48 protein-coding genes (2 of these 48 cut by a window edge) are annotated in these 56,181 nt (G+C 68.4%); 27 read left to right on the top strand and 21 right to left on the bottom strand.

Features of this window, described 5'->3' with window-relative positions; translation table 11 throughout:
* From ACI1V7_RS24195 to ACI1V7_RS24185, 3 genes are all read left to right on the top strand, one after another.
* Positions 1–189 carry the end of a YfiR family protein gene (locus ACI1V7_RS24195; RefSeq protein WP_404534521.1) on the top strand. 312 nt of this gene lie to the left of the window's left edge, so the window shows 189 of its 501 coding nt (coding positions 313–501); the start codon falls outside the window, past its left edge; the stop codon is at positions 187–189.
* Positions 186–2,105 (top strand): putative bifunctional diguanylate cyclase/phosphodiesterase, encoded by a 1,920-nt coding sequence (locus ACI1V7_RS24190; protein WP_404534520.1) that lies wholly within the window; start codon positions 186–188, stop codon positions 2,103–2,105. Before ACI1V7_RS24195 ends, ACI1V7_RS24190 begins: the two co-directional genes overlap by 4 nt.
* Positions 2,106–2,283: 178 nt before the next feature.
* A complete protein-coding gene (locus tag ACI1V7_RS24185; protein WP_404534519.1) occupies positions 2,284–3,999 on the top strand; it encodes a methyl-accepting chemotaxis protein in 1,716 nt (571 codons plus the stop codon).
* Positions 4,000–4,042: 43 nt separating this feature from the next.
* On the opposite strand, the gene ACI1V7_RS24180 is transcribed toward ACI1V7_RS24185, so the two are convergent.
* From ACI1V7_RS24180 to ACI1V7_RS24170, 3 genes are all read right to left on the bottom strand, one after another.
* Positions 4,043–5,203, bottom strand: a complete 1,161-nt coding sequence (locus ACI1V7_RS24180; protein WP_404534518.1) for a sensor histidine kinase — start codon at positions 5,201–5,203, stop codon at positions 4,043–4,045.
* Positions 5,204–5,413: 210 nt separating this feature from the next.
* Positions 5,414–7,525, bottom strand: coding sequence for a PAS domain-containing hybrid sensor histidine kinase/response regulator (locus ACI1V7_RS24175; RefSeq protein WP_404534517.1), 2,112 nt, complete (start codon positions 7,523–7,525; stop codon positions 5,414–5,416).
* A 170-nt stretch (positions 7,526–7,695) separates the two neighbouring features.
* On the bottom strand, positions 7,696–8,331 hold the full coding sequence (locus tag ACI1V7_RS24170; protein ID WP_404534516.1) for a TetR/AcrR family transcriptional regulator: 636 nt from the start codon (positions 8,329–8,331) through the stop codon (positions 7,696–7,698).
* Positions 8,332–8,478: 147 nt separating this feature from the next.
* Here ACI1V7_RS24170 and ACI1V7_RS24165 point away from each other — a divergent pair, with 147 nt between their 5' ends.
* Together ACI1V7_RS24165 and ACI1V7_RS24160 are read left to right on the top strand one after the other, a co-directional pair.
* Positions 8,479–10,917 carry a membrane-bound PQQ-dependent dehydrogenase, glucose/quinate/shikimate family gene (locus ACI1V7_RS24165; RefSeq protein ID WP_404534514.1) on the top strand — a complete coding sequence of 813 codons (2,439 nt, stop codon included), beginning with the start codon at positions 8,479–8,481 and terminating at the stop codon, positions 10,915–10,917.
* Between the two features lie 162 nt (positions 10,918–11,079).
* The gene (locus ACI1V7_RS24160; protein WP_404534513.1) at positions 11,080–12,399 is read left to right on the top strand and encodes a carbohydrate porin; all 1,320 of its coding nucleotides are present in this window, start codon (positions 11,080–11,082) and stop codon (positions 12,397–12,399) included.
* A gap of 21 nt (positions 12,400–12,420) precedes the next feature.
* Here ACI1V7_RS24160 and ACI1V7_RS24155 read toward each other — a convergent pair whose 3' ends face one another.
* Positions 12,421–13,209, bottom strand: coding sequence for an IclR family transcriptional regulator domain-containing protein (locus ACI1V7_RS24155; protein WP_404534511.1), 789 nt, complete (start codon positions 13,207–13,209; stop codon positions 12,421–12,423).
* A gap of 124 nt (positions 13,210–13,333) precedes the next feature.
* Here ACI1V7_RS24155 and pcaD point away from each other — a divergent pair, with 124 nt between their 5' ends.
* Genes pcaD through ACI1V7_RS24140 form a run of 3 tightly spaced genes read left to right on the top strand, consistent with a single transcriptional unit; the run spans position 13,334 to position 15,939 of the window.
* Positions 13,334–14,179 (top strand): 3-oxoadipate enol-lactonase, encoded by an 846-nt coding sequence (pcaD, locus tag ACI1V7_RS24150; RefSeq protein WP_404534509.1) that lies wholly within the window; start codon positions 13,334–13,336, stop codon positions 14,177–14,179.
* Complete coding sequence (locus ACI1V7_RS24145; RefSeq protein ID WP_404534507.1) at positions 14,166–14,555, top strand: DUF6841 family protein; 390 nt, start codon at positions 14,166–14,168, stop codon at positions 14,553–14,555. Before pcaD ends, ACI1V7_RS24145 begins: the two co-directional genes overlap by 14 nt.
* Before the next feature lie 58 nt (positions 14,556–14,613).
* Complete coding sequence (locus ACI1V7_RS24140; protein WP_404534505.1) at positions 14,614–15,939, top strand: MFS transporter; 1,326 nt, start codon at positions 14,614–14,616, stop codon at positions 15,937–15,939.
* Positions 15,940–15,947: 8 nt separating this feature from the next.
* Here ACI1V7_RS24140 and ACI1V7_RS24135 read toward each other — a convergent pair whose 3' ends face one another.
* From ACI1V7_RS24135 to ACI1V7_RS24120, 4 genes are all read right to left on the bottom strand, one after another.
* On the bottom strand, positions 15,948–17,021 hold the full coding sequence (locus ACI1V7_RS24135; RefSeq protein WP_404534504.1) for a porin: 1,074 nt from the start codon (positions 17,019–17,021) through the stop codon (positions 15,948–15,950).
* Between the two features lie 173 nt (positions 17,022–17,194).
* Positions 17,195–17,509 (bottom strand): AtuA-related protein, encoded by a 315-nt coding sequence (locus tag ACI1V7_RS24130; RefSeq protein WP_404534502.1) that lies wholly within the window; start codon positions 17,507–17,509, stop codon positions 17,195–17,197.
* Between the two features lies 1 nt (position 17,510).
* Positions 17,511–18,848 (bottom strand): acyclic terpene utilization AtuA family protein, encoded by a 1,338-nt coding sequence (locus ACI1V7_RS24125; RefSeq protein ID WP_404534501.1) that lies wholly within the window; start codon positions 18,846–18,848, stop codon positions 17,511–17,513.
* Between the two features lie 10 nt (positions 18,849–18,858).
* Entirely contained in the window at positions 18,859–20,157 is a 1,299-nt protein-coding gene (locus tag ACI1V7_RS24120) for a CitMHS family transporter (RefSeq protein WP_404534499.1), read from the bottom strand.
* Between the two features lie 132 nt (positions 20,158–20,289).
* On the opposite strand from ACI1V7_RS24120, the gene ACI1V7_RS24115 reads away from it, so the two are divergent.
* Positions 20,290–21,213: a LysR family transcriptional regulator gene (locus ACI1V7_RS24115; protein WP_404534498.1), complete on the top strand. Its 924-nt coding sequence runs from the start codon at positions 20,290–20,292 to the stop codon at positions 21,211–21,213.
* A 53-nt stretch (positions 21,214–21,266) separates the two neighbouring features.
* On the opposite strand, the gene ACI1V7_RS24110 is transcribed toward ACI1V7_RS24115, so the two are convergent.
* Both ACI1V7_RS24110 and ACI1V7_RS24105 read right to left on the bottom strand, forming a co-directional pair.
* Positions 21,267–22,181, bottom strand: a complete 915-nt coding sequence (locus ACI1V7_RS24110) for a LysR family transcriptional regulator (RefSeq protein ID WP_404534496.1) — start codon at positions 22,179–22,181, stop codon at positions 21,267–21,269.
* Positions 22,182–22,255: 74 nt separating this feature from the next.
* Positions 22,256–23,119: an N-acyl homoserine lactonase family protein gene (locus tag ACI1V7_RS24105; protein WP_404534494.1), complete on the bottom strand. Its 864-nt coding sequence runs from the start codon at positions 23,117–23,119 to the stop codon at positions 22,256–22,258.
* A gap of 233 nt (positions 23,120–23,352) precedes the next feature.
* Between ACI1V7_RS24105 and ACI1V7_RS24100 the strand changes: the two genes are divergently transcribed.
* From ACI1V7_RS24100 to ACI1V7_RS24085, 4 genes are all read left to right on the top strand, one after another.
* Positions 23,353–24,774, top strand: coding sequence for a hypothetical protein (locus tag ACI1V7_RS24100; RefSeq protein WP_404534493.1), 1,422 nt, complete (start codon positions 23,353–23,355; stop codon positions 24,772–24,774).
* 347 nt (positions 24,775–25,121) lie between these two features.
* Positions 25,122–27,884, top strand: coding sequence for a TonB-dependent receptor (locus tag ACI1V7_RS24095; RefSeq protein WP_404534492.1), 2,763 nt, complete (start codon positions 25,122–25,124; stop codon positions 27,882–27,884).
* A 20-nt stretch (positions 27,885–27,904) separates the two neighbouring features.
* Complete coding sequence (locus tag ACI1V7_RS24090; RefSeq protein ID WP_404534491.1) at positions 27,905–28,894, top strand: glycerophosphodiester phosphodiesterase family protein; 990 nt, start codon at positions 27,905–27,907, stop codon at positions 28,892–28,894.
* Positions 28,895–28,968: 74 nt separating this feature from the next.
* Positions 28,969–29,730 (top strand): DUF6445 family protein, encoded by a 762-nt coding sequence (locus ACI1V7_RS24085; RefSeq protein WP_404534490.1) that lies wholly within the window; start codon positions 28,969–28,971, stop codon positions 29,728–29,730.
* A 10-nt stretch (positions 29,731–29,740) separates the two neighbouring features.
* Here the strand turns inward: ACI1V7_RS24085 and ACI1V7_RS24080 are convergent, their stop codons facing one another.
* Positions 29,741–32,803 carry a sensor histidine kinase gene (locus tag ACI1V7_RS24080; RefSeq protein WP_404534489.1) on the bottom strand — a complete coding sequence of 1,021 codons (3,063 nt, stop codon included), beginning with the start codon at positions 32,801–32,803 and terminating at the stop codon, positions 29,741–29,743.
* A gap of 51 nt (positions 32,804–32,854) precedes the next feature.
* Here ACI1V7_RS24080 and ACI1V7_RS24075 point away from each other — a divergent pair, with 51 nt between their 5' ends.
* Both ACI1V7_RS24075 and ACI1V7_RS24070 read left to right on the top strand, forming a co-directional pair.
* A complete protein-coding gene (locus ACI1V7_RS24075) occupies positions 32,855–33,538 on the top strand; it encodes a DUF2231 domain-containing protein (RefSeq protein ID WP_404534488.1) in 684 nt (227 codons plus the stop codon).
* The gene (locus ACI1V7_RS24070; protein WP_404534487.1) at positions 33,525–34,856 is read left to right on the top strand and encodes a PQQ-dependent sugar dehydrogenase; all 1,332 of its coding nucleotides are present in this window, start codon (positions 33,525–33,527) and stop codon (positions 34,854–34,856) included. Before ACI1V7_RS24075 ends, ACI1V7_RS24070 begins: the two co-directional genes overlap by 14 nt.
* Positions 34,857–34,895: 39 nt before the next feature.
* On the opposite strand, the gene ACI1V7_RS24065 is transcribed toward ACI1V7_RS24070, so the two are convergent.
* Positions 34,896–35,933: an alpha/beta fold hydrolase gene (locus ACI1V7_RS24065; RefSeq protein ID WP_404534486.1), complete on the bottom strand. Its 1,038-nt coding sequence runs from the start codon at positions 35,931–35,933 to the stop codon at positions 34,896–34,898.
* A 302-nt stretch (positions 35,934–36,235) separates the two neighbouring features.
* On the opposite strand from ACI1V7_RS24065, the gene ACI1V7_RS24060 reads away from it, so the two are divergent.
* Positions 36,236–36,649 (top strand): cupin domain-containing protein, encoded by a 414-nt coding sequence (locus ACI1V7_RS24060; RefSeq protein ID WP_404534484.1) that lies wholly within the window; start codon positions 36,236–36,238, stop codon positions 36,647–36,649.
* A 49-nt stretch (positions 36,650–36,698) separates the two neighbouring features.
* Entirely contained in the window at positions 36,699–37,766 is a 1,068-nt protein-coding gene (locus ACI1V7_RS24055) for a thioredoxin family protein (protein ID WP_404534482.1), read from the top strand.
* 53 nt (positions 37,767–37,819) lie between these two features.
* On the opposite strand, the gene ACI1V7_RS24050 is transcribed toward ACI1V7_RS24055, so the two are convergent.
* The 3 genes from ACI1V7_RS24050 to ACI1V7_RS24040 are packed head-to-tail and all read right to left on the bottom strand — an operon-like array spanning position 37,820 to position 40,285.
* The gene (locus ACI1V7_RS24050) at positions 37,820–38,209 is read right to left on the bottom strand and encodes a DUF2147 domain-containing protein (RefSeq protein WP_404534481.1); all 390 of its coding nucleotides are present in this window, start codon (positions 38,207–38,209) and stop codon (positions 37,820–37,822) included.
* 13 nt (positions 38,210–38,222) lie between these two features.
* Positions 38,223–39,548, bottom strand: coding sequence for an ATP-binding protein (locus ACI1V7_RS24045; RefSeq protein ID WP_404534480.1), 1,326 nt, complete (start codon positions 39,546–39,548; stop codon positions 38,223–38,225).
* Entirely contained in the window at positions 39,545–40,285 is a 741-nt protein-coding gene (locus ACI1V7_RS24040) for a response regulator (protein ID WP_404534479.1), read from the bottom strand. The genes ACI1V7_RS24045 and ACI1V7_RS24040 overlap by 4 nt, the downstream gene beginning before the upstream one ends.
* Before the next feature lie 122 nt (positions 40,286–40,407).
* Between ACI1V7_RS24040 and ACI1V7_RS24035 the strand changes: the two genes are divergently transcribed.
* Positions 40,408–40,890, top strand: coding sequence for a MarR family winged helix-turn-helix transcriptional regulator (locus ACI1V7_RS24035; RefSeq protein WP_404534477.1), 483 nt, complete (start codon positions 40,408–40,410; stop codon positions 40,888–40,890).
* A gap of 14 nt (positions 40,891–40,904) precedes the next feature.
* On the opposite strand, the gene ACI1V7_RS24030 is transcribed toward ACI1V7_RS24035, so the two are convergent.
* The 3 genes from ACI1V7_RS24030 to msrA all read right to left on the bottom strand — a co-directional run bounded on the left by ACI1V7_RS24030 (position 40,905) and on the right by msrA (position 43,495).
* Positions 40,905–41,738 (bottom strand): oxidoreductase, encoded by an 834-nt coding sequence (locus tag ACI1V7_RS24030; RefSeq protein WP_404534476.1) that lies wholly within the window; start codon positions 41,736–41,738, stop codon positions 40,905–40,907.
* Positions 41,739–41,821: 83 nt separating this feature from the next.
* A complete protein-coding gene (locus tag ACI1V7_RS24025; protein ID WP_404534474.1) occupies positions 41,822–42,709 on the bottom strand; it encodes a class I SAM-dependent methyltransferase in 888 nt (295 codons plus the stop codon).
* 273 nt (positions 42,710–42,982) lie between these two features.
* Positions 42,983–43,495, bottom strand: coding sequence for a peptide-methionine (S)-S-oxide reductase MsrA (gene msrA, locus ACI1V7_RS24020; protein ID WP_404534473.1), 513 nt, complete (start codon positions 43,493–43,495; stop codon positions 42,983–42,985).
* Between the two features lie 285 nt (positions 43,496–43,780).
* On the opposite strand from msrA, the gene ACI1V7_RS24015 reads away from it, so the two are divergent.
* Positions 43,781–45,385 carry a methyl-accepting chemotaxis protein gene (locus ACI1V7_RS24015; protein WP_404534472.1) on the top strand — a complete coding sequence of 535 codons (1,605 nt, stop codon included), beginning with the start codon at positions 43,781–43,783 and terminating at the stop codon, positions 45,383–45,385.
* 20 nt (positions 45,386–45,405) lie between these two features.
* Here ACI1V7_RS24015 and ACI1V7_RS24010 read toward each other — a convergent pair whose 3' ends face one another.
* On the bottom strand, positions 45,406–45,762 hold the full coding sequence (locus ACI1V7_RS24010; protein ID WP_404534470.1) for a cupin domain-containing protein: 357 nt from the start codon (positions 45,760–45,762) through the stop codon (positions 45,406–45,408).
* Between the two features lie 66 nt (positions 45,763–45,828).
* Here ACI1V7_RS24010 and ACI1V7_RS24005 point away from each other — a divergent pair, with 66 nt between their 5' ends.
* Positions 45,829–46,695 carry an AraC family transcriptional regulator gene (locus ACI1V7_RS24005; RefSeq protein ID WP_404534469.1) on the top strand — a complete coding sequence of 289 codons (867 nt, stop codon included), beginning with the start codon at positions 45,829–45,831 and terminating at the stop codon, positions 46,693–46,695.
* A 38-nt stretch (positions 46,696–46,733) separates the two neighbouring features.
* Complete coding sequence (locus tag ACI1V7_RS24000; RefSeq protein ID WP_404534468.1) at positions 46,734–47,660, top strand: EamA family transporter; 927 nt, start codon at positions 46,734–46,736, stop codon at positions 47,658–47,660.
* Between the two features lie 16 nt (positions 47,661–47,676).
* Here the strand turns inward: ACI1V7_RS24000 and ACI1V7_RS23995 are convergent, their stop codons facing one another.
* Together ACI1V7_RS23995 and ACI1V7_RS23990 are read right to left on the bottom strand one after the other, a co-directional pair.
* Positions 47,677–48,897: an aminotransferase class V-fold PLP-dependent enzyme gene (locus tag ACI1V7_RS23995; RefSeq protein ID WP_404534466.1), complete on the bottom strand. Its 1,221-nt coding sequence runs from the start codon at positions 48,895–48,897 to the stop codon at positions 47,677–47,679.
* A 122-nt stretch (positions 48,898–49,019) separates the two neighbouring features.
* Complete coding sequence (locus ACI1V7_RS23990; protein ID WP_404534465.1) at positions 49,020–50,051, bottom strand: NADP-dependent oxidoreductase; 1,032 nt, start codon at positions 50,049–50,051, stop codon at positions 49,020–49,022.
* Positions 50,052–50,194: 143 nt separating this feature from the next.
* Between ACI1V7_RS23990 and ACI1V7_RS23985 the strand changes: the two genes are divergently transcribed.
* From ACI1V7_RS23985 to ACI1V7_RS23960, 6 genes are all read left to right on the top strand, one after another.
* Positions 50,195–50,509: a putative quinol monooxygenase gene (locus tag ACI1V7_RS23985; protein ID WP_404534463.1), complete on the top strand. Its 315-nt coding sequence runs from the start codon at positions 50,195–50,197 to the stop codon at positions 50,507–50,509.
* Between the two features lie 321 nt (positions 50,510–50,830).
* The gene (locus ACI1V7_RS23980; RefSeq protein WP_404534462.1) at positions 50,831–51,667 is read left to right on the top strand and encodes an IclR family transcriptional regulator; all 837 of its coding nucleotides are present in this window, start codon (positions 50,831–50,833) and stop codon (positions 51,665–51,667) included.
* Between the two features lie 22 nt (positions 51,668–51,689).
* Positions 51,690–53,072 carry a sodium:solute symporter family protein gene (locus ACI1V7_RS23975; RefSeq protein ID WP_404534461.1) on the top strand — a complete coding sequence of 461 codons (1,383 nt, stop codon included), beginning with the start codon at positions 51,690–51,692 and terminating at the stop codon, positions 53,070–53,072.
* 121 nt (positions 53,073–53,193) lie between these two features.
* Complete coding sequence (locus ACI1V7_RS23970) at positions 53,194–54,366, top strand: porin (RefSeq protein ID WP_404534460.1); 1,173 nt, start codon at positions 53,194–53,196, stop codon at positions 54,364–54,366.
* A gap of 57 nt (positions 54,367–54,423) precedes the next feature.
* Positions 54,424–54,939: a sugar dehydrogenase complex small subunit gene (locus tag ACI1V7_RS23965; RefSeq protein WP_404534458.1), complete on the top strand. Its 516-nt coding sequence runs from the start codon at positions 54,424–54,426 to the stop codon at positions 54,937–54,939.
* A gap of 28 nt (positions 54,940–54,967) precedes the next feature.
* Positions 54,968–56,181, top strand: partial view of a GMC family oxidoreductase gene (locus tag ACI1V7_RS23960; protein WP_404534457.1) — the 5' portion only. 433 nt of this gene lie beyond the right edge of the window; only the first 1,214 of its 1,647 coding nucleotides appear in the window; it begins with the start codon at positions 54,968–54,970; its stop codon lies beyond the right edge, outside the window.

Raw genomic sequence — 56,181 nt, 5'->3', positions numbered from 1 at the left:
AATCCGCCGGCGGACCCCGGCGCCACCCTGTTCGTGGTGGACGGCGCCGTTCCCGGCGGCTATGCGGGCGCGGTCGCCCTCGTCGAGGAATCCCAGCACGTCCGCTTCGACGTCGACACCCACGAGGCGGCGCGTGCCGGCATCCGCTTCAGCTCGCGCCTGCTGCGGCTCGCGCGCAACGTCCGATGAGCGCCGCATCCATACCCTCGCGCAACCCGGGACGGCGGCGCGGCGACCGCTCGACGATCCGGGCCACGGCCAGCACCGGCCAGGTGGTGGCCGTCGTCGTCGCCATGCTCGTCGCGGGCATCGTCGTCCTCGTCTACCAGTACGTGCTGCTGCGCCAGGCCCAGCTCGACGAGGCGCGCGTGCAGGCCGGCATCATCGCCGACAACGTGACGGCGCCGCTGATGTTCGGCGACCGCGACGCCGCGGCCGAGATGCTGCGGCCGCTGCGCTACGCAAGCGACCTGGTCTCGGCCACGGTCGACGACGCGGAAGGCCGCCGCTTCGTCGGCTTCGCGCCGCAGCGCAGCCGGGAGCCCGGCGCGCTGGCGGCCCTGCTGCCCGGCACGGCCGATGCCGTGCGCGTGAGCGCGCCCGTCGAGTACCGCGGGCGGCGCATCGGCAAGGTGGACCTCGTGGTCAGTACCGCCGGCGTGCGCGCCGCCATGCTGCACTACATGGCCTTCCTGGCGCTGACCGTCGCCGGCGCCGTCGCGCTCGTCATCCCGATCCTGCGCCGCACCCGCACGCGCGTGGCCCAGGCCGAGCGCGAACTGGACGCGCTGGCCCATACGGACACGGTCACCGGCCTGGCGAACCGCCGTGCCACCTACCTGCGCCTGGAGCAGGAAATGGCGCTGCCGCACGGCGTGTTCGCGCTGCTGCTGATCGACCTCGACAACTTCAAGACGGTGAACGACACGGCCGGCCACGCCGCCGGCGACGAGCTGCTGCGCAGCGTGGCGAAGTCCATCGGCGACGTGGTCGGCGACGCCGGCCTGGTGGGCCGCATCGGCGGCGACGAGTTCGCCGTCATCGTGACGCCGGTCGCCCAGCGCCAGGCCGCGCTCGACGTGGCGCACGGCATCGTGCGCGCGCTGTCCGTGCCCATCGTGCTCGAGCACGGCGAGGTGCTCGCCACCGCCAGCATCGGCATGTGCATGTATCCGGACGACGCGGCGAGCGCGACGGAGCTGGTCAGCAGCGCGGACACGGCGCTCTACCGCGCCAAGCACGGCGGACGCAACCAGGTCGTCGACTTCCGCCCGGAGATGACGCTGGCGGCCCAGCGGCGCGCCTGCATCGAGCGCGAACTGCGCAAGGCGATCGCCTCCGGCGCGCTGGACGTGCACTACCAGCCGCAGTTCGAGAGCGGCGGCCGGCGCATCGTCGGCGTCGAGGCGCTGGTGCGCTGGCACCACCCCGAGCTCGGCGCCGTCCCGCCGGCGGAGTTCATCCCCGTCGCCGAGGAGACCGGCATGATCGTCGCACTGGGCAACTGGGTGTTGCGGCGCGCCTGCCGCGACGCGGCCGGATGGCGCCGCGCCGGCCTGCCCGCGCCGAGCGTGGCCGTCAACGTGTCGGCCCGGCAGATGCGCGAGCCGGCGTTCGTCGCCGACGTGCTGCAGGCGCTGGCCGACAGCGGCCTGCCGGCGGCGCAGCTCGAACTGGAACTGACCGAAAGCATGCTGATGGAGCGGGTGGAAACGGCCATCGCCTTCATGCAGCAGATGCGGGCCGCCGGCATCCGCCTCTCGATCGACGATTTCGGCACCGGCTACTCGTCGCTGGCCTACCTGCAGGCGTTCCCGATCAACCAGCTCAAGATCGACCGCAGCTTCGTGCGCCTGCTGCCGCACGGCGGCGAGGCGACCGCCCGCGCCATCATCGCGCTGGCGCGGGGCTTCGGCCTGACGGTGCTGGCCGAGGGCGTCGAGGACCGCGCCCAGCTCGACTGGCTGCACGGCGCCGGCTGCGAGTACGTGCAGGGCTTCCTGCTCGGGCGCCCGATGCCGGCCGGCGCGTTGGCCAGCCTGCTGGCCGCGCAGATGGACGGCCCGCAAGCGGCGCCGGCCTGCGCCGGAGCCGAAGACCGCTGACCACCGGGCACTCCCGGGCGGCGTGGCGGCGGACACCGTGCCGCCGCCGGCTGTCGCGCAAATGTCACGGCGGCGGTCAAGATGTGTCACATTTCTCCTGGATCATGTATATTTTCCGCCTGGTAATTCTTGGGCTGAGAACGTCAGCGCTACTTGATCAACTATCACTTCGCATACCATGAGACTGTCCGACCTTCGCATCCGCGTCCGCCTGTACCTGGCCTTCGGTGCCGTCGTCGCCTTGCTCGTCCTGCTGGTCAGCCTGGCATACGCCAATTTCTCCAGGCTCGGCCGCGCCAGCGACATGAATGTCCATACCTACCAGGTGCTCGCCGCCGTCGACGATGCGCTGATGAGCCTGGTGAACATCGAAACGGGCGAGCGCGGTTTCGCGCTGACCGGCAAGGAGGCCTCGCTCGAACCGTACAACAGCGGCAAGACGGCGTTCGCCGCCCACCTCGAGGCGGCGCGGCGCCTGACCGCGGACAATCCGCGCCAGCAGCAACGCCTGCAGCAACTGGCCGACGCCCAGCGCGCCTGGCTCGACAGCGCCATCGACCCGACCATCGCCCTGCGCCGCGCGACCGCGGATGCGGAGATGGCGCCGGTGGTGGCCGCCGAGCAGGCGGGCAAGGGCAAGTCGGGCATGGATGCGATGCGCAAGCTGGTCGCCGACATCAAGGCCGAGGAATCGGCGCTGATGGACGAACGTACCGCGGCCGTGGCCTCGCTGGGCAGGACCATGACGTGGACGCTCGTCGGCGGCGGCATCGTCGCCGCGCTGCTGGCGTCCATGCTGGCGCTCTGGCTCGCCCGTAACATCACGGGACCGCTGGCGTATGCCGTGCGCGTCGCCCAGCGCGTGGCGCGGGGCGACCTGACCATGCAGGTCGAGCTGCGCTCGAAGGACGAGACGGGCCAATTGCTGGGCGCATTGAAGGACATGAATGCCGCGCTGCTGGACATCGTGACCCGTGTGCGTGCGGGCACCGAGACGATCGCGACCGCATCGGGCGAGATCAATTCGGGCAACCAGGACCTCTCGTCGCGCACGGAACAGCAGGCCAGCTCGCTCGAAGAGACGGCATCCTCGATGGAGGAGCTGACGTCGACGGTCAAGCAGAACGCCGACAACGCGCGCCAGGCCAGCGATCTCGCCGCCGGCGCCTCCGGCACCGCCGAGCGGGGCGGCGCCGTGGTCGCCCAGGTCGTGGAGACGATGGGCGCAATCAACGCATCGTCGCAGAAGATCGCCGACATCATCGGCGTCATCGACGGCATCGCGTTCCAGACCAATATCCTGGCGCTGAATGCGGCCGTGGAAGCCGCCCGCGCCGGTGAGCAGGGCCGCGGCTTCGCCGTCGTCGCCGGCGAAGTGCGCTCGCTGGCGCAGCGCTCGGCCGCCGCGGCCAAGGAGATCAAGGAACTCATCGGCGATTCGGTGGAACAGGTCGAGGCGGGCGCGCGGCTCGTCGACCAGGCCGGCAGCACGATGCAGGAAGTGGTCGGCAGCGTGCGGCGCGTGACGGACCTGATCAGCGACATCGCCGCGGCCAGCGACGAACAGCGTACCGGCATCGAGCAGGTCAACCAGGCGATCGCGCAAATGGACCAGGTGACGCAGCAGAACGCGGCGCTGGTCGAGGAGGCGGCCGCCGCGGCCGACGCGATGCAGGAACAGGCCCGCGAACTCGCGGGGCTGGTCGGCACCTTCCAGACCGGCCAGGAAAGCGCGCCACCGGCCGTCCATCCCGCGTCCGCAACGGCGGTCGCGCGCAAGCCGGTGGCGGTCGCCGCCGTGCGGACGCCACGGCGCGTCGCCGCCGTCCGTCCCGGCCAGGCATCGGCCCGGCGCGAGCCGGTCGCGGCCGGCGACGGATGGGAGACCTTCTGACGGGCAGCCTGCCCGGATAAGCGACGGCCGGCAGGCCGCGCCGTCAGGCGGACTGTCCGGCCGCCGCGGGCCGGGGCGCCCCGTCCACGAACGGCCGGCTGTCCACCGGCACGTCGATGAGGAAGGTGGTGCCGGTGTCCGGCCCGCTGTCCACCGACACGCTGCCGCCATGGCTGTCGGCCACGGCCTTCACGAAGGGCAGGCCGACGCCCCAGCCGTCGCCGGCCGCCACGCCGCCTTCGCGGTGCAGGTAGTCGAAGATGCGGTCGTGGCGGTCTTCCGGGATCGGATTGCCGTCGTTGTGCACGCTCAGCATGAGCCTGCCCCGGGTGGCGTGGGCGGCGATCCTGATCGTGCCGCCGTTGCCGTACTTGATCGCATTGTTGACCAGGTTCTCGACGGACCGGCGCAGCGCGTCGCGGCACCAGAACCCGACGACCGAATCGCTGTCCGCCTCGAAGCGGATGTGCCGTCCGGCGCCCTGGCCATACTGTTCGCACAGCTCGCCGACGAGGTCGCGCACGTCGAAGCGCGTCAGCCTGAGCGGCATCTTCGCGGCGCCCTGGAAGGTGAGGGCGTCGAGCAGGTCGCTCATCATGGTCTTGAGCCGCGCGGAATTCTCTTCGATCCTGGAGGCCGTCCTGCGTGCCACGTCCAGGTCCGGCGCGAGCGAAATCACCTGGGCGCCGTAGTCGATGACGGCCAGCGGGGTGCGCATGTCGTGTGACAGCGCCGCCGCCACCTTGCGCCGCAGGTCGTCGTGGATGCGCGTGAACGTGCGGATTGCTTCGCGCGTCGCGGCGTTGATGGAGCGGTCGATGATGGTCCAATGCGCTTCGTCCAGCGCGATGCGTCCCTTCGTCTCGGTGGCGATCGCCTCGCGCAGGATCTGGTACTCGTGGATCACCTGGTCCGGGCCGAACGGCGTCATGCGCGCGCGCTCGTCGCCATGCGCGGACGGGGACGTCGTTCCGCTGGCGCCGTGGCGGCGCGGGTGGTCCGGGCTCAGGGCTTCCGCGATATTGTCGAGGAAGGCCGGCAGCGTGTTGGTCAGCACGGGGGCCAGCAAATCGCCGGCGCCTTCCACGCGCGCGCGCACCTCGCGCTCCCAGCGGTCCATGACCGCGTCGCGGAGCGCAATGAACTGCAGTGCGACGGGGGAAAGCCCGCGCCCGTCGGGATGTTGGTCTGTTGCCAGGATCATGCCACACTCGAAAAAGGGGACGGCCGGCGTTGCGGCCCTCGACTCGCGCCATTCGCCCCGCGCGGCGCACATGTTCGCCGCGATGCGGGCGAACGGACGAGCAAAATTATATCGCTACTGTGTTCGCATCGAACGCCGCGCGGCGGCCGCGAACGGGATCTTGAACAACGCTGTGGCGCCGCTGCCACGGCGCCGGCCGGCCGCCGTCCATCAGCCGATGCGCCACGCCTTGAGCGTCGACAGCACGGTCAGCAGTTCGGCCGGTTCCACCGGCTTGGCAACGTGCATCTGGAAGCCGCTCGTCAGGGCCCGCATGCGGTCCTGCACGCGCGCATAGGCCGTCAGGGCCACCGCCGGGGTGGGCGCAAGGCCCAGCCTTGCCTCGCGCTGGCGGATCTCGGCGATGAACGCATAGCCGTCCATGCCCGGCATGCCGATGTCGCTGACGATCATGTCGGGCCGGATGCCGTCCCACAGCAGCAGCGCATCCTCGGCGTTGCCGGCCGTCTCGACCACCGCATGGGCGCTGCCCAGCACGGAACTCAGCATGCCGCGCGCATCCTCGTCGTCCTCGACCAGCAGCACGACGAGGCCCGACAGGCCGAACTGCTCGGTGTCCTGCGGCAGCGAGTAGTGGCCGGCCGCCTCGCGCTGCGGCGGCAGGGTGGCGCCATAGGCAAGCGGGGCGACGGGCAGGTTCACGGTGAACGAGGCGCCCTTGCCGATGCCGTCGCTGTGGGCGCTGACGGTACCCCCGTGCAGTTCCACGAGCTTCTTCACGATGGCCAGCCCGAGTCCCAGGCCGCCGTGCTTGCGGCTCGACGAGGAGTCGACCTGCGTGAAGCTGTCGAACACGCGCGGCAGGTAGTCCGGCGGGATGCCGGCGCCGTTGTCGGTGACGACGATCTGCACGTTCGAGTGGTGGCGCTGCAGCGCAAGGTGCACGCGGCCTCCCTTGGGCGTGAACTTGACGGCGTTGGCCACCAGGTTCCAGACGATCTGCTGCAGCCGTTCGGGGTCGCCCGAGATCGGCCCGGCCCGCGGATCGACCACGACCTGCAGGTCGACCGACTTGGCCAGCGCCGCCGGCCGCATCGCTTCGACCGCGCCCTCCACGGCGACGTGGGGCGAGAACAGCTGCACGTTCAGCCGCAACTTGCCGCTGACGATGCGCGAGATGTCGAGCAGGTCCTCGACGATCTGGGCCTGGGCCCGGGCGTTGCGCTCGATGGTGGCGACGGCACGTTCGACCATCGGCGGCTTAAGCTTCCCGGACGTCAGCATCTGGGCCCAGCCGAGGATCGACGTCAGCGGCGTGCGCAGTTCGTGCGAGACGGTCGCCAGGAACTGGTCCTTCGCCTCGTTGGCCTGCGCGGCTTCCTCGTACAGGCGCTGCTTTTCCACCGCGTCCTGTTCGGCGCGGCGCTGCGCGTACAGCGCCTCGCGGTACAGCGTCGCCTTGTTCATGCCGATCGCCGCCTGCGCCGCCAGGGTTTCCACCAGCGTTTCGTGCTCCTCCCGGAACACGCCCGGCTTCTCGTGGCCGAAGAACAGCCCGCCGATCACCTCGCCGTTGCCCAGCCTGACCGGCACCGCCAGGTAGGAACAGACGGGCAGGTGGCCGGACGGCATGCCATGGTAGGGCGCCGAATGGCCGTAGCGCGGATCGCGGCGGATGTCGTCGCTGCGGATCGTACCGGCGCCGTCGAACGTGGGACCGAACAGGCGCGTGTTGCGGGGCAGGGGGAACTGCGAGAAGGCTTCCTTGGGCACGCCGGCGATCGTGTACAGCGTGTACGATTCGCCCGCTTCGTTGCGCACGTTGTAGAAGAACGCGCCGAACTGCGCCCCCGTCAGGCGGGTGGCCGTATCGGTGACGCCCTGGACGATCTTCTCGTGGTCGAGTTCCTGCAGGATCAGGAGGCCGATCTCGTGCATGGCCTCGCGGATGCTGTCCTGTTCGCGCTGCGGCCTGGCGTCCATCACTTCGATGACGGTGCCGACCACCCGGTCGTTGCGGCGGATCGGGCTGGCGGTGAACGTGACGGGATACAGCGTGCCGTCCTTGTGGACGAACACCTCTTCGCCGCGCTCCTGCATATTGGCCGGCGCGGCCCGGTCGATCGGGCATTCCTCCAGCGGGTAGTGGCTGCCGTCGGGGCGCGTATGGTGCACGAAGTCGTGCAGCGGCGCCCCCTGCACCTGGGCCAGCGTGTAGCCCGTCAGCCGCTCCGCCGCCGGGTTCATGTAGACGCAATGCTGGCGGTCGTCCATGATGAACAGGGGCGCCGTCGCGTTAGTGCAGAGATCTTGCAGATCCAACAATCTTTCCTGGGACAAGGTACACCACGCAAATGACGAAAGTGCCGGATTTTACCTGTTCCCGACCTCGTCCGCACACGGCCGTGTGCAACCGTGGCGGCGGCGAAACGTAGCGCCCATGCGGCCTGCAGGGCGCAGGCCGGCATTTCCGGACCACGCATGGATCCCCGTCAGGCCGGGGCCTGCCGGAACACGAACTGCAGGATCGCGTCGATCCGGCGTTCCGTCTGTTCCGGCGTGATCTGTGCATCGAGGCCCAGCGCCAGGTTGCGCTGGCGTTCGGCCGCCGCCATGATCAATGCCAGGTCGGCCAGCAGCGCCGGATCGCCGGCGGCGACGTAGCGCTTGTCCTGCATGCGCCCGATCCAGGCGGCCAGGTGCTGCTTGCCCTGTTCCTCGCGTGCGCGGTAGTAGGCGGCGCCGATGGCCGGATAGCGGCTGCGCTCGCGGATCGCCATGACATAGATGCCGACGGCCTGCGGGCCGCTGGCGAACGCCACCCACTCCCTCAGGAAACACGCCAGTACATCCCGCGCATCCGCGACATTCGCGACCGGCGTCTCGAGGCGCGTCGTGGCCACCTGGATGCCGCGCCGGATGAGATGGGTGATCAATTCCTCCTTGCTCGCGACGACCGTGTACACGGTCCGTTTCGAGATCCTGGCGCGCTGCGCCAGTTCGCTCACGCTGAAGTCGGCGTCGGCCGCCTGTTCCTGGAGGATGTCATTGGCGGCCTGGATCAGGCGGTCGAGTAGTTCTTTCGGGCAATTAGTGACCGGTCGCCCGGCCTTGGGTTGTTCCGTCATGTCGATGCTCAGCCTTTCGAGGCGTATTTATTGTTAAAATTGATTTGGAAACCGTGCGGTTTACAAATCCGTCTCCCGTGGATATCATAAATGTCAACTAATTCATGAAGGATCCATGTGTCGAACTCTACTAGCTCAAGGCGACTGTTGACAGTCACTGGAGCGATTTTCATCCTTCTCGGCCTCGTATTGACGGGCGGAGGAGCCTACCTCGCGAGCCTCGGCGGCTCGCTCTACTACCTCGTGGCCGGCATCGGCCTCATCGCCACTGGCGTGCTGGTGTTCAGGGGGCGCCGCGCGGCGCTCGCCCTGCTTTCCGCGATCCTCGTCCTGACCGTCGTCTGGTCCGTGATCGAAGTTAAATTTGATTGGTGGCAACTGTTGCCGCGCCTCGACATCTGGTTCGCCGCCGCCGTCTGGCTGCTGCTGCCCTTCGTCGACCGCCGCCTGGGCAAGGAAGAGGGCGGCGCCGACATGGGCCGCAAGGCGCTGTTCGGCGCGGTGGCCGTGACGGCCCTCGTCGGCGTGGTCGCGCTGTTCCAGGACTACCACGACATGCATGGCGACGTGCCGGAAGCGAACATGGCCGCGACGGGCGAACCCGACGCCGCCGGCGTCGCCCCCAACGACTGGGCCGCCTACGGCCGTTCCGGCCATGGCGACCGCTATGCGCCGGCCGCGCAGATCACCCCGGCCAACGTGGGGCAGCTGAAACAGGCGTGGAGCTTCCACACGGGCGACTTCAAGGGCGCCGGTGACCCGACCGAAATCGCCAACGAAGTCACGCCGATCAAGGTGAACGGCATGCTCTACATGTGCACGCCGCACAATGTCGTCATTGCGCTGGACCCCGATACGGGCAAGGAAATCTGGCGCCACGATCCGAAGATCAACCGCGACGCCAAGCGCTACCAGCACATGATCTGCCGCGGCGTGTCCTACTGGGACGCGAATGCGCCGTCGCTGGCGGCCGAGTCGAACGCCAAGCCGGGCACGGTGTCGGCCGACGCATCCGCCATGGAATGCCCGCGCCGCATCTTCGCACCGACCATGGACGGCACCCTCATCGCCGTCAACGCCGATACGGGCGCCACGTGCAAGTCGTTCGGCGAGAACGGCGTCGTCGACCTGTACAAGGGCCACCCCGTCAAGAAGCGCGGCATGCTGATGCCGACCTCGCCGCCGACCGTGTCGCAACACATGCTGGTGATGGCGGCCAGCGTCACTGACAACGATTCGACGGACGAACCGTCCGGCGTGATCCGCGGCTACGACCCCGTCACGGGCAAGCTGGTGTGGAACTGGGATCCGGCCCGTCCGGACGAGACCAATCCGCTCACGGAAGGCCAGACCTATGTGCGCAACTCGCCCAATTCCTGGGGCGTGTCGAGCGTCGACGAAAAGCTGGGCATGGTCTATATCCCGATGGGCAACGAGACGCCCGACACCTGGGGCGGCAAGCGCAACAAGAACGGCGAACGCTTCAACAGCGCCATCGTGGCGCTCGACGTGGCGACGGGCAAGCTGCGCTGGGTCTACCAGACCGTGCACCACGACATCTGGGACATGGACATCGGCGGCCAGCCGACCCTGGTCGACATCGATACGCCGCGCGGCAAGGTGCCGTCCGTCGTCGCCACCACCAAGACCGGCAACATCTTCGTGATCGACCGCCGCGACGGCTCGCTGGTGGTGCCGGCGCCGGAAAAACCCGTGCCGACCGACCACGTCGCCGCCGGCGACAAGCTGTCGCCGACCCAGCCGTTCTCGGCCCTGAGCTTCCTGCCGGATCGTCCCATCCAGGAGACCGACATGTGGGGCACCACGCCGTTCGACCAGATGGCGTGCCGCATCATCTTCAAGAACCACCGCTACCAGGGGCCGTTCACGCCGCAAACGGTGGGCGAAGAGGGCAAGGGCGCCATCATTTCCCCGGGCCCGCTCGGCATCTTCGAATGGGGCGGCGCCACCGTCGACCCGGTCCGCCAGCTGCTGATCGTCAACCCGGACTACATGGGCTTCCTGGAACGCCTGGTGCCGCGCGCCAAGGCCGACGCCGCCGGCGGCTCCGGCACCGAAATGGGCCTGCAGCCGCAGACGGGCATCCCGTTCGCGGTCGAGATCAGCCCCTTCCTGTCGCCGCTGGGCTTCCCCTGCCAGGCGCCGCCCTGGGGCTACGTGGCGGCGGTCGACCTCAAGACCATGAAGAAGGTCTGGATGCACAAGAACGGCACCACGCGCGACAGCGCGCCGGTTCCGATCGCGCTGCCGCTGGGCGTGCCCAGCCTGGCGGGCATGATGACCACCGGCGGCGGCGTGGCCTTCCTCAGCGGTACGCTGGACTACTACCTGCGCGGCTACGACGTCCGCAACGGCAAGGAGATCTGGAAGGCCCGCCTGCCGGCCGGTGGCCAGGCCACCCCGATGAGCTATGTGTCCGACAAGACCGGCAAGCAATACGTCGTGGTCATGGCGGGCGGCCACGGCTCGCTCGGCACCAGGATGGGCGACGAAATGGTGGCCTTCGCGCTGCCGGACGGCGCCGCACCTGCCGCCAGGACGGCCAGGTCGCACCAGGCGCAGTAAGCGCGGCAGGCGTCCGGCGCGACGGACCGGCTCCGCGCGCAGTGCCGGGCAGGCCGCACGGGCCTGCCCGGCAACCGGATGCCCCCGAGCCGATCGAATAACCCAGGATCATCGCGGCCGCGCCGCTGCGCGCGGGCCGCTGAATCATCGACAGAAAAAATTATGAATATCATTCCAAGCAAGACCGTGATCGCCGCGGCGATCGCTAGCGCCGCCTTCGGCATGCTGGCCACGCAGGCCGCCTCCGCCACCGACCTGGACACCAGCCCCTACCTGTTGGGCGACTGGAACGGCCAGCGCACCCGGCTGGCCGAACAGGGCGTCAAGTTCGACCTTGGCTACGTGTCCGAAATCGCCAGCAATACCACGGGCGGCGCCGACCACAAGACGCGCAACAGCGACCAGTGGCGGCTGGGAACGACGCTCGACCTGGACAAGTTGCTGGGCTGGACCGGCGGCACCTTCTACGTCGACATCACCGACCGCAACGGCCATAGCCTGGACGCCGACGCGGGCCTGGGAACGTTCCAGCAGACGCAGGAAGTCTTCGGCCGCGGCCAGACCTGGCGCCTGACCAATTTCTACCTGCAGCAATCGCTGCTGGACGACCGGCTGCGGCTGAAGTTCGGCCGCATGACCATCGGCACCGACTTCGCCAATTTCACCTGCGACTTCCAGAACCTGACCTTCTGCGGCGCGCAGCCCGGCAACATCGTCGGCAGCTACTGGGCCAACTGGCCCGTCAGCGTGTGGGCCGCCGTCGCCAGGCTGAACACCTCGGCCACTACCTACCTGCAGGTGGGCGCGTACCAGGTCGATCCGACCTATCTGAATGACGAAGACACCCGGCACCGCGGGCTGTACCCGAACAATCCGCATGGCACGACCGGCGCCCTGATACCCGTCGAGTTCGGCTGGCTGCCGAGCGTGAACGGCCTGCCCGGCAGCTACAAGGTCGGCGCGTGGTACAACACGTCCGACAGCGCGGACCTGATGCTGGACCAGAACCGCCGGCCGCTCGGCAGCAGCGACGCGGTCGCGCTGCGGCGCGACGGCGCCTACGGCGGCTACGTCAGCATCCAGCAGCAGGTGACGGGCAGTGCCGGCGGCAAGGGCATGACCCTGTTCCTGAACGCCTCGCAGGCCGACAAGTTCACGGCCGCCACGGACAGCCAGGTGGCCGTCGGCATGCAGTACAAGGGCCTGTTCGACCGTCCGCGCGACATGGTCGGCGTGGCCGTCGGCGCTACCCACGGCAACGGCCGCTACGCCAACCACCAGCGCTTCGTCAACGGCCTGCATCCGAATGCGGCGACGGTCGTCAACGACGGCTACGAATACGCCACCGAGGTGTACTACGCCTGGTCGCCGATCCCGTCGCTGAGCATCCGTCCGAACATCCAGTTCGTCAAGCATCCGGGCGGCACGTCCGCGAATCCGGACGTCGTGGTGCTCGGCCTGAAGAGCCTGGTGACGTTCTGACGCGCCGCCGCGCGCGGCCAGCTAGGCGATGCCGCGCGCGGCGAGGGTGGCGTTGATTTCCTGGGCGGCCTGGCGCAGCAGCGGCAGGTTGTGGTTCAACATGTGCTCGCGCGAATTCGCCTGCACGTGGCCGGCGACGTTCATCGCGGCGACGGTGCGCCCGTGGCGGTCGATCAAGGGCACGGCGATCGCCGTCAAGCCGAGGTCCAGCTCGCCGGACGTGTACGCATAGCCGTTCGCCCGTACTTCCTCGATCGTGTCCGCCAGCCGCGCATGGTCGGTGCGCGTGGCGTGGGTCAGCTCGGCCTGCGCGCAGCGCGCCAGGGCGGGGCCCAGCCGGGCGTCGTCCAGGCCGGCCAGCAGCACGCGTCCCGTCGCCGTCGCCCAGGCCGGCAGGCGGGCGCCGATGGCCAGGTTGACCGAAATGATCTTCTTGGTCGACGCACGCGCCGTGTACACCACCTCCACGTCGTCCAGCACGCAGACGGAGCAGGACTCGTTGGTCTTTTCCGCCAGGTCGAGGACATAGTGCTCGACGATTTCCGAAAACGACAGGCCGGACAGGAAGGCGTAGCCGAGCTGCATCACCTTCGGGCTGAGGCAGTAGCCGCGCACGTCCGTGCGCACGTAGCCGAGGTGCAGCAGGGTGCCGAGCAGGCGGCGCGCCGATGCCCGGCTGATGCCCACCGTTTCCGCCACTTCCGCCAGGGAACGCACAGGGTGGGTGGCGTCGAAGGCGCGGATGACGGCCAGGCCGCGCGCGAACGCGTCCACGTACAGTTCCGGATCCGGCTGGTTTTCTTCCTTCATGATCGTCGACCCTCCTTAGATTGACCTTCCCTAGGTTGACCTTCCTTATAGTGGCGCATAGAATGAAAACGTAAAACGAACACACGTTCGCCTAGCGAACAAAGATTATCAGAGGTGCCATGCCATGGTCAATCCCTACTTTTCCATGCTGCGTCAACACAGCGAATACGCGGGCGTAAGCCATGCCGTGGCCGGCGACCCCGGGGCACCCGTGCTCGTGCTTGCCAACTCGCTCGGCACCAACCGCCGCCTGTGGAGCGAACAATTGTGCGACTGGGCGGGCGACCACCGCATCATCTGTTTCGATTATCCCGGCCACGGCAGCCCGGTCTGGCGCGAGACGCCCTCGATCCGGGCCATCGCCGCGCGGCTCGCGCAACTGCTCGACCACCTGGACGTGCAGCGCTATGCATTCTGCGGCCTGTCGATGGGCGGCGCCGTGGGCATGGAGCTGGCGGGGCTGCATGGCGACCGCATGCAGCGGCTGGTGCTGAGCAATACCGCGGCCAGCTTCGGCGACCCCGCGTTCTGGACGGCGCGCGGCCAGACGGCCGTGGATGCCGGCGTGGCGGCGCTGGCGGACGCCACGCTGGCGCGCTGGTTCACGCCCGGCTTCGCCGCCGACCACCCGTCCGTCGTCGCGTTCTACCGCGCGATGCTGTGCGCGACCGAGCCGTCCGGCTACCGCTGGTGCTGCAACGCGGTCCGCGACTTCGATTTCCGCGACCGCCTGGCGACCCTCCGCCAGCCGACCCTCGTGATCGGCGGCGCCCACGATGGGGCCACGCCGCCGGCGCAGAGCCGGGAGCTCGCCGCCGCCATCGCGGGCGCCGACTACATCGAACTCGATGCCGCCCACCTCGGCAACGCCGGCGCCGCGCCCGCGTTCACGGCCGCGGTGCGCGCCTTCCTCGCCGGCGCGCCGCAACCATCTACCTCAGCAGGGAGCCACGACCTTGGACAGCAATGACGACATCCGCGCAGCATGCATCGACGTACTCGACCGGTTCATGGAGGCGCTCAACCGCTACGATGCGGCCGGCATGGACGCGACCATGCATTTCCCCCACCTGCGCCTGGCTGACGGCAAGTTTACCGTGTACGAGGCCCCGGGCTGCAATCCGATGGACCTGTTCGACCGGCTCAGGAAAGAGGACGACTGGAAGTACAGCCGCTGGGGCCGGCGCGAACTGGTGCAGTACCATGGCGACAAGGTGCACGTGGCCCTCAGCTATACCCGCTACCGGGAGGACGATTCCGTGATCGGCGTCTACGACTCCTTGTACATCATCACGCGTGTCGGGGGGCGCTGGGGCATCCAGGCCCGCTCCAGTTTCGGGCCCTGATCCGGACGGCGCTCCATCCCACGCCCACCGAGCTGACGACGACAAGGAGACGAACACCATGGAAGACGACCGCATCCCATCCGCCACCCTGCGCAAGATCGTGCTGCGCATCCTGCCGCTGCTGTTCATCTGCTATGTCGTGGCGATGATCGACCGGCTCAACGTGGGCTTCGCCAAGCTGCAGTTCATCAGCGACCTCGGGATGACCGAAGCCACGTTCGGCGCCGCAGCCGGGCTGCTGTATCTCGGCTACATCCTGTTCGAGGTCCCCAGCAACCTGATGCTGCACCGGGTGGGGGCCCGCAGGACGCTGCTGCGCATCATGGTGCTGTGGGGCGCCTTCACCATCCTGCAGGCCTGGGCGTCGGGCAAGCATTCGTTCTACTTGCTGCGTTTCCTGATCGGCGCGGCCGAGGCGGGATTCTTCCCCGGCGTGCTGCTGTACCTGACCTACTGGTTTCCGGACCGCCTGCGCGGCCGCATCACCAGCCTGTTCGTGATGGCGCTGCCCGCCGCCGGCATCGTCGGCGGCCCGCTCGCCGCCTGGATCATGACGGGACTGGACGGCCACGCGGGCTTGCGCGGCTGGCAGTGGCTGTTCATCCTCGAAGGCATTCCCGCCATCGTCCTCGGCGTCGTGTGCTACCTGTGGCTCGCCGACCGTCCCGCGCAGGCGCGCTGGCTGGACGACAACGAGCAGCGCAGCGTGGAGCGGGCCGTGCAGGCCGGCGCCGCGAAGCCCGGCGCTGCCGCCGGCGCGAACGCCCCGGCGCAGCTGGGCGACGCGCTGCGCGACCCGCTCCTGTACAAGCTCGCCTTGTGCTACTTCGCATTCTACTGCGTGGAGAACGCGCTGCTCGTGTGGATTCCCACGCTGCTGAAGAATGTCGGCGTGTCGACCATTGCCGGCGTCGGCTGGGTGAGCAGCGGGATCGCGCTCGCCGCGACGGTGATCATGCTGGCGGTCGGATACAGCTCGGACAAGCGCGGCGAGCGGCGCTGGCACGTGATCGGCTGCGGCCTCGTCGCCGGCGTGACGTTCCTGCTGCTGCCGCTGGCGGCGCACAGCATCGCCCTCACGGCGCTGGTCCTGACGCTGTCGAGCGGCGCCGTGTTTGCCTTCCTGGCCGTGTTCTGGACGATCCCCAGCGCCCTGTTCAAGGGCCGCGCGGCGGCGGGCGGGCTGGCCCTGATCAGCTCCATCGGCGCCCTCGGCGGCACCTTCAGCCCCATCTTCATCGGCTGGATCAAGGAGGCGACGGGCAGCTACCATTATTCGCTGGGGACGCTCGGCGCCATCCTGATCCTGAGCTTGTTGCTGCTCAATACCTGCTTCCCGAAACCGCAGCGAGCAGGTACGGCGGAGGCGTCGCGCGCGGCGTGAGCTGCGCCCTAGAAGCTGTGCCTCACGCCGATATTGGTGGCGCGGTCGCCGGTACCGGCATCGCTGTTGTTGCCGACGGTGTACGCCGCCCCGTTCCTGTTCGTGATCATCCCGTACGAGGCATAGGCGCTGGTCCGCTTGGACAGGGCGTAGGTGTAGCCCACTGCATACTGCCGCGCATCCTGGTTCGGCGCTGTCTTGTCGTTCTTGCGGATATAGGACGCGATGATCGTGCCGGCTGCGCCCACGCGGATGTGGGCGCCCAGCAGCAGGTCGTCGCCTTTCAGGCTGGGGTTGAAGACGCGTCCGTAGGGCCTGGGCGTGGCATTGTTGAGGGGGGCGCTGTTCATGCCCTTGTCGGCGCTGTAGGCGAAGAACAGCTTGGCTGCCGTGAAGTCATAGTTGGCGACGAACAGGGTGTTGTGGCCGATGCCGTTCGTGGTCACGGCGGCCGTATCGTTGTTGCGGTTGTTGTAGGCCAGGCGGGCGTTCAGGGGGCCGCGCGTGTAGTTCAGTCCCAGGTTGAACTGGCGGCCGGCACTACTGTTGCCCGCGACTTCGCCCACTGAATACAGCGCTTCCGCCGTCAAGCCGTTCCAGGCCGGGCTGGTGTAGATGACGGAATTGTTGGAGCGCAGGTTCGCACCGGCTACCGGGAACAAGTTCTTGGCGCTGCCGGCGAGGCCGGCGCCGAACGGATCGCCGACCTGGCCCAGCGCGTTGTAGGTCAGGGTGTACTGGCGGCCGAGGGTGATGGCACCCAGGCGCTGGTCCTTCAAGCCGAGGAAGGCCTGGCGGTTGAACGCCGCGCCGGCCACGTCGGACGTGCCGGTATCGATCAGCAGTCCCGATTCGAGCACGAACAGGGCGGACAGGCCACCGCCCAGATCTTCCACCCCTTTGAAGCCGAGACGGGACGCCGCCCCGATGCCGCTGCTCACCTTGACGATGTTGCCAGCGATGCCCCCGCGCTCGGCTTCGATGCCGCCGTCGACGAGGCCGTAGATCGTGATCGCCGACTGCGCGTGCGCGGCGGGACCGATGGCGCCCAGAAGGGCGATGCTGACGAGTGTTCTTTTCATGATGGTCTCCTCCATTGGTACTGCGAAACGCGCTGCCACCGCCGCCTTCGTCCCCGGATCGGCGCCCGGGTGGCGTGCTAAGGGCGTGCAGCGGCGCGCTGCCCGGTGGTCCGGGCATCTCCTGTGCGACAAGGTGTGGACGTGTGTTCCTGCCCGCGCCGGCGGGCCGTTCCTCAGTCGAGGTCGATGTCGATGTCGATGTCGAGAAGGGCGGAGCTCAACGACTTGCCATGCGCGTCGAGGGCCAGCGAGCGCGTGACGCCCCCGCCCAGCGCGCCGTGCATGACGAAGTTCAGCGCGCCCAGGCCGGGCAGGGAATAGCGCTGCACGCCGCCGTGCACGATGCCGGCGAAATGGGCTTGCACGCGCTCGGCCGTCACGTGCCGTTCGAGCAGCGCAAAGTCGTCGATGCGGTAGGCGATCAGCGACAGGTTGGACACGTCGCCCTTGTCGCCGGCGCGGGCGTGTGCGATATCGCGTACTTTCATGTCAGATTTCCTCCACGTGGATGGCGGTGCGCACCTGGGCAGCCGGGATCAGGGTGGAACGCACGGCCACGACCTGGCGCGCCGATTTGGTAGCGCCGCCGCCGCCCGCCGGTCCGCAGGTGTACAAGGTCTCGACCTCGTTCCCGATGCGCAGCGCCTGCTGCATGGTGGCGGTGCGGCCCGTCACGCGCAGTCGCACTTCGTAGGGCTCCGCATGGCCTGCCGCCAGCGCGTCGCCATGGAGGGCGTTCAGGCCGATGAGGTCGAAGCGCACTTCGTCGAGCGGCATGCCGGTGATCCGGAACCGTTCCGCCACGATGTCCTGCGCCAGCCGCGCACGCGCGACGGCGCCCGGGCCCGCATAGGAAATCTGTCCTTCGCCGACGTAGCTGTCGATATAGCCGATGGAAACCTTGAGCAGGCCGCTCTTCGGATGGCCGCCGGCGCCGCGGATGGCGACACGGTCCGGCCCGAGCTGGCGCATCGTCACTCGCGAGAAGTCCGCCACCACGTCCGGCGTCAGGTAGGCGGCCGGGTCGTGGATCTCGTACAGCAGCTGTTCGGCGCAGGTCGCGGTGGTGACGGCACCTCCCGAGCCGGCTACCTTGGTAATTTCGAGCGCGCCGTCCTCGGACACAATGCCGATCGGAAAGCCGAGGCGCGCCAGGTTCGCGACGTCCTTGTAGCCCGGGTCGGCGAAGTAGCCGCCGCTGACCTGGCCCGCGCATTCCAGCAGGTGGCCGGCGAGCGTACCCTGTCCGAGGCGTTCCCAGTCGTCCGCCGACCAGCCGAATTCGTGGATCAACGGGGCCAGCACGAGCGCCGGGTCGGCCACGCGCCCGGTGACGACGACATCCGCGCCTTGCTCCAGCGCCTCGACGATCGGCCGCGCGCCCAGATAGGCGTTGGCCGACAACAGCCGGTCGCCCAGGTCCGCCACCGGGGCCCCCGTGTCGTCCAGGTAGTCGCCGTGGCGCAGCAGTTCCAGCACGTCGTCGCCGGTGACGGCGGCGACCTTCAGTTTCGTCAGGCCGAGCGAACGCGCTACCTTCCTGATGCTGGCGGCGGCGGCGAGTGGATTGGCCGCCCCCATGTTGGTGACGATGCGGATTCCCTTGGCGCTGCAGGTGGGCAGTACCGCCAGCATGCGCTGCTCCAGCAAAGGGTCGTAACCGAGCGCAGGATCGTGCATCCTGGCCTGCTGTGCCAGGGCGATGGTACGCTCGGCCAGGCATTCGAAGATCAGGTAGTCGAGGTCGCCCCGTTCGGCCAGCTCCAGGGCGGGCTCGATGCGGTCGCCGGAATACCCGGCCCCGGCGCCGATGCGAATCTGTTTCATGCGATGCTCCTTACAGCGGGAAGATCCCGATGACGATGCAGGCGACGGTCATCAGGAGCGACGCCGCGAACAAGAATTTGAAGGTGTATTTCTGGTGGTCCGCAAGGTCGATGCCGGCCAGGCCGGCGACGAGGAAAGTCGCCGGCGTCAGCGGGCTGACGGGAAAGCCCGTGGTCATCTGGCCCAGCAGGGCGGCCTGCGCCACCTGGACGGGCGGGACGCCCAGCATATGGCTCACCTCGGCCACGACCGGCAGCACGCCGAAATAGAACGAGTCCGGATCGAAGAGCATCGACAGGGGCATGGACAGCACCCCGAGCACGGCCGGGATGTGCGACGCCAGCTCTGCCGGCACGAAGCCGACGGCCGTCTTGGCCATCGCCGAGAGCATGCCGGACTGGCTCATGATGCCCGTGAAGACCCCCGCCGCGAACAGAATGCTGGCCATGAGCAGCGCCGCCTTGGCATGGGCGTCGACGCGGGCGCGCTGCTGGTCGACATTCGGGTAGTTGATCATCAGTGCCAGCACCACGCCGACCATGAACATGACGACCGGATCGATTTTTCCGCTGATCATCACACCCAGCACGATCACCGTCAGCACGATGTTGATCCAGAAGTTCTGCGGTCGGCGGATCAGCTTTTCCGCTTCGGTCAGTTCGTGCGTGTGCGTGAAGCCGGCCGGCGCGCCGCCGCGCAGGCCCAGGCGGATCTCTTCCTTGCGGCCCAGCCACCACGAGGTGGCGAAGACGAACGCCAGGCCTGCCAGCTGCACCGGGATCAGCGGGACGAAGATGCTGCTGACGGGGATGTGCAGTGCCGCCGAGGCGCGGATCATCGGCCCGGTCCAGGGCAGGAAGTTGACGCCGGCGGCCAGCGAGGCGACGCAGGCGAGGATGCGCTTGTCGATGCCGAGGCGCGTGTACAGCGGCAGCATCGCCGGTATCGTCACGAGGAACGTGACGGCGCCCGAACCGTCGAGGTGGATGAGCAGCGCCAGCAGCGCCGTGCCGGGCACGATGCGCGACGGCCGGCTGCCGACCAGGCGCAGGATGCCGTTGATGACAGGGTCGAGCATGCCGGCATCCGTGACGATTCCGAAGAACAGGATCGCGAAGACGAACATGCCCGCCACCGGGGCGATCTTGGTGATGCCCCCGACGATGAACTTCGAGGTCTCCATGCCGAATCCGCCGATCAAGGCCGCGGCGATCGGAATGGCGATCAGCGCCACGAGTGGCGACATTTTCTTGGTGAGGATCGCCGCCAGCAGGAGGACGATCGTGGTCAGGCCGAGCAATGCCAGCATACAGGTCTCCGTTCGTTTTTTTATGTGCCGATCGATGCAGCACTTGGGACGAGTCTGCTGCACCCGATTTATCTTGTAAAATGGTTTTTTTGAATCGATTGTGCTGTTCTTTCGATGAATGGGCCAGCGGCGATGCCACCGAATATCTCGACCAGGCAATTACAAGCGTTCCTCGCACTCGACGAGTGCCGGCACTTCACCCGTGCGGCGCAGCGTTGCCACCTGTCCCAGTCGGCTTTCAGCGCCGTGATCCGCAAGCTGGAAGAGGTGGTCGGCGCCCGACTGGTCGAGCGGGACACACGTAACGTCACGCTGACGTCGGAGGGGACCCTGTTCGCGGCGGTCGCGCGCACCTTGCTGGCGGACCTCGATGCCGCCTTCACCGACATGGGCGACTTCATCGCGCGCAAGAAGGGAAGGGTGGCGATCGCCGCATTGCCGTCGCTGGCAGCGAGTGCGCTGCCAGCGGTGATCGCCGAATACAAGCGCAGCTACCCGGGCATCACGGTGCAGCTGTTCGACGCCTTGTCCGACCAGTGCCTGCAGCTGCTACGTCAGGGCAAGGTCGACATGGCCCTGACCGCGCCGGGCGCCAGCCTCGCCGAATTCGCGACGCGCACGCTGTGCAGCGATCCGTTCTACCTGGTGTGCCGGCACGACCATGCGCTCGCCCGCAAGCGCAAGCTCGCGCTGGACGACCTGGCCGGTTGCGAACTGATCCATTTGGCGCCGTCCTCCAGTGTCCGCCAGCACGTCGACCAGCTCACGCGCGGCATTGCCGTCCATCACGCGGGGCTGGAAGTCGAGCACCTCGCCACGCTGGCTGGCCTGATCGGGCATGGCCTGGGCGTGAGCCTCGTGCCGGAGTTGACGCTGTTCCAGTTCCGCAGCATGGACCTGGTGGCCATTCCGCTCGACACCGATGTCGTGTCCCGGCCCATCCTGATCGTGCAGCGCAAGGAGGGCGCGTTGTCGAGTGCCGCGCAGGGAATGCTGGAGCTCATCGAGGCGAGGCTCCGCTCCACCGGGCGGCCCCGGCGTGAATCGCTGGGATAACCGTGATTGCGGCGTGAACGAGCCGCGGCGGCGCCGTGGCGGGCCGGCGCGCCTCATTCGCCCGCCTGGCGCTGCAGCGTCTGAACGAGATGCTCGAGCACGACCCGTGTCTTCGCCGTCATCCTGCGCCCCACCGGGATCAGCGCATGCACGGGTGCCGTCCGGACGTCGGCGTCGGGCAGCAGGTGCACCAGGCGGCCGTCGGCGACGTAGGGCGCCGCGAAACGGTCGATGATCTGCGCGACACCCAGTCCCAGCGTCGCCGCTTCGACGAGCGTGCGGCCATCAGCGACGATGAGGGCAGGGGTGGGCATGGTTTCGCGGCGCTGGCCCTTGTCGTCCAGGATCCAGCCGCGCACCTGGCCGGTAATGCTGCGGAACAGGATGGGATCGTGGGCGTCGAGGTCGGCGAGGGATGCGACCGGCCCGCGCCGCTGCAGGTAGGCCGGCGCCGCGTACAAGGCCAGCTTCAGGTCGCAGATTTTGCGGACCGTCATGTCGCTGTCGGCGGGGAGGTGGCCGATGCGCACCACGATGTCCCAGCCGTCGGCCACCGGATCGGACATGCGGTCGCTCGCCGTCATCTCGACGGTGACCTTGGGGTAGCGTTCGCGCAGTGCCCCCAGTGTCGGCAAGACCAGGCTCGCGAAGCCGGCCGGCAGGTCGATGCGCACGCGGCCCGCCGGTTCGGCGCGGTTGGCGGCCAGCGCCTGCTCGGCCTCGCGCAGGCGGTCGATGGCGGCGCGTGCCGCGGCCAGGTAGATGGCGCCGTCCTCCGTCAGGTGCACGGCGCGCGTCGTGCGCTGGAACAGCCGGGTGCCGAGATGCTTCTCCAGCCTTTGCACGGCCTTGCCGACGCTGGACTTGTTGGTCCCGAGCCGTTCGGCCGCGCCCGTGAAGCTGCCGGCGTGCGCCACGGCGACGAAGCCCTGGATGTCCTGCAGCGATGCGCCGCTCATGTCCTGCATGTCCTCTCCCGGCGAAACGAAGAGAGGCAGTCTAGCAGGTTCGGCGCCGTGCCGCGGCAGGGCGCGAGGCGGCATCAATCGAGGAAGCCCGGCAGCGTGGGCAGCTTGCGGTTGTCGGCCGGTTCGTGCTGGATGACGAGCGTCGCGTGCGTGCTGGCGATGACGGCGTCGAGCTTCTTGCCAGAGCTGATGGTCTGGGCGTGGTCGTAGTTCCAGGTCGGCACCTGGTGGCGCTGGTGGTTCTCGGTGAAGTGCCACTGGTCGCCCGAGAGCACGTAGCGGCCCGCATGCTTCAGGTCGACCAGCAGGGCCATGCTGCCCGGCGTATGGCCTGGCGTGGCGATGGTCTTGAGCGTGCCGTCGCCGAACAGGTCGACGTCGCCGTCGACGACCTTCACGCGGGTCAGTCGCTGGCCGGCGACGTGCGTGCCGAACAGGCTGGCATCGATGTAGTGCGCCGACGCCTTCTTCGTGTCCGCCATCGCCTCCAGGTCGGCGCGCTGCACGATCAGGGTCGCGTTGGGGAAGTCGTCGACCTGGCCGGCGTGATCGAAGTGGGCGTGCGACACGGCCACGTACTTGATGTCGGCGGGGCGCAGCCCCAGTTCGCCGATCTGGTCCACGATGGTCCGGTCGAGCTTGGTCGTGAAGCTGCCTTCGGTCAGCGGGCCGTTCAGGTATTTCTTCGGCAGGCCGGCATCCCACAGCAGCCAGTCGTCGCCGTGCTTGATCAGGTAGCAGGACATCACGATGTCATAGGACTGGCCCTTGTACAGGCCTTCGTCCGACATGACCGACTTGTCGCCCAGCGTCATGTGGCCGCAGTCGAGGCGGTACATCCTGACGTCGGGCGTGGCCGCATGCGATGGCGCCATCGCGGTGAACGACAATGCAGAAAACGACAGGGCGGTGGCGAGGCTGGACAGGATACGTTTCATGGCAATTCTCCTAGGTGTTGGGGGCTTGTTCGTTCGGAGCGCCTGAGCTTGGATGCATTCGCCTCGGCAACCGATGGGAGGAGTATGCCGACGCGTGGGGATGGGATAAACTCGGCGGAAAGCCATTCTTTGTTGCCCGTGGGGAGACAATCGCCGCTGCAGCGGGCGTGCCTCCGGCCGCGTTCTTCACGCGGATGTCATAAACGGCATCTACAATCGCGGCGTTCAAACACATGCTGCGGATGTCCATGGAAGCGACGGCGATCAGGCCGGAGGAAAGCGTGCTGCCGGCTGCCGATCGTGCGCAGTGCGCGGCCGCCTTGTCGCGGGTCCTGGGCAGCCGGGCATTCGCCAAGAGCGCGCGCCTGTCGGCCTTCCTGCGCTACGTGTGCACGACCACGCTGGAAGGGCGGGAAAAGGCGCTGTGCGAGCAGCATATCGGCATCGCCGTCTTCGGTCGTCCGGATCACTACAATCCTTCCGACGACACCATCGTACGCAGCAGCGCACGCCTGCTGCGCCAGCGTCTTGCCATGTACTACGAGCAGGAGGGCGTCCACGATGCATTGAGGATCACCATCCCGCGTGGCTCGTACGTGCCCGTATTCGCCGCCGCGGCGACCCATGACGCCGGGATGCACGTTCGAGACGAAGCTGCGGCAGCGGCGCCGGCACCGGACGGCGTCGACGTCGACACCGACAAGCCGCCCGGCCGGCGCGACCGACGGGCCGCCGCACCGCCTCCGGCGCCCGCTACACCGCCTCCGCCGGCCACACCGCCTCCGCCCGCCACACCCGCGGCCGCGCGCTCGCCGCGTCGGCGCCTCCTGCCTGTGGCGGCATGCTGCTGCCTGCTCGCGCTGGCATGCTGGTATGTGCTGGGCGGCGGCGCGGCGCTCGATCCGAGCGATCGTTTCTGGGCCGCGATGCTGCCGGCCGACCGCGATACGTCGTTGATCGTGGCCGACAACGGCCTCGTGATGTACCAGAGCGACGTCCATCGCCAGGTGCCGCTGAGCGACTACGCATCCGGTTTCCATGGCGGACCCGAAGATCCGGCGGCAACGGGCGGCCCGGCCGGCAGCCTGGTCAATTACGGCGCGCGGCGCTACACCGCCATGTCGTCCGTCACGTTGGCCGCCGAGATCGGCAAGCGCGCGCGTGCCGCGCCGCGGCGCTACCACGTGCGCTTCGCGCGCGACGTGCAGCTGGCGGACCTGAAGCATGGCAATGCCATCCTCGTCGGGGTGGAAAACTCGAACCCGTGGTGGGGGCTGTACCGCAAGCAGTTCAACTTCCACATCGACTGGGATCCCGTCTCCGGCGGCTACACCGTGCGTAACGACCGCCCTGCGCAGGGCGAACAGGCAGCGTATGCGTTTTCCGGGCACGACCCCGGCCGGCGCGGCTATGCGCTGATCGGCTTGAAACGCAACCTCAGCGGCGACGGCCGGACGCTGCTGCTGGGCGGCACGACGTCCGCCGGCACCGACGCCGCCATCGAATTCCTGCTGAACCCCGCGTCCATGGCGCCCTTGATGAAGCGGGCGGAGCGGCCGGACGGCACGCTCGCGGACTTCGAAGTCCTGCTGCAATGCGTCCTGCAAGCCAACGGCAGCACCGACATCCAGATGCTCGGCCTGCGCGTCGAATAATCCCTTCCTCCTCGCTTGCCGCGTCTTCCTCCTGCGTCCGGGGCGGCACCCGCCCGCCACTGTCGTCGCGACCTCCCCGTCCTCGCTGCGTTTCCCCCGCCCTTTGCCGCGTCCTTGCGTTGCCGCCGCCATGCCGCGCGGCGCACGCACGGGCCGCGGCGAAGCAGATTGCATCGGGATGGTTCACCGCGTTCGTTCACTACGTTTTTCACTGTGTAATTTCACCGTGAAACGCACCCTTGCCCGTGGATGCCGGCCTACACTGCCCGGCGACTGATGCGCTGCCGGCCGCAAGGGCCGAACGGGCATCACGCGTCGCCACTATCTTCTGATCGGAGAGCCTGACCATGCACTACACCATTTCCCATCGCCGCTGGCTGCTGACGTCGTCGGCGATGGTCCTCAGCTTCGCGCTGGACGCCCATGCGCAGGACAGCAAGGAAAGCCCGGACGAAACGGCGCCCGCCGCCATCGTCAACGTCACCGGCATCAAGCGCGCCTACCTGAAGGCCATCGAGAGCAAGCTGGATCGCACCGGCATCGCCGATGTCGTCAGCGCCAACGAAGTGCAGGGGCTGCCGGACAACACCATCGTCGAGACCCTGCGCCGCGTGCCGGGCCTGTCGGTGCTGCCGACCCTCGACAACGAGCACCCGCGCGACGAAGCCGCCACGCCGGTCCTGCGCGGTCTCGGTGCCGCCTACAACAACGTCACCATCGACGGCTCGCCGCTGGCCTCGCCGGGCACGCCGAACGGCAACCTGGGCTCGATCGGCCGCGGCGTGCGCCTCGACCTGCTGCCGTCGTCGATGATCAGCGAACTGGTCGTCTCGAAGACCTTCTCGGCGGACCAGGAGCCGAACGCGATCGGCGGCGCCGTCGACCTCAAGACGCGCAGCGCGTTCGAGCGCGGCGGCAAGCCGTTCTTCACCTTCGAGGGATCGGGCGGCGGCGCCAGCGACAGCGGCGAGCCGCGCGACCAAGAGCGCATCGGCAAGCGCTTGATCACGACCGGCAGCTTCACCTTCGGTCCGCAGCGCGAATACGGTGCCGTGGTGTCGGCCAACTACCAGAAGCTGGAGACGAGCACCAACACGCACATGACCACCGACACGGTGTTCGAGAATTTCTACGACGCCGCCGGCAACCGCGTCAGCGGCAACAACCTGGGCAACGGCTACGCCGTGCCGCAGCAGGACAAGTACTGGTACGTGCAGGACGACCGCAGCCGCCTCGGCCTGACGGTCAAGCTGGAAGCGAAACCGAACGAGCAGGTCTACGGCTTCCTGACGGCCGGCTATTACCGTTTCCGCGACCTGATGCAGCGAAACGAGAACCTGATCGATCCGCGCAACACGGCCACCGTCTATCACCAGACGCCGACGTCCGGCCATTATCCGGGGGGTGACGTCGAAGTCGGCTTCTCGCAGCAGGACATGACGAGCGCTACCAGGCTGCTGCAGAGCGGCGTCGATTGGAAGCTGTCCGACGACGAAACCCTGGCCTTGCGCGCCAACGTGTCGCGCGCCACCTACCGCGAGCCTATCCTCATGATCAAGTTCGCGACCAATACCTCGTACAGCGCACCGGGCAGCGGCGGCGCCACCCCGGTCGCCACCCCAGAGTACGGCTTCGACTACGACACGAGTGGCCTGAACCATTCGTTCAACGTATCGCCGGCGGCCTACAACGACCTGTCCAACTACAAGCTGCTGTACTACCGCGACAATTACGTGCGCTCGGCCACCGATACCATCGGTAACGTGCGCGCCGACTACCGCCGCAGGCTGGACCGCCCGGGACTGGGCTTTGCCGCCGGCGTTTCCTATACGCTGGACCGTCCCAGCTACGATATTTTCCGCAACGACCTGGAGCCGAACACCAGCCAGCCGGCGCTGACACTGGCCGGCCTCACCGGCCCGAGCGCGCCGCTGATGTACAACCATGGCGGGCTTGGCCTCATCACCATCGATCCGCAAGCGGCGATGGCCCAGATCGCGGCCCTGCGCGCTGCCGGCGGCCTGAATACGACCAACCAGACCGCGTTCAGCAACCAGGACAACTTCGAGCACGTCGAAAAGACAGCGGGCGCCTACGTCCAGGGCAGCTTCAATACCGACCGGTGGCGCACGCTGCTCGGCCTGCGCGAGGACCATACGAAACAGCGCACCAACGGCCGGGCGCTGGTGGCCGGCAACTGGACCGGACTGCCGACCGGTTCCAGCTACCACTTCCTGCTACCGTCGATCCAGGCCACCTACCAGGCGACGCCCGCGCTGGACGTGCGTGCCGCGGCCAGCCAGACCATCGGCCGTCCGACCTACGACTCGTACGCGGCGCGCAGTTCGATCAACTTCACCAATGCGAGCGACGCCGGCAACCCGAATGCGCAAGGCGTGTCCGTCACGATCGGCAATCCGGACATCAAGCCGCGCCTGTCGACCAACACCGACCTGGCCGTCGACTACCGCCTGCCGAAGGCGGCCAACGGCCTCTTGTCGCTGGCCGTGTTCAACAAGGATATCCGCGACGAGATCTTCAACCAGTCCTCGCTCGGCTATACCTACCAGGGCGTCACCTATGCGAACGCGGTGGTGTCCCGGCCGGCCAACGCGTCGGACGCGTCGGTGAAGGGCGTCGAGGCGAGCGCCGTCGTCAATTCGCTGGGCTGGGCGCATCCGGTGCTGGCCGACGTTGGCTTCAGCGCCAACTGGAGCGTACTCGATGGCAGCATGGCGGTGCGCAAGGCGGACGGCGGCAGCCGCGACCTCGACCGCCTGGTGGGGCAGCCGAACCAGACGCGCAACCTGACCGTCTTCTATGCGCGCAAGGGACTCGAGCTGCGCGCGGCCTACAACTACCAGGGCAAGGCATTGCGTTCCATCGTGCCCGACATTCCGTGGCAGGACTTGTACTGGGCGCCCCGTTCCCAGGTGGACCTGCAGGCCAGCTACAGGTTCACGCCCACGCTCACGCTGTTCGGCCAGGTGCAGAACCTGCATCGCAGCCGCATGACGAGCCTGACCGGTCCCGGACAGAACCTGCTGAAGGATACCTATTCGGTGCCGCTGGTCGCGTGGATCGGCTTGCGCTATACCCCGAACTTCTGAATACCCGACCCGGACCCGATATGAGAACATTCCTGTTTTCCCTCCACAGGGCGGTGCTGTGCGTGCTGGCCGCCTGCTGGCTCGCGCCCGGCATGGCCGCCACCCGCGCGGACAAGATCCGCCAGAAGCTCGACGATCCGTCCGCCGGCATCTTCATCGCGGCGCACCGCGGCTGCCATAACGCGTCGCCCCGGCTGGCGCTACCCGCCGTGCCGGAAAATTCGCGCGCCGCGCTGGAGCACTGCGTGCAGCTCGGCGTCGACATGATGGAGCTGGACGTGCGCCGCGCCGCCGACGGCACGCTCGTGGTCATCCACGACGCCACGGTCGACCGCACCACCGACGGCCGCGGCAAGGTCGCCGACATGACGCTGGCCCAGCTCAAGCGCCTGCGCCTGAAGCAGAACCTCGGCGGCGCGATGTCGCCGGAACTCAGCGACGAGCGCGTGCAGACGCTGGCCGAGATGCTGGAGGCCGCCAAGGGCCGCATCATGCTCAATCTCGACGTCAAGGACGAGCGCGACATCTACGCCGAGGTCGTCGCGCAGGCGAGTGCCCATGGCATGGCGCGCTACGTGCTGGTCAAGAACGTCGTCGACGGCAATACGACGCAGGCGCAGGCCGACCTGCCGACGTTCGCGGACGTTCCCTACATGCCCGTCGTCGGGCCCTGGGCTGGATCCCAGGCTGCCTCGCACGGTCCGGCGCAGATCGTGGCGCGCCAGCTGGCGGCGCAGCGCAAGCCGGTGGGCGTCGAGCTGGTCTTCCTGCCGCAGGCGCAATTCAAGCCCGTGCAGGAGCTGGCGGCACGGGCGGGGGTGCGGCTGTGGGCCAATACCCTGACAGCCGTCGGCGTGATCAGCGTGATCGGCAAGGGCGGCGACCTCGAGGCCCTGCGCACGTCGGGCAGGGCGTGGGCCGAGCTGTTTGCCGCGGGCATCGACACGGTCCAGACCGACGAACCCGGACCGCTGCTGGACTTCCTCGAGCGCGAGGGCATCAAGCACTGATGGACACGCGGCAGGGCCGTTGCTACCATGGTCGCCCTGTCGCGTTCCTTCGCCCTGCGAAGCCCGGATCCACCATGCCGCAACCGCTTCCATCCCCGCCGCAACAAGTCGGCGCCGCCGCGCTTCCCTTGCTCAATCCCCGTCCACAGGTGAGTGTGGTGCCGATCTTCGACGACTACCAGTGCATCGTCATCGACGACTTCATGCTGGAACCGGAAGAGCTGGTTGCGTACGCGGCCCGCAACCGCGCGCACTTCAAGGACGACCCGCGCAACTACTATCCGGGCCCGGAACTGGCGCTGGGCGGCACCTTCGCGGCGGGTGTGCGCGACGCCTTCCTGCAGCACGCCCGCACGCCGCTGAAGGCGCGGCGCATCCTCGGCATGGCGAGCCGCCTGTCGCTCGTGACGCGCCGTCCCGACCAGGTGCTGCCGGCCCAGCGCCTGCCGCACCGCGACTCTGACGGCCTGCCGGTGGGCGAGGGCATGGCCGCCATGGTGCTGTACCTGTTCAAGGACGAGCGCTACGGCGGCACGAGCTTCTTCAAGCCCACGGTGCCGATGCAGGAGATCACGGCGCTGCTGCAGGAGATGAAACGCCAGGAGCTGGCCGGCGAGGCGCCGCCAGCCGACGGGTCGCCCACGTTCGCCATCGCATCGAGCCGCCATTTCGAGAAGGTGCTGACGATCCCTCCGCGCTACAACCGGGCGATCTTCTACGACGGCGCCGTATTCCACTCGGGCGACCTGCGCGCGCCCGAGCTGATGGTCGACGATCCGCTCGCCGGGCGCCTGACGGTGAACGCCTTCTTCCGCGTGCGCATGGCCGCCGCCTGAGCCGGCGGGCTCAGTGCCGCCACTCGCCGGCCATCAGCGCGCGCAGCCTGCGCCACGCTCCGGCGCCCGCGCCCGCCGCCGCGTAGGCGCGTGCGCCGGGCAGCCGCAGGACCACTTCGGTACCCAGCTGCGGCCGGCTCCAGATCTCGATGTCGCCGCCCAGCGCCCGCGCGCGGTCGTGCATGCCGCGCATGCCCCAATGGCCCTCGCGGCCGCCATCCTGCCGCACGCTGTCGTCCACGCCGCAGCCATCGTCGCGCACGATCAGGCCGAAGTCGTCGCCGTAGACCAGTTCCAGCTCGATGTGCGTGGCCTGGGCGTGCTGGTAGGCGTTGAACAGCGCCTCGCGCCCGATCCAGTAGATTTCTTCCCACGCCGCGGCCTCGATCGCGCGCACGTCCCCGTCGGCGACGAGCGTGAAGCGGGGACCGAACTGTTCCTGCAGCGATGCGCCGAAGCGGGCGAGCACACCCGCGATATCGTCTCCCGCCTGCGGGCGCGGGCGCAGGTTGAGCAGCTCGCTGCGGCCTTCCGCCATCACCTTGTCGGCCTGGTCCAGGATGGTCTCGACGCCGCGCTGCTGCTCGCTGCCCGCCGGCCAGCGCTTGGCCATGCCGTGGAAGCGCAGGATCAGTCCCTGCATGCTTTGCAGCAGCGTGTCGTGCAGGGCCCGCGCGATGCGCTCGCGTTCGGCCAGGCGCTCGTGCATCAGCTCGCGGTAGCGCAGCTTGATGCGGTTGGTGCGCCAGCGGTACAGGGCGGCCAGCACCGCCAGCAGGACGGCGGCGCACAGCGTCCTGAACCAGGCCGTCTGCGTCGGGCGCGGCGCGATGTCGAACGAGGTCGACGCACCGCGCCTGTTCCAGACACCGTCGTTGTTCGATGCCAGCACGTCGAAGCGGTAGCGGCCGGGACCCAGGTTCGTGTAGCTCGCGGAACGCTGGCCTTCGCTGTCGCGCCAGTCGCGGTCCACCCCCGTCAGGCGGTAGCGGAACGCCATGCGCCCCGGCTCCTGGTAGGACAGGGCGGTGAAATCGATCTGCAGCGTCTCCGTCCCGGCCGGCAGGCGCAGGCCGTCGGCAGGCTCGAGGGTGGTGCCGCCCAGGCGCAGGCCGGTGATCGCGACCGGCGGCACCAGGAGGTTGCGCGCGAGGCCGGCCGGACTGACGCTGTACACGCCACCCGTCGTCGTGAACCACAGCGTGCCGTCGTCGCTGCGGGCCACCGACGGGACGGGGACGATCGCGCTCGTCGTGCCGACCACGCCGTCGCGGTAGTCGAAGCGGGAAAAGCGCACCGGATGGTCGGGTTCGCGCAGCGCGCGCGCCAGTTCGCCCGGCGCGATGCTCGAGATGCCGCCGCTGCCGTTGATCCACAGGGTGCCGTCGCGCCCGAAGACCAGGCCGGTGATGCCGGCGAACGGCTCGCCATGGTCGCCGACGACCGGGGCGAAACGCTTGCCGTCGAAATGGTTCAGGCCATTTTCGCCGCCGATCCAGGCGCCGCCACCGGCCGGCAGGATCTGCACCACCGTGCCGACGGCGAGGCCGTCCGCGCGTCCGTAGCGGTCCACCGCACCGGCGCGCGCCACGAGCAGCTGGTTGTTCACCGAACCGAGCCAGACGCCGCCCTGCGCATCGGTGGCCACCGTGGAAGCCGCGAACGTCGTGAGCGCCGGCACGCCGCCGCCGAGCGACCAGCGCCCGTCGCGGAAGGTGTACAGCCCGTTGCGACCCATGCTGACCCACAGGGCGCCGGCGCTGTCCTCCGCCAGCGCATAGATCGCGCCCCGTCCCGGGACGCCGGGCGGCGCGCCGATGGTGCGCACGCGCCCGTGCTCGAGGACCTGCAGCGTGCTGTTGTAGCGGCCGATCCAGACGACGCCGCCCGCGCCGCGGTGCAGCGCGGTGATGAGGTCGTTGACGGAGCCGGACGGCATGAAGGCCTTGGGCGTCGCGCCGGGATTCGCCAGGTACAGGCTGTCGAGCCAGGCACTGCCGCCCGGCCCGCCGGCGACCGCGCGCGCGGACGCGCGCTGGTAGGGGGGCAGGGGCAGCGCGCTCAGGCGTGGCTCCTTGAAGCGGGCGAGCCCGTTTTCGCTGCCGATCCAGATGTTCTGTTCGCGGTCCTCGAAGACGACGTTCGCGGTGCTGTCGCCGGCCCCGCGCGCGACCGGGTGGCGCCGGCGCGGGGCCGGCGTGCCCTCGTGGCCGATGCGTTCGAGACCGTCCGGACCGTCCACCCAGGCGCGCCCGAGGTGGTCGAAGGCCAGTACCCCGGCGCTGATACCGGCGTCCCAGCGCAGCGGCGGACCGTCGTCCGGCCCTGCGAGCATGTGCATGCCGGGCGTGTCGATGTTTACGGCCCAGACGCTGCCGTCCGGATGCTGCGCCAGGGCGCCGTAGCTGATGTCGGCCAGCGCCAGTGCGGGAACGACGCGCTCGGCCCCCCGCGCCAGCATGTAGACGTGGCGCTCGCCGCGCAGCCAGAACACGCCGCGCCGGTCCAGCAGCAGCTTGTAGATGCGGCCCGGCGGTATGCCCAGTGCGGGGTCGGGGCGTCGCCACTGCCCGTCCAGGTAGTACAGGCCGCGGCTGGTGGCGAGCCAGGTGCGGCCGGACGCGTCCTGGACGGCGTCGAACACGGTGCCCGCCGGGGTGGCGGGGTCGTCCAGCGTGAAGTGGCGCATGCGCCCGTCACGCATCAGGCTCACGCCGCCGTACTTGTAGCCGACCCACAGCGTGCCGTCGCGCAGGACGCCGATGGTCGAGATGCCGGCCGACAGCGGCGCTTGCGCACCCCGCGTGCGCAGGAAGCGGATGCCGTCGAAGCGGTACAGGCCCGAGGCGCTGCCGATCCAGATCCAGCCGTCCGGCGTCTGGCCGATGCCGGTGATGCCGGTCGGGGCGCCTTCGTGGGCCGTCCAGCTCGTGTACAGGAGGCTGGCGTCCGGCTCGGCGCGTGCGCTTGCCGGCGCGGCCGCAGACGCCTGCGCCCCCGCCTGCACCAGCGCGGGCAGCAGAGCAAGAATCATCCCCAGCAGGGCCGGGCGGATGGCAGGTGGTAGGCGCATGCAGGGGCGGGTTGGTTTCTGGTTGTTCGTTGTGACCGAAATGAATCTTATATGAAGTCCGCCCGGCAAGGGTTGTATCTGTTTGCCATTTATTCATTTCGACTTCGCATTGCCCCGCGGGCGGCGCGCACGCACCCTGCTGGAAGCGGAGTCATCCAGGCTCAGCCAGGCGACGGAAGTGTGGTCATTCGTGCTACGCTGCGACGACCAATGCGGCTGGTGCGGTGCGCGCGCGTGCTGCCGGCTGGCCGCACCATCGCCAATATTTCGATAGAAAGCAGCGTCATGAAAACAGAACATTCTCCGCCGCGCTTCAGCGTGGCGTCGGCGGTTTTCGATGTGCTCGACCCGATTCCCTTCGGCTTCTTCGTGGGCACATTGATCTTCGACGTCATCTATGCGAAGACCGCCAACGTCCTGTGGTTGAAAAGCGCAGCGTGGCTCGTGACCATCGGCCTGGTCTTCGCCATCATTCCCCAGCTGATCAATCTGTGGCGGGTCTGGTTCCAGAAGCGCCGTGTCCGTACGACCGGCCATACCGTCAATTTCTGGCTCAACGTGGCCGCCATCGTGGCGGCGCTCGTGAATGCCTTCGTGCACAGCCGGGACGCCTATGCGGTGATCCCCGATGCCGTCTGGCTGTCCGTCGCGACCGTGCTGGCGATGGGCATCGGCAGGATCGTCCTGGCCGGAACACATGTCACTTACAAGGAATACGGCCATGGCCAAGTGTGAAACCCGTTGGGGCAGGGCGCTCGGGCTGGCCGCCGGTTTGTCGCTCGTACTGGGCGCCTGCACCGAAAAGGCAAGCGTCGACCCGTCGCGCCAGCTGGGCGCCAATCCGGAACTGCCCAAGGCGAAAGATTTCCTTGTGCCGCCGATGCAGGTGCCGGAAGGCGTCGGCTGGAAAGGGGACGCCAAGCCGCAGGTCGTCGCCGGCCTGCGCATCGAGAAGATCGCGTCCGGCCTGAAGCACCCGCGCCAGCTGCTGGTGCTGCCAAACCAGGACGTGCTCGTCGTGGAAGCGAACGGTCCGGGGGAAGAGGCCGTCACCACGCCGAAACAGGTCATCGCGGGCATCGTCAAGGGCCGTTCCGGCAAGGGCGGCAAGGGCGGCAACCGCATCACGCTGCTGCGCAAGAAACCCGGCGCGGCCGGCGAGTGGGAGCAGCACGTCTATATCGAGAACCTGCATTCCCCCTTCGGCGTCCAGCTCGTGGGCGACACGCTGTACGTGGCGAACACCGGCAACATCATGAAGTACCGTTACGTGCCGGGCGAGACGAAGATGTCCGATCCGGGCACCGAACTGGGCGACCTGCCCAGCACCGTCAACCACCACTGGACGAAGGCGCTGCTCGCGAGTCCGGACGGGAAGAAGCTGTATGTCGGCAGCGGCTCGAACAGCAATATCACGGAAAACGGCATGGAAGTCGAATACCGCCGCGCCGCCGTGCTGGAGGTCGATGCCGCAACGGGGGCCAGCCGCGTGTTCGCATCCGGCCTGCGCAACCCGACCGGACTGCAATGGGAGCCGCAATCCGGAAAGCTGTGGGCGATCGTCAACGAACGCGACGAGATCGGCGCGGACCTGGTGCCGGACTACATGACGTCGGTCCATGAGAAGGGCTTCTATGGCTGGCCGTACAGCTATTACGGCCAGCACGTCGACCATCGCGTGCAGCCCCAGCGGCCGGACCTGGTCAAGAAGGCGATCAAGCCGGATTACGCGCTCGGTTCGCACGTGGCCGCGCTGGGCCTGCTGTTCTACACGGGGACCGGCCTGCCGCAGCAATACCGGAGCGGCGCGTTCGTCGCCGAGCACGGCAGCTGGGACCGCTCGCCGCTGAGCGGCTACCAGGTCGTGTACGTGCCGTTCGAAAACGGCATGCCCAAGGGCGCGGCCCAGCCCGTCGTCACCGGCTTCCATTCGAAGGACGAAAAGCAGCTGTACGGCGCGCCGGTCGGACTGGCGCAGGATGCCGAAGGCGCCCTGCTGATCGCCGACGACGTGGGCAACATCGTCTGGCGCGTCACGAGCGCTGGCCAGTGACGTTCGTCCCGGCGCGCCAGCATGGCGACGCCGGCGGGATCATAGACGGTCGACGGCGATGACGGCATCGGCGAATGCGCGCGGGGCCTCCTGCGGCAGGTTGTGGCCGATGCCTCCCTCGACGAGCACATGCCTGTACTTGCCCGTGAAGCGCTTCGCATAGGCCGCGGGCTCCGGGTGCGGCGCGCCGTTGGCGTCGCCTTCGAGCGTGATCGTCGGCACCGTGATGGCCGGCAGCGTGGCCAGCCTGGCTTCCAGCTGGCTGTACTTCGGTTCGCCCTGGGCCAGCCCCAGGCGCCAGCGGTAGTTGTGGACCGTGATCGCGGCATGGTCCGGGTTGTCGAGCGCCGCGGCGCTGCGCGCGAACGTGCCGTCGTCGACATGCCATTGCGGCGAGGCCAGTTGCCAGATCAGCTTGGCGAAGTCGCGGTGGTTGCGTTCGTACCCGATGCGGCCACGCTCGGTGGCGAAGTAGAACTGGTACCACCATTGCAGTTCCGCCTGCGGCGGCAAGGGTTCCTTGCCGCTCGCCTGGCTGCCGATCAGGTAGCCGCTCACGGACACCAGGCCCTTGACGCGCCCGGGCCACAGCGCGGCGACGATGTCGGCGCTGCGCGCGCCCCAGTCGTAGCCGGCAAGGATGGCCTTGTCGATCTTCAGCGCATCCATCAATGCAATCACGTCGGACGCCAGTGCCGCCGGCTCGCCGTTGCGCGGCGCCTGCGGATCGCGGAACCGCGTGCTGCCGAAACCGCGCAGGTAGGGAACGATGACGCGATAACCGGCCTGCGTCAGCAGGGGAACGACGTCGGCGTAGCTGTGGATGTCGTAGGGCCAGCCGTGCAGCAGGATCACGACCGGTCCGCCGGCCGGGCCTTCGTCCACATAGCCAACGTTCAGGTCGCCGGCATCGATGTGCTTGATGACCGCGAACGCATCCGCCCGCGCGGGCGAGTTGGCCTGCGCCGACGGCGCGTCCGCGGCGGCCCGCGCCGGGGCGTGCATGCCGAACTGGGCTGCCGCCAGTGCGCCCAGCGCGATGGCACGAAGGGAAAGATGCTTGTCATGTCGGATCATGGTGTGCTCCTGTGAAGAGAAAAGGATTTAAGTTATCGCGATAATGATTATTGAGGTAACTTTATCCCGGTTCGCGCCGGGTTTCAAGTGCCTTGATCGTTATTTCGATAAATGATTCGTCGCCCGCATGGTGTCCCGATATCGGCGCATGTGTCCGTCGCCGGCGCGGACATGTTCGGCAGCCCCATGGACACAATCCGGACATCTTGCGGACAAACGCGCGGGGTGTAATGGCCTGGCCGCCGCTGCTGGAACGGCGCCATGCCGGCGCCGGGCAGGACGGTATCGCTCGAAGGAGAACCATGATGAAGCTACTTGGCACCACCGGCGCGCTCGCGCTCCTGATTGCGGCCACGGCGCCGCTGCCGTCGCTGGCGCAGCAAGCCGATGCGCACGGCATCGGGCGCACCGAGCTCGTGCGCCACGCCTTCGATGGCAACCGCGACGCCATCCAGGTGAGGGTGGACTTCGGCCCGCACGCGGCGTTTCCCAGGCATACGCATCCGGGCGTGGAAATCGCCCACGTGCTCGCCGGGACGATCGAATATGCGCTGGACGGCAAGACCGTCGTCCTGAAGACGGGCGAATCGCTCTATATTCCCGAAGGCGTCGCGCATTCGGCCCGTAACGTCGGCGCAGGGAATGCCGCGGAGCTGGCGACCTATCTCGTCGCCAGGGACAAGCCGGCGGTGGTGATCGACGGACCGTTGCGGTGAGCGCGACGCCCATGGAAACTGCAGAAGGGAGCACGGCATGGAACGACACATGACAAGACGCGGGGCCGTCATCACCATCGCATCCGCGCTGGCATCGGCGCTGGCCGCCCTGGCTGCTGGCGCCGCCCCGTTCTCCGGCGGCGGCACGCTGCCGGTGGAGGGCAGGGCGGCCGGGTTCGATGGAGCGTCCACCTGGCTGAACTCGGCGCCGCTCGGCGCGCGCCAGTTGCGCGGCAAGGTGGTGCTGGTCGACTTCTGGACCTATTCCTGCATCAACTGCATCCGCACCGTGCCCTACGTGCGGGCCTGGGCGCGGAAGTACCGCGACCAGGGGCTCGTCGTGGTCGGCGTGCACACGCCGGAATTCGCATTCGAACAGGAGCTGGCCAACGTGAACGCGGCGCTGGCCCGCTTCGGGATCGACTTTCCGGTCGCCGTCGACAGCAGCCAGCGCATCTGGCGCGCCTGGGGCAACCGCTTCTGGCCGGCCTTGTACCTGGTCGATGCCGAGGGAAGGATCCGCCACCACCAGTTCGGCGAAGGAGAGTACGACAGGATGGAGCGGGCGATCCAGGCGCTGCTGGCCGAGACCCGCGGCGCGCCGCTGGCCGACATGGGCCTGGTCGACCCCAGGGCCGGGGCCGAGCAGATGGCGCCGGACCTCGGCCGGCTGGAATCGGAGGAAACCTACCTGGGTTACGACAAGGCCGTCCATTTCCGTTCGCCGGAGCGCCTGCGCGAGGATGGTACGCAGCAGTATTCGGTGGGCGGCCTGGACCTGAACGAGTGGGGCCTGTCGGGACGCTGGACGGTGGGGGCAGAGAGCATCCGCGCCGACGAGGGCGGCGCCGCCATCGCCTGCCGGTTCGGGGCGCGCGACCTGCACCTGGTGGCCGGCCCCGGCCAGGCCGGCCGCAAGGTGCGCATCCGGGTCACGCTGGACGGCCGCCCGCCCGGCGCGGACCACGGCAGCGACATCGATGCCGACGGCAACGGCACGGTCGACGCCACCCGGCTGTACCAGCTGGTGCGCCAGGGCGGCACGGTGCGCCGGCGCCGTGCCGAGATCCGCTTCCTCGACGCCGGGGCCAGGGCCTACGCCTTCACCTTCGGCTGAACCACATCCCGCGCGGTGGGAACGAGCGGCGGCGATCGGCGATCGCCGCCGTGTCATTTGTCGCGCCAGACCTGCGTGCGTCCCAGGATGCGCGTGCCGAGGAAACCATCGCCGCGCACCGCGCCACCGATGCCGAAGCTGAGCGCGCAGTCGTACGCTTCGCGGCCATCCTGCGTCCCGAGCGCGCGCTTCCATGCGTCGGCGCCATCCGAGGCATTCGCCGGTGCACTTTCGGAATGTCCTTGCGCTGCGCGCCTGCCGGATGCGCCGGCGCCGCCCGTCTCGCGTGCCGCGCCGCGGATCGCTTCCTGCACCGTCGCCGACGCGACCGGACCGGCTGTGCAGCCGCCCTGGGTGCACAGCCGTCCGCCGTCGGCGCCGTGCGCGCTGCCGGAGAACGCGGCGAGTGCCAGCAGGAAGGTGGCGGAAATGGTTGCGTGCATCGTCGTTCTCCCGTCAGGCGCGCTGCAGGACGAGCCGTGCTTCCAGCCCGCCTTCGGCGCGATTGTGCAGCGTCAGTTCTCCCGGCAGCGACGCGGCCAGGCGGCGCGCGATGGCCAGGCCGAGGCCGCTGCCGCCGGTGTCGCGGTTGCGCGAACCCTCGAGCCGGAAGAACGGCTCGAACACGGCGTCCAGCGCGGCGTCCGGGATGCCGGGACCGCGGTCGAGCACGCGGATCGCCGGACGCTGCGGCTGCGCGCAGTCGAGCACAATGTCGGCCGTGCCGGCGTACCTGAGCGCGTTGTCGACCAGGTTGCACACGATCCTGCGCAGCGCTTTCGGACGGGTGGACAGGACGGCCCCGCGCGCCCCTTCGACCTGGACGGACGCGCCACCGTCGCGGTAGTCGAACGCGATGCTGTCGAGCAGGCTGGCGATGTCGGTGGGACACGCTGTTTCCGCCTGGCCGTGCATGGCGCGCGCGTAATCGAGGCCTTCGCGCACGAGCCCCTGCAACTCCAGCAGGTCGGCGCCGAGGCGCTGCTGCTGGACGGGGTCGTCCATCATGTCGACGCGCAGGCGCATGCGCGTGATGGGCGTCTGCAGGTCGTGCGCGATCGCGGCCAGGATGCGCATCCGCTCGTCGACGTAGCCGGCAATGCGGCGCTGCATGGCATTCATCGCGCGGGCCGCGCGGGCCACTTCGGACGGCCCCGTCTCGCGCAGGGCCGAGGGGCGCAGGTCGGGGCCGAGCGCGTCGGCGGCGTCGGCCAGGTCGCGCAGGGGCGCCGTTGCGAGCCGCACGGCGGCCCAGCAGCTCAGCGCCACCAGCACGAATTGTCCCGCAAGAACGTAGGGCAGCCACGGCGACAGCGGCAGGCCGCGGCGCGGACGGAATTCGATGGTGACGGGATCGCCGTCGGCGAGCCGCACATGGACCTGGAAGCGTTCGCGTTCGCCTGCGACGGTGTTGGCGCTGAATGCATGGGTGGCAGCGAGCGCACGCGTGGCCGAGCGCAGCACGCGCAGCGACAGCGGGGCCTGGACGGGCGGGCCCGCGTCTCCCGGTCCGGCCAGGAAGCGGTAGCCCCCGTGTTCCAAGCACGGCAGCCAGGCGGCCCGTTCGGCGCGCGGCAGCCGGTCGAGGAGGGCGACCGCGCTGCGCAGGTCCGTTTCGACGGTGTCGACCATCGCCCCCATGTTGACGTCGTCCCGTTCGCCGACGGCGAGCCCGGCGGACAGCAGCTGGGCCGCGCCCATGCCCGCCAGCAGGATCAGCGACAGGCGCGCGAACAGGGTACGCGGCGCCAGCCTTGCCAGCCGCGCGCGCCAGCCGCTCATGGCGCGCCCTCGAGCACGCGGACCGGCATGGCGAACACATAGCCTTCGTGACGCAAGGTCCTGATGTAGCGCGGCTCGCGCGCCGTGTCGCCGAGGCGCTGGCGCAGGCGGCTGACGAGCAGGTCGATCGAACGGTCGAACTGGTCGGCGTCGTGGCCGTGGGTCAATTCCAGCAACTGCTCGCGGCTCAGCACCCGCTGCGGGTGGTCGAGGAATACGCGCAGCAGGCGGTACTCGGCCCCGCTGACCGGCACGGCCACGCCATCGGCGTCCAGCAGGTGGCGCGCCGTCGTGTCGAGGCGCCAGTCGCCGAATCCGACCATGGCGGCGGCCTGGGTGACCTGCAGGTTCGGTGGCAGCATGCGCGTGCGCCGCAGCACGGCGCGCAGCCGCGCCAGCAGTTCGCGCACCGAGAACGGCTTGGGCATGTAGTCGTCGGCGCCCAGTTCGAGCCCGACCACGCGGTCGGTCTCCTCGTCGCGCGCCGTCAGCATCACGATCGGCACCGCGCGGTGCTTGCCGGCGCGGAGCTCGCGGCACAGCACCAGGCCGTCGTCGCCGGGCAGCATCAGGTCGAGGACGATCGCATCGGGCGTGAAGCGCGCCAGCGCGGCGCGCAGGGCACGCCCGTCGGCGACGCCGGTGGCGCGCAGGCCCTGCTTGTCGAGGTAGGCGCAGACGAGTTCTCGGATCCCGCGATCGTCGTCCACCACCAGTACGTGGTCGGGCGCTGGCATGGTGTCGCTCCTTTCGTCACATAAAATTATTGTCGTAACTCTTATTGCGATAACTTTACCTGCGACGCTTACGTTTTTCAAGTACGATAATCGTTATCTCGATAAATAGTATGGGATTTCAAATGAGCAAGACCAAGGAACGGCGCGAGAACGTCGCCAAGCTGGGCGACTTCATGTGCTTCGCGGTGTACTCGACGAACCTGGCCTATTCGCGCGTCTACAAACCCGTGCTCGATGCGCTCGGCCTCACGTACACGCAGTACGTCACCATCATCTGCCTGTGGGAGCAGGACAACCAGACGGTCAAGGGACTGAGCGAGAACCTGTTCCTGGAGCCGAGCACCATGACGCCCATGCTCAAGCGCCTGGAAGCGATGGGTTACGTGCGGCGCGAGCGCGACAAGGAAGACGAGCGCAGCGTGCGCATCTCGCTGACGGAGGCGGGGCGCGCGCTGCGCGAAAAGGCGTTCGACTACCGCGAGATCACGGCCCGCGCGGCCGGCCTGGCGCCGGACGAGTTCCGGGCGCTGCAGAAGGCCATCGTCAACCTTCGCACCAACCTCGTGAACGCGGCGCAGGAGGGCGCCGGCCCGGCCGGAGCCTGAGCCTTCATCGCGATTCAGCCATCGGTCGACACCGTCAGGCTTTCCCACCGGTCGAGTTCTTCCGCGAGGGCGGCCAGCTTGCCGCGCACGAGCTCCAGTGCATCGCTGCCCAGCAGCAGGTGCACGGGCGGATCGTCGTGCCCGATGATCGACAGCATGGCGCGCGCCGCCTTCACGGGGTCGCCCGGCTGCTTGCCGCTCCTTGCCGCGCGGGCCTCGCGCACGGGATCGAACAGGGCGTCGTAGTCGGGGATGGAGCGCGGCGTGCGCTGCATCGACCGGCCGGCCCAGTCGGTGCGGAACGAGCCCGGTGCCACTGCGGTGACGGCGATGCCGAACCCCTTCACCTCTTTCGCGAGCGTCTCGGAGATGCCCTCGAGGGCAAACTTGCTGCCGCAGTAGTAGGCGATGCCGGGCATCGTGATGTAGCCGCCCATCGACGTGATGTTCAGCACGTGGCCGCGGCGGCGCGCGCGCATGAAGGGCAGCACGGCCCTGGTCATGGCCACGGCGCCGAACACGTTGACGTCGAACTGGCGGCGCATTTCCGCCAGCGGCGACTCTTCCAGGATCCCTTCGTGGCCGTAGCCCGCATTGTTGACCAGCACGTCGATGGGGCCGACGTCCGCCTCGATGGCCGCCACGACGCCGTCGATGGCCTCGACGTCCGTCACGTCCAGGATGCGCGCGTGCGCGCGTCCCGGCGCCAGCGCCTCGAATGCGCGCTTCGCGTCGTCGCTGCGCACGGTGCCGACCACGTGGTGGCCGTCGGCCAGTGCTTCGCTTGCCAGGGCGCGCCCGAAGCCGCTGCTCACGCCCTTGATGAGTAACAGTTTGGCGGATGCCATGCGATTCCTCCTCTGTAAAAACGAGCTTGCATGGTAGTCTTCGCCAGCGCCGAATGGCAGGCCATATCGCCTTGCATCCTTGCCTAAACCGATGAATCGCCTGCCTCGTGCGCCGGTACGCCAATGGCAGCCCCCGCATCCGGCTTTCTCGCGATGAAAAAATGGTCCGCCCCAAGATTTCCCAGTCGCAGGAGCTGGAAAAACAGTCTTCTCAACAGCAAGTGGCGTGTATCGACGTTCCGCACGAAATTGATATAGGTGCTCAGCGTCTCGTAGCGGATCGGTTGCAGCGCTTCCTGGCGCAGCATGTCGGCCAGCGACGCGCGCGAAAACAGGTTGATGTGGTGGGGCGGGTCCACCATCCCCCATTGCTCGATGCCGTGGATGCGCGCATGGATGCAGCCGGGATTCGGGGTCGTCAAGGCGAGGAGGCCGCCGGGCTTGATGCGCGCGACGACGGACGCCAGGAAGGAGCGCGGATCGGGAACGTGCTCGATGACGTTAAAGCAGGTCACCGCGTCGTAGACCTGCTCGTGCTCTTCGACGCGCTGGCGGATCAATTCGACGCCGACCTTGTCCCTGGCGAAACGGATCTCCTGCTCGGACAGCTCGATGCCGCTGGCCTGCATGCGGAACGCCCGGCCGGCCAGCGCGACGAAATAGCCGTTGCCGGCGCCGACGTCGAGCAGGGACGCGGGATGGCCACAGGACTGGATGCGGTTCAGGATGTGGTGCCACCTGAACCCCCATTCCCTGTCGATGTTGTCCACGGTCTTGTGGATCAGCGTGTAATAGTTGTCCGATTCATACTGCGCCGCGTCGAAGGCGACGTCGGCCATGATGCAGCCGCAGTCCTTGCAGCGGTAGATATCGGTCCCCCGTTTCTGGAACGGGTTGGCGTCGACGTGGTGGCTGGCATCGATCACGCAGTGCTTCATGTGTTCCCGTGCTCCCGTCGATTCCTTGTCCATGCGCGCATCCGGATCGTGCCGCCGGCTGAATGGCGACGCGTTCCCTGGAGGAGCTTCCCCTGGTCTCTCGCGACAATGAAATCCGCGTGATGAGATTGACCCGCGTGTATCCGGTTGGTTCGGCGAGAACAGATGACCGGGCGCAAATAGGGAAATGATCGCTGTGGCGCCGATGATAGCGCCGGGAGGAGGGGCAGGTCGCACGACAAGCGCGCCGCGCGACCGATGCCGGGGCCGGCGCGGTCGCGCGCCGGCCGACGGTGAGGCAGAGACTCAGGCCGCCTGTTCGCCGCGGTGCGGCAGGCGCCAGTCCTTGCGCACGAAATGGCAGGTGTAGCCGTTCGGATGCTTGACGAGGTAGTCCTGGTGCTCGGGTTCCGCCTCCCAGAACGGGCCGGCCGGCTGCACCTCGGTGACGACCTTGCCGGGCCACAGGCCGGACGCGTCGACGTCGGCGATCGTGTCCAGCGCCACCGCGCGCTGTTCGTCGCTGGTGGTGAAGATGGCGGAGCGGTAGCTGGTGCCGACATCGTTGCCCTGGCGGTTGCGCGTCGTCGGGTCATGGATCTGGAAGAAGAATTCCAGCAGGCGGCGGTAGCTGGTCTGCTCCGGATCGAAGACGATCTCGAGGGCCTCGGCGTGGGTGCCGTGGTTGCGGTAGGTCGCATTCGGGACGTCGCCGCCCGAATAGCCGACGCGGGTGGAGATCACGCCCGGCAGCTTGCGGACCAGGTCCTGCACGCCCCAGAAGCAGCCGCCCGCGAGGATTGCGGTTTCTTGTTTCACGTCGATTCCTTTCATCGTTGCCCAGCCATCCCGGCGGCGTGCCGGGACGAAACGCTGTGTTCCATCCACTATAGCGCGTTTGGCGAAAGGCTTCCGGCCACCCCCTCGTTACTCGTATGTTGCATTGAGGCAACGAAAAATTGAACCCGATGATATTTCCATAAAGATATTGAATGAGGGTAATAATTCTGCCCTATAGTTGTATAGCGGAAATATTTTTTCGCAGTCCGACGCGTCTCCAAGCTGCCGACGCATTCAATTTCAGTCTTCGATAAAACCCAAAAAATGTTCAAGAAACTGTCCATACGTACCCGCCTCATCGCCACCATGGGCCTGCTTGGCCTGATCCTTCTCGCCTTTGCCGTGCTCGGGCTGTTCGGCATGCACGCTGCGGAAGCCTCGCTGAAGAACGTCTATACGGACCAGCTCAAGTCGACCGTTGCCGTCAACACGGCCAAGAACTTCCTGTCGCGCGCCCGCTTCACCATGGACCGCGCGGCGCTGCACCCGGACGCGCCCGATGTCGAGGCGACGCTCTCGCGCGCGAACGGCTTCCTCGTGCAGGCCGACAAGGCCTGGACCGCCTACATGGCGCTGCCGCAGGACCCGGAGGAAAAACGCCTGGTGCAGGCCGTGGACGCCAAGCGCGAGATCTACGTCCGCCAGGGGCTGGTGGCGCTGGCCGACGCCGTTCGCAAGGGCGATATGGCGACGGTGGACCGGTTCGCGATGAAGGAGCTGACGGCCAGCTATGGCGAGTACAACAAGGCATCGGAGAAGCTGGACGACTACCAGGTCACGATGGCGAAGGAACAGTACGAGCGCAGCCTGCGCCTGGACCAGAACATCTTCTATGCGCTGGTCGGCGGCATGGTCGTCAGCGTGCTGCTGATCGTCGCCTCCTCGGTCGCGCTGGTGCGCGCCATCGTCGGTCCGCTGAACGAATTGCTGGCGCACTTCGGCGCGATGGCCCGCGGCGACCTGTCCACCCACGTCGACCTCGACCGCCACGACGAGATGGGCAAGCTGTTGCACGGTTTCGCCGACATGCAGGCGCAGCTGGCCACGACCGTGCGCAGCGTTCGTGACAGCAGCGGCCTGATCGCCAGCGCCAGCAGCGAGATCGCGGCCGGCAACCTGAACCTGTCCAGCCGCACGGAACAGCAGGCCAGCAGCATCGAGGAGACGGCGGCGTCGCTCGAGGAGCTGACCAGCACCGTGCGCAACAACGCCGACAATGCGCGCCAGGCCAACCAGCTCGCCGCCTCGGCGTCCGAAGTGGCCGTGCGCGGCGGCAGCATCGTGTCCCAGGTCGTGGACACGATGGGCAACATCAACGAATCGTCGCGGCGCATCGTCGACATCATCACTGTCATCGACGGCATCGCGTTCCAGACCAATATCCTGGCACTGAACGCCGCCGTGGAAGCGGCAAGGGCGGGCGAGCAGGGCCGCGGCTTCGCGGTCGTGGCGGGCGAGGTGCGCAACCTGGCGCAGCGCTCGGCCTCGGCCGCCAAGGAGATCAAGGAACTGATCACCGCCTCCGTCGCCAACGTCGACACGGGCGCCCAGCTGGTCGACAAGGCCGGCGCCACCATGCAGGAGATCGTCGACAGCGTGGCGCGCGTCACCGGCATCATGGGCGAAATCATGGTCGCCGGCGAAGAGCAGAGCAGCGGCATCCAGCAGATCAACCAGGCCATCGCCCAGATGGACCAGGTGACGCAGCAGAACGCCGCCCTCGTCGAGGAAGCCGCCGCCGCGGCCGACGCGCTGCAGGAACAGGCGCAGGCGCTGGCGTCGGCCGTGTCGGCATTCCAGCTGGACAAGGCGGCAGGACGTCCCGCCGCGCTGTCCGTGCAGCGCTACCTGGCCATCGCGGCACACTGAGCCGCGGCGGCGCTCCCGGTTCAGATGACCCGGCGCGGCGCCGCCGTCAGCGGATCGCCACTGTTGGGCGTCCCCGTCGGCTCGATCAGCAGGATCTGCGCTTCCTCCGCCGCGCGCGGCCGGTGGCGCACGCCGCGCGGCACGACGTACAACTGGCCCGGCGCCAGCGCGACCGTCGTGCCGTCCTCGAGGTCGATCTCCAGCCGGCCGTCCAGCACGAGGAAGAAGTCGTCGGTGTCCGGGTGGACGTGCCAGTGGTACTCGCCGCGCAGCCTGGCGACCATCACGTCGTGGCCATTGAACAGGGTCACCGTCCGCGGCTGCCAGGCCTCGGAAAAGGTGGCAAGCTTGGCGGCGAGGTCGATGGGAGAGGGCATGGCGGATCCTTTGGAAAAAACGCCATGGTGCCGGTCCGCCGTCGTCCCGTCTTGTACAATCGTTGCATGGACACCCACGACAGGCCGGCCGGGAACGCGGCACGATTCTCGCCGCTGGCGGGCGGCATCACGCTGATGCAGGCGAGCTTCAGCGACCATGCTTTCGAGCGTCACAGCCACGACTGCTTTTCGATCGGCGTCACTACCTACGGGATCCAGCAATTCCGCTGCAGGGGCCGCGTCCACGACAGCCGCCCCGGCGACCTGGTGCTGTTCAATCCGGACGAGGATCATGACGGCAGCCGTGGCCGGTCCGACGGTTTCGGGTACGCGATCTGGTACGTGCCGGAAGCCTTCGTGCGCGATTGCCTCGATCCCGACGCAGGCCTGCACGGCAAGCCGTATTTCGCGGCGCCCCACGCGACCGACCGGCGCCTGGCCACGGCGTTTACCATGCTTACCAGCACGCTGCTGGAGAGCCCATCCGACACGCTGCGTGCCGAGTCGCTGCTGGGCGCCTTCCTGGCCAACACGCTGGCACGCCACGGCGAACGGCCCCAGGTGTTGCCCGCGCCGCCGCGCGACCCCGGCGCTGCCGCCCTGCTCAGGGTGAAGGACTACATCCGCGCGCATTTTCAACGCGATCTGACCATCGCGGAACTGGCAGGCGTGGCGGGCCTGTCGCGCGCGCACTTCACGCGCGCATTCGGCGCTGCCTTCCACGTGGCGCCGCACGTCTACTTGAACGCCGTGCGCATTCACCACGCCCAGGCCCTGATCCGGCGCGGCATGCCGCTGGCCGACGTCGCCCTTGAATGCGGTTATGCCGACCAGAGCCACTTCAACCGACGCTTCAAGGGCAGCGTCGGCGTGGCGCCGTCCGCATGGCGAAGCATGGCGGGAAGAAGTACCGGAGGGAGTACGGCGGTTTGATGCTATCGTAGCGGTCGTTTCATCCGACCGGATCCCGCATGACACCTCCTGCCTCTCCCTCCGCGCGCGCGGCCGCCACCCCGCTGGCGGCGCTGCTGCCCTACGGCGCCCTGATGGCATCGCTGCTGTCGGTCACCGTGGGCGCCTCGCTGGCGAAGCAGATGTTCCCGCTGGTCGGCGCCGCCGGCGCCACCGCGCTGCGCCTGTTCTTCGCGGCGCTGATGCTGTGCGCCGTGTTCCGGCCCTGGCGCGGGGGCTGGCGCGCGGACCCGCGTGCGCTGCTGCTGTACGGCGGCACGCTGGGCGTGATGAACCTGAGTTTCTACTCCTCGCTGGCCTATATCCCGCTGGGGATCGCGATCGCCGTCGAGTTCACCGGACCGCTGGCCGTCGCCGTCTGGACCTCGCGACGGCGCATCGATTTCCTGTGGATCCTGCTGGCCGTCGCCGGCCTGGCGCTGCTGTTGCCGACGCCGGCGCACGGCGCGCGGCTCGACTGGCGCGGCATCGGCTTCGCGCTGCTGGCCGGCTGCTGCTGGGCCGTCTACATCCTGGTCGGCAAGCGGGTCGCCGGCGCCTACGGCGCGGCCGGATCGGCGTGGGGCGTGGCGCTCGGCACCCTGGTCGCCGTGCCCGTCGGCACCTATCACGCCGGCGCGAGCCTGCTGGCGCCATCCGTGCTGGCCCTCGGTCTGGCGGTGGCGCTGTTCTCCAGCGCGATCCCGTATTCCTTCGAGATGGTGGCGCTGCGCCGGCTGCCGTCGAACACCTTCAGCACGCTGCTCAGCGCCGAGCCGGCCGTCGGCGCGCTGATGGGCTTCCTGATGCTGGGCGAGCGCCTGACGGCCACGCAGTGGCTCGCGATCGGCCTCGTGATCGCCTCGTCGGTGGGCGCGGCGATGAGTGCCGGCTATGGCGGGCGCCGTCCCCCGGTGGAAGAAGCGGAGCCGCCGGCGCCGCTCTAGGCCCGGGCCGGCCGCGCTAGTGCAAGGCCAGGCGCAGTTGCAGCAGCAGGTAATCGATGTCGGCGGCGCTCGTCGTGCGGCCCAGCGAAATGCGCATCGCGCTGCGCGCATGCGCATCGGACAGACCGAGCGCACGCAGCACGTAGGATGGCGCGGCGCTGGCGGCATTGCAGGCCGAACCGGCGGATACGGCGATGCCGGGCAGCCGGTCGGCCAGCGACTCGGCGCCGACGCCCGTGAAGCTGACGTTCAGGTTGTGCGGGATGCGCTGTTGCAGGTCGCCGTTGAACCTGACGCCGGGCAGGGCCGCCAGGCCGTCGCGCAGGCGGTCGCGCAAGGCCGCGATGCGCGCCGATTCGCCCGCCATCTCCAGCCGCGCCAGTTCGCACGCCTCGCCCATGCCAACGATCTGGTGGCTGGGCAGCGTGCCGGAGCGCAGGCCTTTCTCGTGGCCGCCGCCATCCATCTGCGCCTCCAGCCGCACGGCCGGCGCGCCGCGCACGTACAGCGCGCCGATGCCCTTCGGGCCGTACAGCTTGTGCGCGCTCAGCGACAGCAGGTCGACCTGCAGGCGGTCGACGTCGATCGGCAGCTTGCCGGCCGCCTGCGCCGCGTCCACGTGCAGCAGCACGCCGCGGGCGCGGCAGAGGCGTCCCAGTGCGGCGATCGGCTGGATCACGCCGATCTCGTTGTTGACCATCATGACGGAGGCAAGGATGGTGTCCGGGCGCAGCGCCGCCTCGAACGCGGTCAGGTCGACCAGGCCGTCCGGCCGCGGCTGCAGGTAGGTGACGTCGTAACCTTCGCCCTCCAGCCGGCGCATGGTGTCCAGCACGGCCTTGTGTTCGGTCGCCACCGTCACCAGGTGCCCGCCGCGCCCGCCGTTGGTCCAATGTGCGTGGGCCGCGCCTTTCAGCGCCAGGTTGTTCGACTCGGTGGCGCCGGACGTCCAGACGATGTCGCTCGCGGCGGCGCCGATCAGGGCGGCGACCTGCTTGCGCGCCCGTTCCACGGCAAAGGCGCCGTCCAGGCCGAATGCGTGGGAGGTGCTGGCCGGGTTGCCGAATTTCTCGGTCATGTACACCAGCATGGCTTGCGCGACGCGCGGGTCGACGGGCGTCGTCGCGGCGTGGTCGAGGTAGACGGGAAGCGCCGGCGGGGAGGACGGATCGGCCGGGCGTCGACAGGGCGCGGCGGCGCCGGGTGGCGTCAGGCTGGGCGTGAGGGCATCGGTCATGGCGGGTCGGATCGGGGATGGAGGGCCCACCTTAATCGCGTCCGCTACAAAAATGAACGACCGATAGCGCACATCCATATCTGTTTTTCGTTCGTGCCCGGCCCGCCTTATGCGATTGGCGTCTAGTCCGCGACCTTGACCACGAGCTTGCCGAAGTTCCGGCCCTGCAGCAGGTCGATGAACGCAGCCGGCGCGTTCTCCAGGCCGTCGACGACGTCTTCGCGGTAGCGCAGGCGGCCGTCGGCGATCCAGCCCTGCGCCTGTTCCAGGAACGCCGGCCGCAGGTGCGCGAACTCGCGCTGGATGAAGCCGCGCACCAGCAGGCTCTTCTTGAGGATGTCGCGCATGGCCAGCGCCAGGCGGTCGGGGCCCGGCTCCGCCTGCGGCAGCGCGTTGTACTGGGCGATCAGTCCACATACCGGCACGCGCGCGAAGTCGTTCAGCAGCGGGAACACGGCATCCCACACGCGGCCGCCCACGTTCTCGAAATACACGTCGACGCCGTCCGGGCAGGCGGCGGCCAGCTGCGCCGCGAAGTCGGGTGCGCGGTGGTCGACAACGGCGTCGAAGCCCAGCACGTCGCGCACGAACGCGCACTTGTCGGCGCCGCCCGCGATGCCCACAGCGCGCGCGCCGTGGATGCGCGCGATCTGGCCCACGACGGAACCGACGGCGCCGCTGGCGGCGGCCACCACCACCGTCTCGCCGGGCTGCGGACGGCCGATCTGCAGCAGGCCGGACCAGGCCGTGAAGCCTGGCATGCCGAGCACCCCGAGGGCCGTGCTGATGGGCGCGGCGGACGGGTCGAGCTTGCGCAGGGCGGCGCCGTCGTCGAGGGCATAGCGCTGCCAGCCGGAGTGCGAGAGCACGATGTCGCCTGGCGCGTAGCCGTCGTGGCGCGAGGCGACGACGCGCGCCACCGTGCCGCCTTCCATCACGGCGCCGATGTCGACGGGCCTGGCATAGGACTTGGCGTCGTCCATGCGGCCGCGCATGTACGGGTCGAGCGACAGGTACAGCACCTGCAGCAGCACCTGGCCGTCGCCCGGGACCGGCAGCGCTTCCCGTTCGAGGCGGAAGTCGTCCGGGCGCGGCAGGCCGGTGGGCCGGGAAGCGAGTACGAGCTTGTCGTTGAGCGGTTGGGTCATGGGCATCTCCCTGTAGATGAAACGCCCATCGTACGCCGGATCGGCGAAGTCTTCAGCGGGCGGCGGCGCGGGGGAGGGGCGGCGGATCCCCCGCCGGATGTGGTAAAAGACGAGGACATGACACCATCAACCACCCGTAGGAGTCGACCATGAAGGATACCGTCAAGATCACGGCACTACTCACCCCCAGGCCAGGCAAGGCGGTAGCGCTGGAGGCGCTGCTGTTCGACATGGCGCCGCACTGCCGCGCCGAGCCGGGCAACCTGCGCTGGGACGTGTGGCGCGAGCAGGGGCAGGAGCAGGGGGAGGGCGACGCGCGCCGCTTCGTGCTGGACGAGCTGTACCGCGACAACGCGGCCGTCGCCGCCCACCGCGCCACGCCGCATTTCCAGCACTACGCGGCGACGATCAACGACCTGGCCGAGCGCGTCGCGCTCGTGCTCGATCCGGCCCAGGTGGCATAGCAGCCGAGGCGGGATCATGCTGTCGTGCCGCCGAGCCGCCGAGCCGCCGAGCCGGCGCGGCGGCTGGACGGGGCCGCATCGTGGTACCCGCGCCGGCACTGGCCATGCGCCGCGGGACGCGGCTGCCGCCTCAAAAACCATACCGAGAAGAGGGACTTTATCGAAAGTCTTGTATAAGATAGCTTATAATTTTTCTTTATGCGAATTTAAGTTCGCATTCCGAATAATTCAGAAGCCCGGAAGGCGGAACGCCTGGCCGGGCACGATGTTGCCCATGTTTCGAACTATAATTCGCATTCCGAATTATTCATCGAGCAGCCCATGAAAAAGACCGATTCCGCACCCGCAGATACGACGAATGCCGCCAAGAACACTGTCCAGTCGCTGGCCAAGGGGTTCAAGGTATTGCAGGCATTTACCGCCCAGGAGCCCGAACTGACGATGGCGGAGGTCGCACGCAAGGCCGACATGGACAACGCGACTGCTTTCCGCTTCCTCAATACGCTGGTCAACCTGGGCTATGTCGACCGCGTCGACGACAGCCGCCGGTTCCGCCTGTCGCTGAAGGTGCTGGACCTGGGTTTCCACGCGATCGCCCGCTCCGACCTGCGCACGCATGCCCGTCCGATCCTGCGTGGTCTGGTGGGCGAGGTCAACGAAGCGGCCTCGATCGGGGTGCTGGACGGCAGCAGCGTGATGTATGCCGAGCGCGTTCAGGCGGGCCTGACGCAGCTGGGCGTCGACGTGCGCATCGGTAGCCGGGTTCCCGCCTACTCGACCGCCGTGGGCCAGGCGATCCTGGCGTGGCTGCCCCGCGAGACGCAGCGCAAGGTGCTGGCCGGACAGCCGCTGGTCAAGCTCACCGCGACCACGATCACGGACATGGATGCGCTGCTGGCGCGCCTGGAGCACATCCGCGAGATCGGCTATGCGCTGTCGGACCAGGAAACCGTCACCGGCGTGTACGTGCTGGCGGTGCCCGTGCTGGATGTCGACGGCACGCCGGTGGCCGCGCTCAGCGTGGCGGCGTCGGTGCACCGCGTCTCGCTCGCCCAGTTCAAGGACAATGCCGTCGACGCCGTGCTGTCCGCTGCCCGGCAACTGTCGAAATCGCTGCAGGCGACCGGGGGCTACGCCGCCCACCGCGTGAACGGCTAGCGCCGGCCGGGACACGACTTGCATGCACACTCTCGCATCCAAGGACACCGTCATCATCGTCACGATGGTGGGGCTCTACGTCGCACTCACCGCATGGCTGACCGCGCGCTGGCGCAGCACGACGGCGAGCGACTTCATGGTCGGCGCGCGCAGCCTGTCGCCGCTGGTGGTGGGTGTGCTGATGGTGTCGGAATTCGTCGGCACCAAGTCGATGATCGGCACCGCGCAGGCCGCGTTCGAGTCGGGCATGGCCGCCTCCTGGGCAGTACTGAGCGTGGCGGTCGGCTTTCCGCTGTTCGGCATGGTCCTGGCCCGCAAACTGTACGATTCCGGCGAATACACGATTTCCGGCGCCATCTTCCAGCGCTACGGCCGTCCCACGCAGATGATCGTCTCGTTCATCATGATCTATGCGCTATTGCTGGTCAACGTGGGCAACTACCTGAGCGGGGCGGCCGTCGTCGCCGCCGTGCTGCGGCTGGACCTGCCGCTGGCCGCCTGCGCGATCGCGCTGGTCGGCACCTTCTACGTGGCGTTCGGCGGCATGAAGAGCGTGGCCTATGTGACCATCTGGCACAGCGCCATGAAGTACCTGGGCATCGCGGTCGTGCTGGCCGTGGCGCTGAGACTGACGGGCGGGGTAACGCCCATGAAGGCCGCGCTGCCGGCGTTCTACTTCAGCTGGGACGGCGGGCTCGGCGCCTCGACGATCGTCGCTTTCTTCATCGGCAACGTCGGTGCGATCTTCTCGACGCAATACATCGTGCAGGCCATCTCCTCGACCAGGAGCGCCGACGCGGCGCGCCGCTCCACCTTCGTCGCGGCCGCGCTGGCGCTGCCGATCGGAATTGCGCTGGGCCTGATCGGCGTGGCCGCGCGCATGCTGTACCCGGACGTTCCGAGCCTGTACGCGCTGCCGATGTTCCTGCAGGAGATGAACGTCTACGCCGCCGGCTTCGTCGCCGTGGCCATGGTGGCGTCCATTTTCGCGGGCGTCAGCACCGTGGCGCTGGCGATTGCCTCGCTGGTGGTGCGCGACTTCTACCTCCCGTACTGGCAGCCGACGCCCGCGCGGCAGTTGCGCACCATGCGCTGGATAGCGCTGGTGGTCGGTGTCGTGCCGCTGGCCTGCGTGTTCCTCGCGCCGGGCCTGCTGAAACTCTCGTTCTTCACGCGCGCCCTGCGCCTGTCGATCTCCGTCGTGGCGGTGATCGGCCTGTACCTGCCGCATTTCGGCAGCGGCCGGGGCGCGGCGTGCGGTTTGCTCGCGGCCGTGGTGACGACCACTGCCTGGTACCTGCTCGGCAATCCCTACGGGATTGACAATATGTATGTCGCGCTGGCGACCCCCGCCATCGTGATCGCGGTCGAGCGCGTGTTCGACCGCCACTGGATACCGCGCTGACGGCGCGGCTGGCCGGGTGCTTGCGCCCGGGTTTTTCGTCGCGCTAGCGACTTCACTGAAATGAACGGCATGACGCCGCTGGCCTGGCCAGCCGGCGGCGGCATCCTTCAAGGTAAACAAGATGAAACCAACACCTTACCTGGTCCTGGGCGGCATGCTGCTGTCCGGCGCCTGCCTGCCGGCTGCGGCACAATCGAGCATGACCGTGTACGGCATCGCCGACGCGGCGATCACGCACCTCGACCACCGCGCTGGCGCCGCCCGGACCTATATGCGCGGCGGCCCGAAGGACGGCACCCGCATCGGCTTCAAGGGCAGCGAAGACCTGGGGAACGGCACCAGCGTGCTGTACGTGCTGGAAGCGGGATACAACATCGACGACGGCACCGCTGCCCAGGCGGGCAGCATCTTCAACCGCGCATCCTATGTCGGCGTGTCCAACAAGCGCCTGGGCACGCTGACGGCGGGCCGCCAGTACTCGCCGTATTTCGACTTCCTCACGCCGCTGGGCCCGCTGCCGGTGGTGACCGGCGCGGCGGGCGACCACGCCGGCGACATCGACGGCTTCGACGTCACGATCCGCAACAACAATTCCGTGAAATACAAGTCTGCCGAATGGCACGGCGTGACGGTCGGCGCGATGGTCGCGGCGGGCGAGCAGGCCGAGGGTTCGGGCAGCGCCGGGGCGTCGTACAGCGCCGCCGTCAAGTACGACGGCGGACCCTTGCACTATGCGCTCGGCTACCAGTTGCTGAAAAACGGCACCAACCAGGCCAACTGGGACGCCACGTCGGCGGGCAGCTTCTCCAAGTCGGCCGTGAATGCAGGCTACCTGTCGGCGCGCGACGTGCAGTACATCGCCACGGGCTTGCGCTACGAGATCGGCCGGGTCAGCCTGGGCGCCACGCTAAGCAACGTGCAATACCGCCCCAACGAGCGTTCGCTGTTCCGCGACACGGCCACCTTCAATACGGCCTCGCTGCTGGCCGGCTGGGCAACGGCGAGCCCCTGGGCCTTCGGTGCCGCCGTCGCCGACACGCGCGCCACCAGGTCCAACGGCATCACCGACCCGGCCAACTACCTGCAATTTTCCTTGATGCAGGCGTACTGGCTGTCCAAGCGCACGGTGGTCTACCTGCTCGAGGCGACCCAGCATGCGCACGGCCGCACGTTGTCGAGCAACGCCGGGAGCCAGGTCGACGCGGGCGCCGTGCTGGGCGTGTCCCAGACCGGCCTGGTGGCCGACAGCCGCGGGCAGACCGCCTTCACGCTGGGCCTGCGCCACGCGTTCTGACCATCCCGGCCCGGTCGCCAGGCGGCCGGGCCATCGAAAAGAAAGCAACACAACGATATGGCTATCTCAAGACGCAAGTTCCTGCTTGGCACGATGACGGTGTCCGCGGCATGGGTCGGCTGGGGCGGCATGCCCGCCTGGGGGGAGCGGGCCGCGCCTGCCGCCGCCGGTGCGGTGGCACCGTTCATGCAGCTGTCCTCCTTGTTGGTGAACCACCAGCTCGACGCCGCCGTCGGCGCGCGCATCGCGGCCGCGGCGGCGGCCACGTATCCCGCGAGCGCGGACATGATCGGCGCCATCGCCGACATCGCCCGCAAGCAGAACGGGCACGCGGTCGAGGACTTTTTCGATGCAATTCCCGCGGGCCCGCTGCGCGACTTCGCCCATTGGGTGATCTTCGCCTGGTACACGGGCTGTTCGTCGGCGCACAAGGATGCGCAGGTATTCAGCTATGAAGGAGCGCTGACCTACCGGACCACGGCGGATGCCGTCGCCATCCCGTCCTACGGCTTTTCCGGCCCCAACCTGTGGCACCGGAGCATCGTGCCGCTGTTCCCCATGCCGCGCTTCTGAGCGCGGCCACCAGAGAAAAAACACGAATATGCCTACACAACAAAGCGCCGACGTCGTCATCGTCGGCACCGGCGTGGTCGGGGTGGCGATCGCCGAACAACTGCTGGACGCCGGCCTCTCGGTACTGATGCTCGAAGCGGGCCCGCGCGTGGACCGCGCCGAGGTCGTCGAGAACTTCCGCAACCTGCCGCTGGCGCTCAAGGGCGATCCCTCGTCCTGCTATCCGCCCAAGCCGTGGGCGCCGCACCCGATGCCGGCGACCGACAAGCCCGAAGAGGCCTACCTGCAGCTGAGCGGGCCGGACAAGTACGCCCAGACCTTCATCCGCTACGCCGGCGGCTCGACCTGGCACTGGGCCGGCACCTGCTGGCGCCTGACACCGCAGGACATGCGCCTGAAAACGCTGTACGGCGTGGGCCGCGACTGGGCCATCGACTATGCGACGCTGGAGCCCTACTATGCGCGCACCGAGCACCTGCTGGGCATCTGCGGGCCGTCCGATCCGGCGCTGCAGTGGCCGCCCGCGAGCGGGGGCGTGCCCCGCTCGCGGCCGTACCCGATGCCGCCGCTGCCGTTCGGCCCGGGCGAGCAGCGCTTCACCGAAGTCGTGGAGACGCTCGGCTACAGGAACATCCCGACGGCGCAGGCGCGCAACAGCGGCATGCCCTACGACGACCGACCCGCCTGCTGCGCCAACAACAACTGCGTGCCCGTGTGCCCGGTCGGCGCCAAGTACGACGCCGCGACCGCGTTGTCGCGCCTGGAGGCGAAGGGGGCCGTGATCGCGGCCGATGCCGTCGTCTACCGGGTCGAGACGAATGCCGCCAACCGTATCGAGGCCGTGCACTACTTCGACCCGGACAAGCGCTCGCACCGCATTACCGGCAAGCTGTTCGTCCTGGCCTGCAACGGCATCGAGACGCCGAAGCTGCTGCTGATGTCGCAGGACGCGCGCAATCCGAACGGCCTGGCCAACAGCTCGGACCAGGTCGGCCGCAACATGATGGACCATCCGCAGCTGACGATGACGCTGACGCTCGAGGAACCCTACTGGGCCGGCGTCGGTCCCGTGGTCAACAGCGGCATCATGGAAACGTCGCAGGGCGCGTTCCGCGCCGAGCATGCCGGCGCCTATTTCCGCTTCAATAACTTCGCGCGCAACCGCTTCGTCACCTTCGCAGCGCTGAAGAAGGGCCTGGTCGGCAAGGCGCTGGACGCCGAGATCCGCCGCATGACGGCCTG

It is taken from the genome of Massilia paldalensis (assembly GCF_044901715.1).
Lineage (GTDB): Bacteria > Pseudomonadota > Gammaproteobacteria > Burkholderiales > Burkholderiaceae_D > Telluria > Telluria paldalensis.
The sequence above is the reverse complement of the archived record's forward strand: the minus strand, read 5'-3'. Positions and strand labels throughout refer to the sequence as shown.

What these genes read in the sequence shown, in the direction of transcription:
- ACI1V7_RS24160 (WP_404534513.1), top strand. Translation starts at nt 11,080, where the DNA reads ATGAATATCATTCCAAGCAAGACCGTGATCGCCGCGGCGATCGCTAGC.
- ACI1V7_RS23995 (WP_404534466.1), bottom strand. Translation starts at nt 48,897, where the DNA reads ATGACCGATGCCCTCACGCCCAGCCTGACGCCACCCGGCGCCGCCGCG.
- ACI1V7_RS24095 (WP_404534492.1), top strand. Translation starts at nt 25,122, where the DNA reads ATGCACTACACCATTTCCCATCGCCGCTGGCTGCTGACGTCGTCGGCG.
- ACI1V7_RS24080 (WP_404534489.1), bottom strand. Translation starts at nt 32,803, where the DNA reads ATGCGCCTACCACCTGCCATCCGCCCGGCCCTGCTGGGGATGATTCTT.
- ACI1V7_RS24030 (WP_404534476.1), bottom strand. Translation starts at nt 41,738, where the DNA reads ATGGCATCCGCCAAACTGTTACTCATCAAGGGCGTGAGCAGCGGCTTC.
- ACI1V7_RS24105 (WP_404534494.1), bottom strand. Translation starts at nt 23,119, where the DNA reads ATGAAACGTATCCTGTCCAGCCTCGCCACCGCCCTGTCGTTTTCTGCA.
- ACI1V7_RS24055 (WP_404534482.1), top strand. Translation starts at nt 36,699, where the DNA reads ATGACAAGACGCGGGGCCGTCATCACCATCGCATCCGCGCTGGCATCG.
- ACI1V7_RS24010 (WP_404534470.1), bottom strand. Translation starts at nt 45,762, where the DNA reads ATGCCCTCTCCCATCGACCTCGCCGCCAAGCTTGCCACCTTTTCCGAG.
- ACI1V7_RS24100 (WP_404534493.1), top strand. Translation starts at nt 23,353, where the DNA reads ATGCTGCGGATGTCCATGGAAGCGACGGCGATCAGGCCGGAGGAAAGC.
- ACI1V7_RS24120 (WP_404534499.1), bottom strand. Translation starts at nt 20,157, where the DNA reads ATGCTGGCATTGCTCGGCCTGACCACGATCGTCCTCCTGCTGGCGGCG.
- ACI1V7_RS24045 (WP_404534480.1), bottom strand. Translation starts at nt 39,548, where the DNA reads ATGAGCGGCTGGCGCGCGCGGCTGGCAAGGCTGGCGCCGCGTACCCTG.
- ACI1V7_RS23990 (WP_404534465.1), bottom strand. Translation starts at nt 50,051, where the DNA reads ATGCCCATGACCCAACCGCTCAACGACAAGCTCGTACTCGCTTCCCGG.
- ACI1V7_RS24065 (WP_404534486.1), bottom strand. Translation starts at nt 35,933, where the DNA reads ATGATCCGACATGACAAGCATCTTTCCCTTCGTGCCATCGCGCTGGGC.
- ACI1V7_RS24180 (WP_404534518.1), bottom strand. Translation starts at nt 5,203, where the DNA reads ATGATCCTGGCAACAGACCAACATCCCGACGGGCGCGGGCTTTCCCCC.
- ACI1V7_RS24115 (WP_404534498.1), top strand. Translation starts at nt 20,290, where the DNA reads ATGCCACCGAATATCTCGACCAGGCAATTACAAGCGTTCCTCGCACTC.
- ACI1V7_RS24090 (WP_404534491.1), top strand. Translation starts at nt 27,905, where the DNA reads ATGAGAACATTCCTGTTTTCCCTCCACAGGGCGGTGCTGTGCGTGCTG.
- ACI1V7_RS24070 (WP_404534487.1), top strand. Translation starts at nt 33,525, where the DNA reads ATGGCCAAGTGTGAAACCCGTTGGGGCAGGGCGCTCGGGCTGGCCGCC.
- ACI1V7_RS24135 (WP_404534504.1), bottom strand. Translation starts at nt 17,021, where the DNA reads ATGAAAAGAACACTCGTCAGCATCGCCCTTCTGGGCGCCATCGGTCCC.
- ACI1V7_RS24140 (WP_404534505.1), top strand. Translation starts at nt 14,614, where the DNA reads ATGGAAGACGACCGCATCCCATCCGCCACCCTGCGCAAGATCGTGCTG.
- ACI1V7_RS23985 (WP_404534463.1), top strand. Translation starts at nt 50,195, where the DNA reads ATGAAGGATACCGTCAAGATCACGGCACTACTCACCCCCAGGCCAGGC.
- ACI1V7_RS24155 (WP_404534511.1), bottom strand. Translation starts at nt 13,209, where the DNA reads ATGAAGGAAGAAAACCAGCCGGATCCGGAACTGTACGTGGACGCGTTC.
- ACI1V7_RS24060 (WP_404534484.1), top strand. Translation starts at nt 36,236, where the DNA reads ATGATGAAGCTACTTGGCACCACCGGCGCGCTCGCGCTCCTGATTGCG.
- ACI1V7_RS23965 (WP_404534458.1), top strand. Translation starts at nt 54,424, where the DNA reads ATGGCTATCTCAAGACGCAAGTTCCTGCTTGGCACGATGACGGTGTCC.
- ACI1V7_RS24040 (WP_404534479.1), bottom strand. Translation starts at nt 40,285, where the DNA reads ATGCCAGCGCCCGACCACGTACTGGTGGTGGACGACGATCGCGGGATC.
- ACI1V7_RS24170 (WP_404534516.1), bottom strand. Translation starts at nt 8,331, where the DNA reads ATGACGGAACAACCCAAGGCCGGGCGACCGGTCACTAATTGCCCGAAA.
- ACI1V7_RS24005 (WP_404534469.1), top strand. Translation starts at nt 45,829, where the DNA reads ATGGACACCCACGACAGGCCGGCCGGGAACGCGGCACGATTCTCGCCG.
- ACI1V7_RS24000 (WP_404534468.1), top strand. Translation starts at nt 46,734, where the DNA reads ATGACACCTCCTGCCTCTCCCTCCGCGCGCGCGGCCGCCACCCCGCTG.
- ACI1V7_RS24185 (WP_404534519.1), top strand. Translation starts at nt 2,284, where the DNA reads ATGAGACTGTCCGACCTTCGCATCCGCGTCCGCCTGTACCTGGCCTTC.
- pcaD (WP_404534509.1), top strand. Translation starts at nt 13,334, where the DNA reads ATGGTCAATCCCTACTTTTCCATGCTGCGTCAACACAGCGAATACGCG.
- ACI1V7_RS23980 (WP_404534462.1), top strand. Translation starts at nt 50,831, where the DNA reads ATGAAAAAGACCGATTCCGCACCCGCAGATACGACGAATGCCGCCAAG.
- ACI1V7_RS24125 (WP_404534501.1), bottom strand. Translation starts at nt 18,848, where the DNA reads ATGAAACAGATTCGCATCGGCGCCGGGGCCGGGTATTCCGGCGACCGC.
- ACI1V7_RS24190 (WP_404534520.1), top strand. Translation starts at nt 186, where the DNA reads ATGAGCGCCGCATCCATACCCTCGCGCAACCCGGGACGGCGGCGCGGC.
- ACI1V7_RS24130 (WP_404534502.1), bottom strand. Translation starts at nt 17,509, where the DNA reads ATGAAAGTACGCGATATCGCACACGCCCGCGCCGGCGACAAGGGCGAC.
- ACI1V7_RS24015 (WP_404534472.1), top strand. Translation starts at nt 43,781, where the DNA reads ATGTTCAAGAAACTGTCCATACGTACCCGCCTCATCGCCACCATGGGC.
- ACI1V7_RS24085 (WP_404534490.1), top strand. Translation starts at nt 28,969, where the DNA reads ATGCCGCAACCGCTTCCATCCCCGCCGCAACAAGTCGGCGCCGCCGCG.
- ACI1V7_RS23970 (WP_404534460.1), top strand. Translation starts at nt 53,194, where the DNA reads ATGAAACCAACACCTTACCTGGTCCTGGGCGGCATGCTGCTGTCCGGC.
- ACI1V7_RS24050 (WP_404534481.1), bottom strand. Translation starts at nt 38,209, where the DNA reads ATGCACGCAACCATTTCCGCCACCTTCCTGCTGGCACTCGCCGCGTTC.
- ACI1V7_RS24110 (WP_404534496.1), bottom strand. Translation starts at nt 22,181, where the DNA reads ATGCAGGACATGAGCGGCGCATCGCTGCAGGACATCCAGGGCTTCGTC.
- ACI1V7_RS24035 (WP_404534477.1), top strand. Translation starts at nt 40,408, where the DNA reads ATGAGCAAGACCAAGGAACGGCGCGAGAACGTCGCCAAGCTGGGCGAC.
- ACI1V7_RS23975 (WP_404534461.1), top strand. Translation starts at nt 51,690, where the DNA reads ATGCACACTCTCGCATCCAAGGACACCGTCATCATCGTCACGATGGTG.
- ACI1V7_RS24075 (WP_404534488.1), top strand. Translation starts at nt 32,855, where the DNA reads ATGAAGTCCGCCCGGCAAGGGTTGTATCTGTTTGCCATTTATTCATTT.
- ACI1V7_RS24025 (WP_404534474.1), bottom strand. Translation starts at nt 42,709, where the DNA reads ATGGACAAGGAATCGACGGGAGCACGGGAACACATGAAGCACTGCGTG.